Annotated in this window: 49 protein-coding genes, 4 tRNA genes, 2 pseudogenes and 1 riboswitch (1 of these 56 running past the window's edge); of the genes and pseudogenes, 26 read left to right on the top strand and 29 right to left on the bottom strand. The window is 60.7% G+C overall.

The genetic code is table 11. From position 1 onward, the window contains the following. A pseudogene (locus NW846_RS03880) lies at window positions 1–195 on the top strand (RNA-guided endonuclease TnpB family protein); the annotation flags it as partial. Between the two features lie 88 nt (window positions 196–283). Here NW846_RS03880 and NW846_RS03875 read toward each other — a convergent pair. Together NW846_RS03875 and NW846_RS03870 are read right to left on the bottom strand one after the other, a co-directional pair. Next, window positions 284–1036 carry a 5'-methylthioadenosine/adenosylhomocysteine nucleosidase gene (locus NW846_RS03875; protein ID WP_414347724.1) on the bottom strand — a complete coding sequence of 251 codons (753 nt, stop codon included), beginning with the start codon at window positions 1034–1036 and terminating at the stop codon, window positions 284–286. Between the two features lie 28 nt (window positions 1037–1064). Further along, window positions 1065–1412 (bottom strand): (2Fe-2S)-binding protein, encoded by a 348-nt coding sequence (locus NW846_RS03870; RefSeq protein ID WP_099812050.1) that lies wholly within the window; start codon window positions 1410–1412, stop codon window positions 1065–1067. Between the two features lie 123 nt (window positions 1413–1535). Here NW846_RS03870 and NW846_RS03865 point away from each other — a divergent pair, with 123 nt between their 5' ends. The 5 genes from NW846_RS03865 (at window position 1536) to nuoK (ending at window position 5475) form a co-directional block, all read left to right on the top strand. Then, a complete protein-coding gene (locus NW846_RS03865) occupies window positions 1536–2003 on the top strand; it encodes a YbjN domain-containing protein (protein WP_011430472.1) in 468 nt (155 codons plus the stop codon). 32 nt (window positions 2004–2035) lie between these two features. Then, the gene (locus NW846_RS03860; protein WP_414515341.1) at window positions 2036–2749 is read left to right on the top strand and encodes a lipoyl protein ligase domain-containing protein; all 714 of its coding nucleotides are present in this window, start codon (window positions 2036–2038) and stop codon (window positions 2747–2749) included. 282 nt (window positions 2750–3031) lie between these two features. Then, the gene (locus NW846_RS03855) at window positions 3032–4360 is read left to right on the top strand and encodes a TPM domain-containing protein (RefSeq protein ID WP_414515339.1); all 1329 of its coding nucleotides are present in this window, start codon (window positions 3032–3034) and stop codon (window positions 4358–4360) included. Between the two features lie 119 nt (window positions 4361–4479). Continuing rightward, on the top strand, window positions 4480–5088 hold the full coding sequence (locus tag NW846_RS03850) for an NADH-quinone oxidoreductase subunit J (protein ID WP_011432903.1): 609 nt from the start codon (window positions 4480–4482) through the stop codon (window positions 5086–5088). Between the two features lie 81 nt (window positions 5089–5169). Beyond that, window positions 5170–5475 carry an NADH-quinone oxidoreductase subunit NuoK gene (gene nuoK / locus NW846_RS03845; protein ID WP_414328814.1) on the top strand — a complete coding sequence of 102 codons (306 nt, stop codon included), beginning with the start codon at window positions 5170–5172 and terminating at the stop codon, window positions 5473–5475. 452 nt (window positions 5476–5927) lie between these two features. On the opposite strand, the gene NW846_RS03840 is transcribed toward nuoK, so the two are convergent. Further along, window positions 5928–6362, bottom strand: coding sequence for a hypothetical protein (locus tag NW846_RS03840; protein WP_011432900.1), 435 nt, complete (start codon window positions 6360–6362; stop codon window positions 5928–5930). 201 nt (window positions 6363–6563) lie between these two features. On the opposite strand from NW846_RS03840, the gene NW846_RS03835 reads away from it, so the two are divergent. Further along, window positions 6564–6637: transfer RNA gene (locus NW846_RS03835), tRNA-Arg, on the top strand. Between the two features lie 33 nt (window positions 6638–6670). On the opposite strand, the gene NW846_RS03830 is transcribed toward NW846_RS03835, so the two are convergent. The 3 genes from NW846_RS03830 to NW846_RS03820 form a co-directional block, all read right to left on the bottom strand. Next, entirely contained in the window at window positions 6671–7180 is a 510-nt protein-coding gene (locus tag NW846_RS03830) for a type IV pilin protein (RefSeq protein ID WP_414515336.1), read from the bottom strand. Window positions 7181–7533: 353 nt separating this feature from the next. Beyond that, window positions 7534–8346: an FAD binding domain-containing protein gene (locus NW846_RS03825; protein WP_414515334.1), complete on the bottom strand. Its 813-nt coding sequence runs from the start codon at window positions 8344–8346 to the stop codon at window positions 7534–7536. Between the two features lie 42 nt (window positions 8347–8388). Beyond that, entirely contained in the window at window positions 8389–8763 is a 375-nt protein-coding gene (locus NW846_RS03820; RefSeq protein ID WP_414515332.1) for a DUF1818 family protein, read from the bottom strand. A gap of 167 nt (window positions 8764–8930) precedes the next feature. Between NW846_RS03820 and NW846_RS03815 the strand changes: the two genes are divergently transcribed. From NW846_RS03815 to NW846_RS03805, 3 genes are all read left to right on the top strand, one after another. Further along, window positions 8931–10646: a SpoIID/LytB domain-containing protein gene (locus NW846_RS03815; RefSeq protein ID WP_414515330.1), complete on the top strand. Its 1716-nt coding sequence runs from the start codon at window positions 8931–8933 to the stop codon at window positions 10644–10646. 8 nt (window positions 10647–10654) lie between these two features. Next, complete coding sequence (gene era / locus NW846_RS03810; protein ID WP_011430085.1) at window positions 10655–11731, top strand: GTPase Era; 1077 nt, start codon at window positions 10655–10657, stop codon at window positions 11729–11731. A gap of 71 nt (window positions 11732–11802) precedes the next feature. Next, the gene (locus NW846_RS03805) at window positions 11803–12405 is read left to right on the top strand and encodes a glutathione S-transferase family protein (protein WP_011430084.1); all 603 of its coding nucleotides are present in this window, start codon (window positions 11803–11805) and stop codon (window positions 12403–12405) included. Window positions 12406–12590: 185 nt separating this feature from the next. On the opposite strand, the gene smpB is transcribed toward NW846_RS03805, so the two are convergent. Next, entirely contained in the window at window positions 12591–13055 is a 465-nt protein-coding gene (smpB, locus tag NW846_RS03800; protein ID WP_011430083.1) for an SsrA-binding protein SmpB, read from the bottom strand. A gap of 35 nt (window positions 13056–13090) precedes the next feature. After that, on the bottom strand, window positions 13091–14470 hold the full coding sequence (gene der, locus NW846_RS03795) for a ribosome biogenesis GTPase Der (RefSeq protein ID WP_011430082.1): 1380 nt from the start codon (window positions 14468–14470) through the stop codon (window positions 13091–13093). Between the two features lie 165 nt (window positions 14471–14635). Between der and NW846_RS03790 the strand changes: the two genes are divergently transcribed. Continuing rightward, complete coding sequence (locus NW846_RS03790; protein ID WP_011430081.1) at window positions 14636–15832, top strand: aspartate aminotransferase; 1197 nt, start codon at window positions 14636–14638, stop codon at window positions 15830–15832. A gap of 22 nt (window positions 15833–15854) precedes the next feature. Here NW846_RS03790 and NW846_RS03785 read toward each other — a convergent pair whose 3' ends face one another. Together NW846_RS03785 and NW846_RS03780 are read right to left on the bottom strand one after the other, a co-directional pair. Next, on the bottom strand, window positions 15855–17063 hold the full coding sequence (locus NW846_RS03785; RefSeq protein ID WP_414346581.1) for a Coenzyme F420 hydrogenase/dehydrogenase, beta subunit C-terminal domain: 1209 nt from the start codon (window positions 17061–17063) through the stop codon (window positions 15855–15857). A 199-nt stretch (window positions 17064–17262) separates the two neighbouring features. Continuing rightward, the gene (locus tag NW846_RS03780) at window positions 17263–17895 is read right to left on the bottom strand and encodes a response regulator transcription factor (RefSeq protein ID WP_099812190.1); all 633 of its coding nucleotides are present in this window, start codon (window positions 17893–17895) and stop codon (window positions 17263–17265) included. 379 nt (window positions 17896–18274) lie between these two features. Between NW846_RS03780 and NW846_RS03775 the strand changes: the two genes are divergently transcribed. Then, window positions 18275–20326 carry a ribonuclease catalytic domain-containing protein gene (locus tag NW846_RS03775; protein ID WP_414346586.1) on the top strand — a complete coding sequence of 684 codons (2052 nt, stop codon included), beginning with the start codon at window positions 18275–18277 and terminating at the stop codon, window positions 20324–20326. Window positions 20327–20384: 58 nt separating this feature from the next. After that, the gene (locus NW846_RS03770) at window positions 20385–21380 is read left to right on the top strand and encodes a phosphate ABC transporter substrate-binding protein (protein WP_414409612.1); all 996 of its coding nucleotides are present in this window, start codon (window positions 20385–20387) and stop codon (window positions 21378–21380) included. Window positions 21381–21385: 5 nt separating this feature from the next. Here NW846_RS03770 and NW846_RS03765 read toward each other — a convergent pair whose 3' ends face one another. Then, entirely contained in the window at window positions 21386–22507 is a 1122-nt protein-coding gene (locus NW846_RS03765) for an LptF/LptG family permease (protein ID WP_414346792.1), read from the bottom strand. 255 nt (window positions 22508–22762) lie between these two features. On the opposite strand from NW846_RS03765, the gene NW846_RS03760 reads away from it, so the two are divergent. Then, window positions 22763–24226 carry a pyruvate kinase gene (locus tag NW846_RS03760; RefSeq protein ID WP_414346790.1) on the top strand — a complete coding sequence of 488 codons (1464 nt, stop codon included), beginning with the start codon at window positions 22763–22765 and terminating at the stop codon, window positions 24224–24226. 12 nt (window positions 24227–24238) lie between these two features. Here NW846_RS03760 and lptB read toward each other — a convergent pair whose 3' ends face one another. Next, a complete protein-coding gene (gene lptB / locus NW846_RS03755) occupies window positions 24239–24967 on the bottom strand; it encodes an LPS export ABC transporter ATP-binding protein (RefSeq protein WP_011430074.1) in 729 nt (242 codons plus the stop codon). A 682-nt stretch (window positions 24968–25649) separates the two neighbouring features. Here lptB and NW846_RS03750 point away from each other — a divergent pair. Continuing rightward, window positions 25650–26141 (top strand): pentapeptide repeat-containing protein, encoded by a 492-nt coding sequence (locus tag NW846_RS03750; RefSeq protein WP_011430073.1) that lies wholly within the window; start codon window positions 25650–25652, stop codon window positions 26139–26141. Between the two features lie 72 nt (window positions 26142–26213). Here the strand turns inward: NW846_RS03750 and NW846_RS03745 are convergent. Both NW846_RS03745 and NW846_RS03740 read right to left on the bottom strand, forming a co-directional pair. Continuing rightward, window positions 26214–26294: transfer RNA gene (locus tag NW846_RS03745), tRNA-Leu, on the bottom strand. Between the two features lie 74 nt (window positions 26295–26368). Continuing rightward, the gene (locus tag NW846_RS03740) at window positions 26369–27313 is read right to left on the bottom strand and encodes a PLP-dependent cysteine synthase family protein (RefSeq protein WP_228375467.1); all 945 of its coding nucleotides are present in this window, start codon (window positions 27311–27313) and stop codon (window positions 26369–26371) included. Between the two features lie 180 nt (window positions 27314–27493). Here NW846_RS03740 and NW846_RS03735 point away from each other — a divergent pair, with 180 nt between their 5' ends. Genes NW846_RS03735 through NW846_RS03725 form a run of 3 tightly spaced genes read left to right on the top strand, consistent with a single transcriptional unit; the run spans window position 27494 to window position 30158 of the window. Beyond that, the gene (locus NW846_RS03735; RefSeq protein ID WP_011430071.1) at window positions 27494–28627 is read left to right on the top strand and encodes a cob(I)yrinic acid a,c-diamide adenosyltransferase; all 1134 of its coding nucleotides are present in this window, start codon (window positions 27494–27496) and stop codon (window positions 28625–28627) included. An 11-nt stretch (window positions 28628–28638) separates the two neighbouring features. After that, window positions 28639–29382 carry a lysophospholipid acyltransferase family protein gene (locus tag NW846_RS03730; protein WP_414346787.1) on the top strand — a complete coding sequence of 248 codons (744 nt, stop codon included), beginning with the start codon at window positions 28639–28641 and terminating at the stop codon, window positions 29380–29382. Then, a complete protein-coding gene (locus NW846_RS03725; RefSeq protein ID WP_414515327.1) occupies window positions 29370–30158 on the top strand; it encodes an alpha/beta fold hydrolase in 789 nt (262 codons plus the stop codon). The genes NW846_RS03730 and NW846_RS03725 overlap by 13 nt, the downstream gene beginning before the upstream one ends. Here the strand turns inward: NW846_RS03725 and NW846_RS03720 are convergent. Then, window positions 30136–30861: an HAD-IA family hydrolase gene (locus tag NW846_RS03720; RefSeq protein WP_414346783.1), complete on the bottom strand. Its 726-nt coding sequence runs from the start codon at window positions 30859–30861 to the stop codon at window positions 30136–30138. The two genes, NW846_RS03725 and NW846_RS03720, sit on opposite strands and share 23 nt — an antisense overlap. Beyond that, window positions 30858–31835 carry a PhoH family protein gene (locus NW846_RS03715; RefSeq protein WP_011430067.1) on the bottom strand — a complete coding sequence of 326 codons (978 nt, stop codon included), beginning with the start codon at window positions 31833–31835 and terminating at the stop codon, window positions 30858–30860. The genes NW846_RS03720 and NW846_RS03715 overlap by 4 nt, the downstream gene beginning before the upstream one ends. A 573-nt stretch (window positions 31836–32408) precedes the next feature. On the opposite strand from NW846_RS03715, the gene NW846_RS03710 reads away from it, so the two are divergent. From NW846_RS03710 to NW846_RS03700, 3 genes are all read left to right on the top strand, one after another. After that, entirely contained in the window at window positions 32409–32915 is a 507-nt protein-coding gene (locus NW846_RS03710) for a hypothetical protein (RefSeq protein WP_414346781.1), read from the top strand. A gap of 106 nt (window positions 32916–33021) precedes the next feature. Next, a tRNA-Ser gene (locus NW846_RS03705) sits at window positions 33022–33112 on the top strand. 48 nt (window positions 33113–33160) lie between these two features. After that, window positions 33161–33919 carry a DUF92 domain-containing protein gene (locus NW846_RS03700; protein ID WP_414346779.1) on the top strand — a complete coding sequence of 253 codons (759 nt, stop codon included), beginning with the start codon at window positions 33161–33163 and terminating at the stop codon, window positions 33917–33919. A gap of 257 nt (window positions 33920–34176) precedes the next feature. Here NW846_RS03700 and NW846_RS03695 read toward each other — a convergent pair whose 3' ends face one another. The 4 genes from NW846_RS03695 to clpP all read right to left on the bottom strand — a co-directional run bounded on the left by NW846_RS03695 (window position 34177) and on the right by clpP (window position 37531). Next, on the bottom strand, window positions 34177–34509 hold the full coding sequence (locus tag NW846_RS03695) for a ribulose bisphosphate carboxylase small subunit (protein WP_011430063.1): 333 nt from the start codon (window positions 34507–34509) through the stop codon (window positions 34177–34179). Between the two features lie 8 nt (window positions 34510–34517). Next, window positions 34518–34925, bottom strand: a complete 408-nt coding sequence (rcbX, locus tag NW846_RS03690; RefSeq protein ID WP_414346776.1) for a RuBisCO chaperone RbcX — start codon at window positions 34923–34925, stop codon at window positions 34518–34520. A gap of 70 nt (window positions 34926–34995) precedes the next feature. Continuing rightward, window positions 34996–36420: a form I ribulose bisphosphate carboxylase large subunit gene (locus NW846_RS03685; protein ID WP_011430061.1), complete on the bottom strand. Its 1425-nt coding sequence runs from the start codon at window positions 36418–36420 to the stop codon at window positions 34996–34998. Between the two features lie 508 nt (window positions 36421–36928). After that, complete coding sequence (clpP, locus tag NW846_RS03680) at window positions 36929–37531, bottom strand: ATP-dependent Clp endopeptidase proteolytic subunit ClpP (protein ID WP_011430060.1); 603 nt, start codon at window positions 37529–37531, stop codon at window positions 36929–36931. A 326-nt stretch (window positions 37532–37857) separates the two neighbouring features. Here clpP and NW846_RS03675 point away from each other — a divergent pair. Further along, window positions 37858–37930, top strand: a tRNA-Glu gene (locus tag NW846_RS03675). Between the two features lie 118 nt (window positions 37931–38048). On the opposite strand, the gene NW846_RS03670 is transcribed toward NW846_RS03675, so the two are convergent. The 3 genes from NW846_RS03670 to cobO all read right to left on the bottom strand — a co-directional run bounded on the left by NW846_RS03670 (window position 38049) and on the right by cobO (window position 41252). After that, window positions 38049–38396, bottom strand: coding sequence for a DUF1815 family protein (locus NW846_RS03670; RefSeq protein WP_011430058.1), 348 nt, complete (start codon window positions 38394–38396; stop codon window positions 38049–38051). A 745-nt stretch (window positions 38397–39141) separates the two neighbouring features. Then, the gene (locus NW846_RS03665; protein WP_414346772.1) at window positions 39142–40548 is read right to left on the bottom strand and encodes a cobyrinate a,c-diamide synthase; all 1407 of its coding nucleotides are present in this window, start codon (window positions 40546–40548) and stop codon (window positions 39142–39144) included. Between the two features lie 17 nt (window positions 40549–40565). Beyond that, entirely contained in the window at window positions 40566–41252 is a 687-nt protein-coding gene (gene cobO / locus NW846_RS03660) for a cob(I)yrinic acid a,c-diamide adenosyltransferase (protein WP_011430056.1), read from the bottom strand. 189 nt (window positions 41253–41441) lie between these two features. Between cobO and NW846_RS03655 the strand changes: the two genes are divergently transcribed. Beyond that, entirely contained in the window at window positions 41442–41810 is a 369-nt protein-coding gene (locus tag NW846_RS03655) for a hypothetical protein (RefSeq protein ID WP_011430055.1), read from the top strand. Between the two features lie 68 nt (window positions 41811–41878). After that, window positions 41879–41989, top strand: a riboswitch (SAM riboswitch). Between the two features lie 302 nt (window positions 41990–42291). After that, window positions 42292–43551, top strand: coding sequence for a methionine adenosyltransferase (metK, locus tag NW846_RS03650; protein WP_041438239.1), 1260 nt, complete (start codon window positions 42292–42294; stop codon window positions 43549–43551). A 284-nt stretch (window positions 43552–43835) separates the two neighbouring features. Here metK and NW846_RS03645 read toward each other — a convergent pair whose 3' ends face one another. The 6 genes from NW846_RS03645 to NW846_RS03620 form a co-directional block, all read right to left on the bottom strand. Continuing rightward, window positions 43836–44387: a hypothetical protein gene (locus NW846_RS03645; protein WP_099812198.1), complete on the bottom strand. Its 552-nt coding sequence runs from the start codon at window positions 44385–44387 to the stop codon at window positions 43836–43838. A gap of 167 nt (window positions 44388–44554) precedes the next feature. Next, window positions 44555–45130 carry a tetratricopeptide repeat protein gene (locus NW846_RS03640; protein WP_143596960.1) on the bottom strand — a complete coding sequence of 192 codons (576 nt, stop codon included), beginning with the start codon at window positions 45128–45130 and terminating at the stop codon, window positions 44555–44557. 89 nt (window positions 45131–45219) lie between these two features. After that, window positions 45220–45624 carry a class I SAM-dependent DNA methyltransferase gene (locus tag NW846_RS03635; protein WP_414347783.1) on the bottom strand — a complete coding sequence of 135 codons (405 nt, stop codon included), beginning with the start codon at window positions 45622–45624 and terminating at the stop codon, window positions 45220–45222. Between the two features lie 9 nt (window positions 45625–45633). Then, window positions 45634–45978, bottom strand: a complete 345-nt coding sequence (locus NW846_RS03630) for a class I SAM-dependent DNA methyltransferase (RefSeq protein WP_049749740.1) — start codon at window positions 45976–45978, stop codon at window positions 45634–45636. A 9-nt stretch (window positions 45979–45987) separates the two neighbouring features. Continuing rightward, complete coding sequence (locus NW846_RS03625) at window positions 45988–46488, bottom strand: tetratricopeptide repeat protein (RefSeq protein WP_041438233.1); 501 nt, start codon at window positions 46486–46488, stop codon at window positions 45988–45990. A gap of 174 nt (window positions 46489–46662) precedes the next feature. Continuing rightward, window positions 46663–48681, bottom strand: coding sequence for a hypothetical protein (locus NW846_RS03620; RefSeq protein ID WP_414515326.1), 2019 nt, complete (start codon window positions 48679–48681; stop codon window positions 46663–46665). A 410-nt stretch (window positions 48682–49091) separates the two neighbouring features. Between NW846_RS03620 and rplC the strand changes: the two genes are divergently transcribed. Beyond that, on the top strand, window positions 49092–49736 hold the full coding sequence (gene rplC, locus NW846_RS03615; RefSeq protein ID WP_414347791.1) for a 50S ribosomal protein L3: 645 nt from the start codon (window positions 49092–49094) through the stop codon (window positions 49734–49736). 51 nt (window positions 49737–49787) lie between these two features. Further along, window positions 49788–49966, top strand: a pseudogene (rplD, locus tag NW846_RS03610) (50S ribosomal protein L4); its annotated part runs 451 nt beyond the window's last position; the annotation flags it as partial.

Raw genomic sequence — 49966 nt, 5'->3', positions numbered from 1 at the left:
AAGTGCAACCATAGGCTACCACGAGATTGGCAAGGCGCTCTGGGTGTTATGCTCAGGGCTTTGCGGGATACCGCCTTTCTGTTTGGACTCCGTCCGAGTAGCGCGGTCGCGTCAGCGTCGCGTAGTGACAACGGAAACGGACAGAATGCTATCGCTTCACCGCTGAGCAGTAATGCTCAGCAGTGTTCAGCGTAAATGTATCAGCTAGCTTACAGACAGGGAGTAATCTGACCTCTGTTGGCAGGCGTCGCTTCCTCCCCACGGCTAGCCGCGCTGCGTTTTTCTAAGGAGGGGGAGGCAAGCTCTGTAGAACGCTGTGAACCACCGCTGCCGAGTTGAGAGCCGCTGTCTGAAAAAAAGTTAGGAAATCGGTATCGCTCCCTATGTCGCTAACCGATCGGACCAGCAGACAAGGGATCCCAGCTTCTTGCGCCACCCGTACCACCGCCGCTCCTTCCATTTCCACGACCAGGGCTCCGGTGCGCTCGCGAATTTGATGCCGGAGCTTGGCGTCGGCCACAAATACATCGCCCGTGGCCACCAGGCCTTGGTGGATGACCGGCTGCCGCCCCTGCAGCGGGTGAAGAGGGATCCGCTCCCCTTGGGCCACGATCAGGTCGTAAAGGGCACTATCGGCCTCCGCTAGAGGATGGCGCAACTCAGGGATAAAGTCGATCCCCAAGACAAAGCCTTCGGGCCGTCCGGTGCCGAAATCGTGCTCGATGGCGGCATGGGCCAGCACCACATCCCCCATCTGCAGGTGATCGGCCAAGGCGCCGGCCACGCCGGTAAAGATAATGCCCCGCAAAGGGAAGTGGGCCACCAACAGGGCTGCCGTAGTTGCCGCTCGCACCTTGCCCACCCCCCCTTGAACTACCACCACCGGCTGTCCGGCCAGGGATCCCTGATGGAACTGCCGCCCCAGATGGGTATGGATAGAGTTGATCTCCATTGCTTGGGTGAGCATGGCCACTTCTTCCGGCAGGGCCCCCAAAATGCCGACAGCCTTTTGGGAGGGGTGGGATGGAGTTTCCATAGGGCTTCCCTTAGGTTTTTGAGAATCCTCAGGTTTGAGAGGCGGGCGGGATCCGCTGTCCCCACAGGCCTGGCCATTTGGTGACTTTGAGATCTCCCAGCACCTGCACCTGACAGGCCAAGCGCAGCCCGTTGCCGTCCTGGGCCGCCGCCGTGGACGGGAGTTGGTGGGGTGGCAAAGACAGGCGGGCCCGCTCTCGCCAGCCCATAGGGGAAACAGCCCCTTCGATTTGTACGGCACAGGTGCCCAGACCGCGGCAGTTGAGGATAGGAGCCGGCGGGTTGTAGAGCGGGATCCCGGCTTGCAGCAGCACCTGGCGCAGGTTGGCGCCCGCCTCATAAGCGAGGGTGCGTCCTTGAACGTCAGGCTGGGGCATAGGTAACCTTCCCAACCGCGAACAGTTCTATTCTGGCCTGAGCCGGATCCGGCAGCATGGCAGGTAGGTGGGAGGGCTAGGCAGTATAGTTAAGGTGGTTAGACAGGGAGTAGGGGAAAGACCATGGTCTACAGCGAGCCGCTCATCGACCGTTCTCCAGAAGGTTTTCCAGGCCTGATGGAAGAGCCCCCTCGCTACGTTGAAGTTGTCTCAGCAGTAGTTTCCAGCCTCAAAGAAGATGCCGCCTACGAGAACCACGAGCAGGGCCACACCTGGAAATTCACCTACGGCAGCGTGGAAGTGTTCGTCCACCTGAGCGGCGAATCCCCCGAAGATACCCTGTTGGTGTGGTCTCCCGTGCTCTCTCTGCCAGTGGCGGAGCCGGCTAAGCTCATGCAGAAGCTGCTGGAGAAAAACTGGAGCGAAACTCTGGAAGCCCGTTTTTGCATCTGGAACAACCAAGTGGTGCTAAACCACCACCGCACTCTGGAAGGGCTCAGCGCTGGCGAGATCTCGCGCGCCATCACCCTTGTGGCCAGCTTGGCCGATGAGTACGATGAGCAGCTCCAGGCTGAGTTTCCCAAAGCTTGATGGGATCCCAGGGCTCTTGGCTGCCGTATCGTGTGGCCGCTGGCAACTGGCAAATGGAACAGGACTTTTGGCTTTTGCAGCGGCTGCGCCACGCCCCTAGGCCCTACTTGCGCTTTTATGGCTGGGATCGGCTCACCCTTTCTCTAGGCAGGCATCAGGTTTGGGATCCCCCGCCAGGGATCCCAGTGGTGCGCCGGCCCACGGGGGGAAGGGCGGTGTTGCATCAGGCGGCTGAAGAGGGGGCAGAGCTCACCTACAGCTTGGTGCTGCCCCTCTCTTACCTCCAAGCTCGCCTACCCCGTTTGCAGCGAGCCTGCGTGTACGACTTCTGCTGCCGCTTTTGGGTTCAGGGGCTGGCCGCGCTAGGCGTTGAAGTGGATCCGCCTGTTTCTGCTCCCAGCCGGACGGATGGTCAGAACCGCCCAACCCCAAATCCAGGCTACCGCAATAAAATCAGTTGCTTTGCCTCCCGTACCCGCGCCGATCTAAGCTGGCAGCGCAAAAAGCTGATGGGCAACGCCCAACTGTGGCAACCCTGGGGGATCCTGCAACAGGGATCCCTCCTGTTGCGGCCCAATCCCGAGCTGTGGGAACGGTACCTGCCCGGATCGCAAGTGATTGGCGTGTACGACATTTGCCCCACGGCGCCAGGGATCCCTGAGTTGATTGAGCATTTTCTCCGCATGGCCCAGGAGTGCTTTGAGGTGGAATGGCAAGAAGAAGCCTGGCCCGCACTGCTGGCTTAGTTTCTGGTTTCTAATCAACCATCGAGGGAGCAAGAAATAGCTTGACTCTTGCTGAAAAAGAGTTGTGCAGAAAAATCCGGAAGGCTTTGCAGCTAGACCGAAGAAGATTTTCCCTTGCTTAGAGCTCTAGCCTCTTTCCCCTGCGAAAAGAGGAAAGCCAAGACTCGTCCCAGCGCTATTTTTTGTGTCGACAAACACCAAAGGCAAAGCAGCAAGAGACTGCTACCCTCTCCATCCCCAATAGCTGTGCTAAAACCAAGGCAGCGCTCAGCCAGGTAGGCCATGCCAAAAGTTTGGGCGGCAGTTTTGCTAGGCATTTTCTTACTGCCGCAGCCCGCTTGGGCCATTACCCTTGAACAAGTGCCCAACCCCCGCCGTCAGTATGGAGGGTGGGTTTCCGACACCGCCAATATCCTCAGCAGTAGCACTGAAAACGAGCTGAACCGCCTTATCACCCAGCTTGAGCAGCGCACCGGTGCCGAGATGGCGGTGGTTACGGTACCCAATACCCAGGGATATGCCACACCGAAAGCGTTCACTACGCAACTATTCAACTACTGGGGCATTGGCAAGGCTGGCCGCAACAACGGCGTGTTGTTCCTCGTCTCGGTAGGAGATCGGCGGATAGAGATTGAGACAGGCAGAGGCTTGACCACCCTCCTCCCCGACAGCCAGGTTCAGCAGATTATCGACCAGCAAATCCTGCCCAGGTTTCGCGCCGGAGACTTCGACGGCGGCACCCTAGCGGGAGTACGGCAGTTGGCCTCAGCCCTGCAGGGGCAGCAGGCTTCCACCTCTCTTTCCCCTGCAACCGTTCCTCAAGCGGTTGGAGCGGGATCCCTGGCTGCCGCTCAAAGCTCACTGGAAGGGATCCTGCTGCTATTGGGGATCATCATCCTAGGGGTGGGGTGGCAGCGCTCCCGCTTGCCGGTCTACCTAAAGGCCGAGCGAGGGACAAGACGAGCTATCCCCCTGACCCGTCGAACTCAAGAGGCGGCTGCTCTCTCTTCGCTCCAGAGCGATCCCATTCGACTGTTTCTCTATTCCGGCTCCCTTTGCCTTGGCCTCTTCCTGATGTCGGCCAGTGGCAACTGGCTGGTGCTGACGCTGCCCCTCCTGGCGGCTGTGGTGACCGACGGCACCCTGTGCCAGAAGCGGGGGATCCCCTTTCAGCCCGTGGTCTGCCAAAGCTGCGGTCGACCCATGCGCCCCATCCAGGCGCAAGTTCTCGATACGTGCCTCTCCCCGGGAGATCGCTTAGCCAAAAGCCGGGGCAGAGCCAGCTACTACGGCTGGTTTTGCCCTAGCTGTCAGGGGGCAGCTGTGGTTGTTCGCGAGAATGCATTTTATCGCCACCTCTATTGCCCCCGGTGTCAAGCTCTCACCCTCGACCTCACCACCCAGGTTCTCAGGGAAGCCACCTATTCCTCTAGCGGCTTGAAGCTGGAAATCCTGAGCTGTCCTATCTGCGGGTACCGCAGCGAGCGAGAGGTGGTCATCCCCGAGCTCAGCGACACAGACACAGATTCAGACTTCGGTGGAGATTCAGGTGGAGATTCAGACTTCGGTGGCGGTAGCAGCGGAGGTGGCGGAGCGGGCGGCAGTTGGTGAGACCCAACTCTAGAGATTTCTCTATCGATCTGAAAAAGGAGTCGGGCTTCTCTTAAATCCGCCAGGACAGTACAGTGGTAAGGGAGCAGCAATAGAAACTGGCTAAGGACGGATCTCTCATGACCCTCGGAGAAGGCGTACAACTGGTTACGTTTGTGGTGCTATCGGCGATGGCCATTGGCTTCGCGCTAGGCGTGGTTTGGGCCCCCAGCATTGTCTATTCCGGTTTTCTGCTCGGGGGCGTTTTCCTGAGCATGGCCGGGTTGTATCTCCTCTTGAATGCCGATTTTGTGGCCGCAGCCCAAGTTCTGATCTACGTCGGCGCGGTTAATGTGTTGATCCTGTTTGCCATCATGTTGGTGAATCGGCGCTACAACTTTGCTCCTCTGAAGCTGGGCTGGCTGCGCAACGGAGTGACGGCGGTGGTCTGTTTGGGTCTGTTTGCCCTTCTAGCCGCGATGGCTTTGAACACCCCTTGGCCGCTGCAGCCGATCCAACCTTTGAGCAGTGTGTTGGTGATCGGCGGCCACTTCTTCAGCGATTATCTTCTGCCTTTTGAGCTGGCTTCTGTTTTGCTGCTGATGGCGTTGATTGGGGCCATTGTCTTGGCGCGGCGGGAGTTTGTTCTTCCCCAAGCCGGAGAAGGGGATCTGAGCTTGCTGGAGCGGGCCCGACCCCAGCTGGAATCAGAGTCAGAACGACCGGCAGAGCTGGTGAGCACCCGCTAAAGCTGACTGCTCTCGGCCATAAAACCTAGAGCTTTCCCGAGGCCCCTGTCATTGTGTATCTACATGGAGCTCATCGCGATGTTGCAACTGCAGTTTTTCTTGGTAGTGGCAGCGATTCTTTTCTGCATTGGTATTTACGGATTGATTGTGAGCCGCAATGCGATTCGCGTCCTGATGTCGATTGAGCTGATGCTCAATGCGGTGAACCTGAACTTCATGGCTTTCTCCAACTTTGTCGATTCAGCGATGATTCGCGGCCAGGTGTTCTCGGTGTTTGTCATCACTGTGGCGGCTGCCGAGGCCGCAGTGGGCTTGGCCATCGTGCTGGGGATCTACCGCAACCGCGCCACTATCGATATGGAGAGCTTCAACTTGCTTAAGTGGTAGCCTTTTTCCGTTGCTTATTTTGCATCAAGGCAAGGCTAGCAAGCTGAAGTCAAGTGAAGCCAGAATGCCTAAGTAAAGGAAAAGGATAGAGGGGTCAAGTGGTAATTTTTTCTGGGAAAAATAGGAGGGTGGCGAGAGATTGTAACCAGTATAGTCATTTTAAACAGGGATGAAACATTTCCGTTGTATTGCTTTCTAGCTCCCCTCTCCTCTGGGAGCGGTCACGGAGGCGAGGCGGAACGCTTGGGGAGTGTCCCAGTCTAGTTTGAAATGACTATAATTTGTAATTTTTTACAGAAAGAGGCGTTTTTCAAAAGCTGAGCTGGCACTTGTTCTCTCGTTTTAACAAGTTGGCCAGAAACTTCTTAAGCTTTCTCTACTCTGTAGGCACGCTCTTCTGGATCCAGCTGATCCAGCTAGACCAGGGCATGGGGTAAGACTACTCCAAGATCCTATTCTCCCTCGGGGGGTGCTGCCGCCTCAGAATCCAAAATGGCCCCTGCTCCGTAAGAGTCAATATCGATGGCCTGGGATCCACCGGCAGCCAACAGAGCCATCAGGGATCCCAACTGCCACCACACCAAGCCTGCCGTGCTCAACACTAGGATCCCACCGACGCAGGCGGCCAAGGCCATAGACAGGCCAAACACGTTCAGACACGCGGCCACAAACCCAGAGGTAAACAGGCAGCAGAGACTGTAGGTGAGGATCACCCCAGGAGTGCGGTAGCGAATTTGCGCTTGGCTATCCCGGTTGAGCTGCCAAAGGGCCACCTGGTATTCCAAATTGTCCTTGAAAATGATGCCAAAGATAACAGCAAAAAAGCTGAATAAGGCGATGGCAGAGTAAATGGGGGGATTGACGAAGGGATCAGAAAGGGATTCCATAGGGCTGACCTCGGTTTGGGATCCAAGTCCTTAGCTTAACACTTCTTAGCATCACAGAAGATGTCTAGCAGGTCAATGTCAACAACACAACCGATAACGCCAGACCCAGTTGGGGCATGATGAGAACTGGTCGGGTATCACCTCATCTGCAAAAGGGCTGTAATCTGAGATGGGGGCTAAGAGCAGTAGGATGTTCGACAAGGGGCTGTAGCTCAGATGGATAGAGCAAGCGCCTCCTAAGCGCTAGGTCGGCGGTTCAAGTCCGCCCAGTCCCGTCTCCTCAAGCCGCCAAATCTCGCCCAGGCAAGTCAATGATAAAGGTTGCAGGAGTTGTGCAGGTCGTAGCCAGAGACCAGAACCTCTTGCTGGCGATCCCCGAGGCCAATGTCACAGCGCAGGGGATCCCCACCAGCAGCTGTGTAGGTGTGAGACTCCGTCATCCAACGAATGCCGCTTGGGCCAGGAGTGGGAGGAACAACTTCGGGGAGACGATAGTTGGGGGCTTGCCAGGGATCTTGCAGATAACGATCCCCGTGGATCCCTCCGAATTGAATATCGGCGTAGCTGGAAGGATAAACCGTAAAATCCATGCGGAAGGTTTCTGAAGCGCGGCCAATGGTCGCCAAAGCTGTTTGGGCTTCAGCAACTCTGGAGCGGCGAATGTGGTTGAGCAGGTTGGGAATGGCCACCGCGCAGAGAGTACCGACAATCACGATGACCACCAGCAACTCGATCAATGTCATGCCACGAGGAGCCGCAGTGGCCAGACGAAAGAGGATTCTCCGGAGATACACTTCATGAGGGGAAAACCGACTCATAGCAGTTCCAGTCCCGCTTCGGGAGAAATCAGGCACTTAGCTAAACCCAAAGGAGCTTGCCCCAGTATTCCAGCCTTTCCTTGGTTTCAGGTTACCCTTTGCGGATCCAAAACTTTCCCTGTCAAATCACGCGAACTCCTGAATCCAAAACCTCACTGGCTATCAACTGTGGGTAAGTTTTTTATAAACTGGCCTCAAGTTTTAAGCTCAGATAAAGCTGGGTTCACTGTGAACTATTTTCGCGGTTGTCTGTGGGGTGGCACTTGCTGCCGCCGCGGACTCTCATGGGTCATTCGTTTTTGGGAGCTCAGCAGATGAATTTATCCTCTCTCATTTGGTCAGGGAGGTCAGGCTTACTCTCGGAGCAAGATTGCCAGACAGCGGCGAATCAATACCTCGCTCATGCGTTGGCGGTAAAGGGCGCTGGCCCGAAAATCCGCGATCCAGCCGTGGGCTTGCTCTGCCAAAAGTTGGGGAAGATGTTCTGGATCGGGCCGGGATCCCATCTGGATCAGTTGTGGGGGCGAAAGGGCGGCATTGAGTCCGAAGCGATAATCGCCTGAGTCGGGATCGCGGGATCCAGCGACGATCACCAAGGCGGGATCCGTTTGGGTGATGCCGAGCCGTTGAAAGGTGCTGGGGCCGCGCAGCCGTTGGGCCGGGATCCAGATGGATCGCAAGGCTTCCCCCGGCTGCAGCAGAGTTTGTTGGGGGCCGGTTTGAAAGTCCTGAGCGGGGATGTGGCGCAGGGATCCCTGCAGATCGATCAGCGTGTAGGTGGCCTCAAGAGCGATCAACACGGGTGCTACGACACCGACACTCAGGGCCAGGCAGAGATTTCCCCCTATCGTTGCCAAGTGGGCCACCTTAAAAGAGGCCAAAGACGCCATTCCCTCGCACAGGGCGCGGATCCCTGGCCAATGGGGTGGCCAATCGTATTGCAACAGTTGCTGGAAGGTACAGGTTGCCCCCAGTTTTAACCCTTCTGCACTGATTTCCAGCTCGTTCCAGTCCAGAGGATGCAAATCGATCAGTCCCCGCAGGTGGGGTTGCGGCTGTGAGAAGAGCCAAGTCCCCCCGGCCAGCCAGTTCCAGCCGGGATCCCATGCGGTCAAGTCCTCAAGCTGTTGGGGACGAATGTAGGTGTGCAGATGGTGCAGATCCATGGGTTCTCTCAGGCAGGGATCCAGACTGCAGGCTTCAGGGGGCTAGAGAGCTTCCTGAAAGCATTGGGCGAGGGCCTGGCATAGCTCAGGGACAACATCAGCAGGCCAAAAACCTTCTCCGCGCCGGCCTTGATGCAATTGCACGTAGAGGCCCCAGGCGGTGGCGCTGCCGCTGGCAATCAACGTCAAAGCAGGGCAAGTCTGCTCCAGCGTAATGCCCTCCTCCGCCATCAGTTGGGAGGCGATGGCCTCCATATCCTGCTGCAGGCGCTGCACCCCCTGCACAAACGCTTGCCACTCCTCCTGAGTGAGCTCCAGCGCCCAGGTTTCTCCCCCCACCAGCGCAACAAAAGGGGAACGGGTGGGATCCCAGCCCAGCCTCCAGCCGGATCCCTTGTGCAGAGAAGAACGAGCCAAGTAGGAACTCCGTCCCACTGTCGCGATTGGGAATCCATCACCGTTGTTGGCAACAGACAGGCAAGGAAAAGCATCCATGGTGCTCCCCACTGCTGACGCAACCGCTGCAGGTAGGCCAAAAAAGATGGGGGTAAAATCGACAGGGTGTGTTTTAGGATAAAGCGGCCATGGCCAGTTGTCAGGCTCTCACTGCCAAACCCCGTCGGTTTTTAGGGGCTCCGTCCCGCTGGCGCAAACAGAGCACCCTCATTTCCGGCTTGGGCCTGTTGCTGACGGCCTTGGCGCTCCATGCCGCCGACGCGACCGGCGTTGGCGAAGAGACCTTTGCCACGGCGGCCACCCCCGAAAACCCAATCCTGCACATAGGCATTGTGCAACGCTTTGGCCGTTCTGAGACGGATCAGGTGGAGCTGGCGGCGCCGACGGGATCCCTTCTCACCCTGGAATTCCCTCAAGCAGACGGCAGCACCCAGACCCAGCGAACGCCTCGGGTCAGCATCGGCATTGTCAATCGCGCCCTGACCACCCCGGAAACCGTATACCGTCTAATCCTCAGCAGCCACAAAAGTTTTGAGAGTGCCGAGGCCAACGCCAACCATTGGCAGTCTCTGGGCATCAGCACCGAGATCGCCCAGCCGCAAGAATGGCAGGTGTGGGCCAACCGCGCCTACACCCCGCAACAACTGATCCAGATTCAGCAGTATGCCCAGAAGGAAGGGATCCCCCGTGTGCGGCTCGAGGTGCAGGAGCGACGCGAACGGGCGGAGCTGAGCTGGATCCATGAACACTTTCGCTACCACCGCACCCGCCTCAAGGTGACCTCTGATGCCGGCTATCTACGGGTGAACGACCACTACTATGCCGGATCCATTACCTTTCAGCCCAATGCCTACGGCAGCTACACTGTGGTCAATGCCGTGCCTCTGGAAACCTATTTGCGGGGGGTAGTTCCCCACGAGGTGGGGCCAGGGGCCCCTTTTGCCGCGATGGCCGCCCAGGCGATTTTGGCGCGCACCTACGCCCTCAAGAACCTCCACCGCTTTCAGGTTGACGATTATCAGCTCTGCGCCAATACCCATTGCCAGGTTTACAAGGGGCTGAGCGGCACCCATCCGCGGGCCGACGAAGCGATTCGCCAGACCAGCGGCCTGGTGCTCACCTACAAGGGCGAGCTGGTGGATGCCGTTTATTCTTCCACCAACGGCGGCATCTCGGCAGGCTTTGAAGAGGTTTGGGACGGAGAGCCGCGCCCCTACCTGCGCCCGCAGGTGGATATCGCCCACCAGCCCGATCAGCCCTTCGATTTGCGGCAGGAGAGCGACTTCAAGGCCTTTCTGGCCCGGCGAGAGGGTTTCAACGAAGCAGGGGTATCGCGCCTCTTCCGCTGGGAGTTTTCTCAGTCGCTGGAGGAGCTAAACGCCCAACTGCGGGCCGCTCAAGAGTACCTCGGGATCCCTCTCCCCGAGTGGATGACCATCCAGGGGCTGCACGTCCTGGAGCGCTCGGTCAGTGGTCGGGTGCAGGCGCTGCACGTGGACTTGCAGACGCCCCAAGGGCTCCACTCGATTCTTTTGCGCAAGGATCAGGTGCGCCTGGCTTTTCCCCGCCTGTACAGCACTCTGTTTCGCGTGGAACCCCTGAAACAGAGCGGGCGGCTGACAGGCTACCGCTTTATCGGCGGCGGCTTTGGCCACGGGGTGGGGCTGAGCCAGTACGGCGCCTACACCCTGGCGCGGCGGGGGTTGAACGCGGCGCAAATCCTCGCCTTTTACTACCCCGGCACCACCCTGGCCGAGCTGGGATCCCTCTCCCTGCAGTTGCCTGAGGTTTCCCTGGCCTTTGACAGTAGCCAGGCGCAGTCCTGGTCCGGCTACCAGAGATAGGGGGCACGATGGAAGAAGAGCGACGGGAACGCGGCCATCCCCCTCTTCGGGATCCCGCTCCAGAGGAAGGGTGGCAGGAAGGGGCGGCCCAAGCGCCGCCAGAGCTGGCCCCCCCCTACATCCCCCCGTACACGAGGGGACAAGAGGGTGGCCGGGGGGAGGCGGGGCTGTCGGGGATCCCGGTCGCCCCACCGGGGTTTAAGTCGGGATTTGCGGCGCTCATCGGGCGGCCCAATGTGGGCAAGTCCACCTTGATGAACGCTCTGGTGGGCCAGAAGATCGCCATCACTTCTCCCGTGGCCCAGACCACCCGCAACCGCCTGCGGGGGATCCTCTCTTTGCCGCAAGCCCAGATCATCTGGGTGGACACCCCTGGCATCCACAAGCCCCACCACCGCCTGGGGGAGATCTTGGTACACAACGCCCAGGCTGCCATTGGGAGCGTGGATGTCGTCCTCTTCGTGGTGGATGGCTCGGTGCCGGCAGGGCGGGGGGATGCTTTTATCGCCGAGCGGATCCCCAGCGCGACCCCCTGCATCCTCGTCTGCAACAAAGCCGATCTGCTGCCCAAAGAGTCTGCCGCGCGCCAGGCCCACCAAGAGAGCTACCAAGCCCTGCGCCCCGGTGCCCCCGTCGTCTGGGTGTCGGCGTTGGATCCCGGCAGCTTGGCGCCCCTCATCCAGGCCACCGTCGACCTGCTGCCCCCTGGGCCCTACTACTATCCCCCGGATCTGGTGACGGATCAGCCGGAGCGGTTTATCATGGCGGAGTTGATCCGCGAGCAAGTTCTCTTGCACACCCGCGAGGAGGTGCCCCACTCGGTGGCCGTCACCATCGACCAGGTGGAAGAAACCCCCACCGTCACCCGCGTCCTGGCCACCCTCTACGTGGAGCGGGACTCGCAAAAAGGGATCCTCATCGGCAAAGGGGGGGAAAGGCTCAAGCAAATTGGCCAGGCCGCCCGCCTCCAGATTCAAAAGCTCATTGCCGGCAAGGTGTACCTGGAGCTGTTCGTCAAGGTGCGGCCCCACTGGCGGCGCTCTGAGCACCTGCTGCGCGACTTCGGCTACCGCGTTGAAACGTGAAGGGGTTTTGTGGCTGAGGTTGAGCTATCTGGTGGTATTGATGGGGATGCTGCACGTTGAGGTTAACGGCAATGCTGCGACTGTATGGGATCCCGACCTCCGGGAATTGCTACAAAGTAGAGCTGCTTCTCAAACAGTTGGGGATCCCTTACGAGACGGTTGAGGTCAACTCCAGGGTCGGAGAAAATCGCCGCCCCGAGTACCTGGCCAAGAACCCCCTGGGGCAGATCCCGGCTTTGGAGCTGGAAGACGGCACCGTCTTGGCCGAGTCAGCCGCAATCTTGGTTTACCTAGCAGAGGACACTCCCCTCTATGGCCAGACGCGGCTGGAGCGGGCCGAGATCTTGAAATGGCTCCTTTTTGAACAAACCCGCATTGCCCGCTACATTGCCACCACCCGCTTTTGGGTGCGAGCCGGCCAGGCCGAGGCCAATGCCGAGCTAATTGCCCAGAACCTGAAACTCGGTACCGAGGCTCTGGAGATCATGGAAAGCCACCTACGGGAGAAGGAGTTCTTCGTGGGCAACCGCTACACCATCGCCGATCTGGCCCTGTTTACCTATACCCATGTGGCCGAGCAGGGCGGGTTTGACCTCAAGCCCTTCCCCAACATCCGCGCCTGGTGTGAGCGGGTCAAGGCCACCGACCGCTTCTTTCCTCTCCCCGGCGCCTAGAATTTCCCAGTGGTGCCTTTGCAGCCGACCGAGTCGGATCTCGCTTCCAATCCTAGCGGAGGATTTCTCACTCCCAGCCCCTCTCCCTGAGGGAGAGGAAAACTGGAAATTGTTGCCACGAAGGGCTCCAGCGGCTTTGGGCCACCCCCCTCGGAAAATAGGAGCTGCCAGGAGCTTGTCGGGCCCTAGCGCCCCTTGAGCTCCCGCTGGATCTCCCGCCGCGTCTCCCGTTCCTTAATTGCTTGTCGCTTGTCGTGGAGCTTTTTGCCGCGGGCCACGCCTAGGTGAGCCTTGATCCAGCCGCGGTTGAGCACCAGCCGCAGGGGAACCACAGTCAGGCCTTTTTGCTCCACCAGGCCCCGCAGCCGGTCGATCTCGCGGCGGTGCAACAACAGCTTGCGGCGGCGGGTCGGGTCGTGGTTAAACACCTTGCTGGCAGTTCCGTGGGGGGCAACATGCAAGTTGTGCAGCCAGGCCTCGCCATCGCGAAAGAGGGCAAAAGCGTCTTGCAAGTTGGCTTTGCCCGCTCGGATGGACTTTACCTCTGTGCCGGTCAGTTGGATCCCGGCTTCGTAGGTCTCCAAGATCTCGTACTCGAAGCGGGCGCGGCGATTCTCCACCAGGGTTTTGACGTTGGGATCCACAGCCATACGCTTTCAGAAGAGAGCTTCGTCCACCAGAGGGCCTAACGAGAGGCCAGGGAACCCTCCAATTTTTGCACTGCCCGTCCCACCAGGCGCTCGGATTTGCTGCGCCAGCGAAAGCGAATGGGGGTACCGGTGAAGTCGAGGTTTTGCCGGAAGTGCTTTTCCAGGTAGCGGCGGTAGTTCTCTTTGAACAGATCGGGATCGTTGACAAACAGGAGAAAGGTGGGAGGCCGCTCCGCCACCTGGGTGCCGTAGTAGATTTTGCCCTGCTTGCCCTGGCGGTTGGCGGGGGGTGACTGCCAGGCGAGGGCATCCTGGAGAACTTCATTGACCACGGAGGTGGCGATGCGCTTGCGATGGGCGGCTACCGCTGTGTTGACCTCGGCAAAGATCTTGTGGGTGCGCTGCCCCGTGAGGGCGCTGACAAACAACAGGGGTGCCCAGTCAATGAAATAAAGCCGCTCGCGGATCTCGCGGGTGTACTCGTTAATGGTGTGAGTATCTTTGTTTTCCACCGCGTCCCACTTGTTGACAACGATGATGCAGGCGCGGCCTTCTTCTTCGATGCGGCCAGCCAACCGCTGATCCTGCTCGGTTACCCCCTCCAGGGCGTCAATGACCAGCAGCACCACGTCCGAGCGCTGGATGGCTTTGAAGGCGCGGTTAATGCTGAAAAACTCCACCCCATATTCCACCCGGCTTTTTCTGCGGATCCCAGCCGTGTCGATGAGACGATAGCTCTGCCCCTCCCACTCCACCAGGGTGTCAACGGCATCGCGGGTGGTGCCAGCAATGGGGCTGACAATGGCCCGCTCGGATCCCACCAGGCGGTTGAGCAGGCTGGACTTGCCTACGTTGGGCCGCCCTACAATGGCCACGGCGATGGGATCCGGCTCATCTGCGGCTTCTTGGGCCACTTCGGGCAAGTGAGGCAGCACCGCCTCCAACAGCTCGGCTACCCCATTGCCGTGGACGGCAGAACAAGGGATCGGCTCCCCCAGCCCCAACTCCCAAAAAGCCGCCGCCTGCGCCAGGCCCAGTTGCCCCGACTCGCACTTGTTGACGGCCACCACCACCGGCAGGGGTTGTCTGCGCAGCCAATCGGCCAATTCTTTGTCAGCAGGGGTCAGCCCCTCGCGGCCATCCACCACAAAGATTACAGCGTGGGCCTCGGCCATCGCCGCCATGGCCTGCTGACGGATGTGGGGCAAAAACTCGCTGTCGTCGCCGAAGACCAGGCCGCCGGTATCCACCACCCGCAGGCGGCGCCCGTTCCACTCCACCTCTTGGTAGAGGCGATCCCGCGTGATGCCCGGCTCGTCGTGGACAATGGCCGAGCGCACCCCCGCCAGGCGGTTGACGAGGCTGGATTTGCCCACGTTGGGGCGACCCACAACGGCTACAAGGGGTAAAGCCACTGCTCCGCTTGCCAAAAAGCCGAACCCAGACTTCTATCCTAGCCTTTGGGATCCCAGATGCCCAAACCCGCTGATCTCAATCATTGCCCTGAAGGCAGCTCTGGCGGTAAGTTAGGTAGCTAACCTCCCATCAGACACCGGCTGCACTCGTTTCCCCTCCTTGCTATGAACCGTGCCCTCGCCCCTGCCCAGCGGCTGAACAAACTGCCTGCCTATGTCTTTGCCCGCTTGGATGAGCTGAAGGCCCGCGCCCGCCAGCAGGGGTTGGATTTGATCGATCTGGGCATGGGCAACCCCGATGGCCCCACCCCCCAGCCGGTGGTGGAGGCGGCCCAGGCCGCCATTGCCGATCCCGCTCACCACGGCTACCCACCCTTCGAGGGCACGGCTAGCTTTCGCCAGGCAATTGCCGAGTGGTATTGGCGCCGCTACGGGGTGGAGCTGGATCCCAATGGCGAGGTGCTGCCTCTATTGGGATCCAAAGAGGGCCTGACCCACCTGGCCCTGGCCTACGTGGATCCAGGGGATCTGGTGCTGGTGCCTAGCCCTGCCTACCCGCCCCATTTTCGCGGTCCCCTGATTGCCGGCGGCCAGATCTACCCACTGCTGCTGCGTCCGGAAAAAGGGTGGCTCATTGACCTGCAGGAGATCCCGCCGGAGGTGGCTAAGCAAGCGCGGCTGCTCTACTTTAACTACCCCAACAACCCGACAACAGCGGTGGCGACCCGCTCCTTTTTTGAAGCAGTGGTGGCGTTTGCTTGCCGCTACGACCTCCTCCTGGTGCACGACCTGTGCTATGCCGAGCTGGCCTTTGACGGCTACCGGCCCACCAGCCTGCTGCAGATCCCTGGCGCCAAGGACTTGGCCGTGGAGTTCCACACCCTCTCCAAAACCTACAACATGGCCGGTTGGCGGGTAGGCTTTGTGGTGGGCAACCGCCAGATTATCCAGAGCCTGCGCACCCTGAAAACCAACCTCGACTACGGCATTTTTGGCGCCCTGCAAAAGGCGGCCGAGACCGCTTTGGCCTTGCCAGATAGCTACCTACAGCAGGTGCAGGAGCGCTACCGCCGCCGGCGCGACTATCTCATTGCCCGCCTGGCGGAGTTGGGCTGGCAGATCGAGCCGCCGCGGGCGACGATGTACCTCTGGATCCCGACCCCCCGCACCGCCGACGGCACGCCCGAGGGATCGACGGAGTTTGCCCTGCGGGTTTTGGAGTCCACCGGGGTGGTGGTGACTCCCGGCAACGCCTTTGGGGAAGGGGGAGAAGGCTACGTGCGGATCAGCCTGATTGCCGATTGCGAACGCCTGGGCCAGGCCATCGACCGCTGGGCAGAAGCCGGGATCCGCTATTGCTGAGCTCTAGGGTTGGCCCTCTCCCCTAGGGAGAGGGGAGTTGGTATTGCTCCACGATGCGCCGGGCAAAAGGAGGCACATGCTGCTCCAGCTTGTGGGGATAGTGGCGGCGGACGTAGAGATAGTTGCGGACAAAGTGGGAGTCGATGGAAAAGCGGGCATATTCTAGTCCGCGCGGCCCAAAGCGCTGGATGGCCACCGCCAGGAGCTGGGCCAGCCACATGGGCAAGCTCAGGGCCTGCTCGTAGGCTTGGATCCCCTGTTGCACCGCCGCCCGCCGCGAGCCCCGCGAGATCACCGGCTGGGTTTCCAGCTCTTCCCAAACCAGATCCAAGAGCTCCCGCCCGCGCGCATTGCGCACCAGCAGCCATTGCCAGCCAAAGGGGGATCCCATATAGCCCACCACCAGATCGGCCAGGCTGTTGACGTAGTCAAAACAGGTAAGGCAAGAGGGGGCAAACACGTCTTTTAGTTCTTTGGTTTTGAGGCCAAAAAAAGGCACCTTTTCCACCGAGCCGTCTTCGTGCTTGAAGTGGACGTGGAAGTCCTGCATGAACTCGTAGTGCACCACCGTTTGCGGGGAGCGGCTGGTGGTTTCAAGAAACTTTTGCAGCCCGGCGCGGCTGACGTTGTCTACGCAGGGCGTGCCCAACACATAGAGCTTCTCCAGGCCCAAGTTTTTCTCCACCGCCCGCAAAGCCTGGATCTGGCAGCCCACCCCGATCACCAGCAAGCGCTTGAGGCCGCTTTGCTCCACCTGCTCCAGCACGGAGAGATTGGGCGATAGCGTTGGCTTGTTGACCCGCGCCGCCAAGACCGCTTCTGGGGTACGCGCCAAGACAGGCCGTGGCTGAAAGCGATCCCGGGGATCCGCCTGCACGCACACCACCCCTTCTACTAGGCCGCTGCTGAGGGCCTTCATGCCGATGCTGCTGACGATGCCCGTCCACTGGGCACCCGGGATCGGATCCCGCCGGCGGGCCGTGTACATTCCCTCGTAGACGCCGAAGTAGTCGCTGTCGCTGACGGCATCCGATTTGGAGCGCAGCGATTCCCGCGATCGCCCGTGGGTTTGCTCTTCTAGGCGGGTGAACTGCTGGTTCAAAAAGGCACAGGCTTCCTTGACGTGGGCGACGTAGCGGGTATCGCAGAGGCCGCACTGGCTGCACAGCTCCTTGGCCGGGTAGTGGCCGGAGCGGATGGGCCGGGCCGGACGCGGTAAACGGGATCCCATAAGGTCTAAACCGTAGCCGTGGCGGGGTACCTTCTTCAGTTTGCCGCCAAAACCGCAGACGGCGGGCAGAGGAGTTGAAAGATCCCCAATCCTGCCCAACGCTCGCCCGCCCCTCCAGAGTTGCCCCCAGACAGAGAGGAAAAGCCAGATCCCCTGAGTTGCCCTTTTGTCGGCAAGCGGCGATGCAACAAAGGCCCCCTCAGCCTCTGCCCAAACCACTTTCGAGGGCCCAGCGGGCCAGTTCGGTGCGGTTGTGCAGGCCGGTTTTGCTCAGCATGTTGCTGACATGGCTTTCGACGGTGCGCTGGCTCACTCCCATCACCTCGGCAATCTCGCGGTTGGACATGCCCCTGGCCACATACTGGATCACCTTGGCTTCCGTAGGGGTGAGCTCGATTTCCCGATCTAACTTGATGACCGGCTGAATGCCCGCATTCTGCATTTGCAACAGGCGCTCGGTGTGCTTGAGGACGGACTCCACCTGAGCCACCAGCTCTTCCGGCTCAAAGGGCTTGACCAGGTAAACATCTGCCCCCGTGTTGAGGCCGCGCACCCGATCTGCCGTTTGCCCGCGGGCTGACAAAAAGATCACCGGAATCCAGTCCGTCGCGCTGTTGGAGCGAATGGTCTGGACAAACGTGTAGCCATCCATCTCCGGCATCATCACATCGCAGATGATCAAATCCGGAGTAAAGTGGCGCATCGCCTCTAACCCTTCCAGGCCATTGCTCGCCGCAACCACCTCGTAGCCGCGAAACTCCAGGTAATCCTTCACCAGAAGGATCAGGTTTGGATCGTCGTCAATCAGCAACAATCGCTTTGGGTTGTCCACTGCTCATCCCTTTGCTGCAAGAAAGCCCAAGGAAAAAGGATAGCCCGCTTAGCAAACCTCTGGACAAATCGGCAAATCTACAGCCGAGGTGGCGCCAAGAAAAAACCTGCCAACCTCTAGCCGGTTCGTCAGTTTCCCCTAAACCTGGATAAAAGGTATCACATACAGACGGAGGTGGCGGCATATCCAAAGAAACACGAAGAGGCCGGGTACCTCCTCTGGCCGGCTCGGCAACTGCCTCCGCCCTGCCTTGGGATCCTCCCGCTGGCAAGCGCTCGCCCTCTGGGGCTGGTTTGGCTTGTCGGGTTTTCCCCATGGGCAGGAGAAGTAGAGCCAGGAGAAAATACAATTCTGGCGGCAACCTACATGGGGAAAGAGGGTGGAAAAGGGCACGCTGGTCGAGTTTCGCCACAACAACGAGCGGGTACTGGCAGTAGTTGAGGGCACCGAGGGCAAAAAGAACCTGCTGCTGGGCGTGGCTTCGGGGCAGGTGCACAGCGTTCACCCTCGCCAAATTACGTTTGCCTTGAACGGCAATTCCAGCTTTACGGTGTCCGATATCCCGGGCTTTTGGCAGGCGGTGCAGGCAAAGTTGGATCCCGAAAGTTTGGCTTTGGCCTGGGAATTGGTTCAGGAGGAGCGTCGGCCCCTGAGCCTGTCGGAGATGGCCCAGTTGTTGTTTTCCGACGATTCCCCGGTCTCCACCTATGCTGCCTACCGTCTTTTGAGCGAGGATTACGTCTACTTTAAGGCAAAGGGGGAAGGCTACGAGCCGCGTACTCCGGCTCAGGTGAAGGAAATTCTCCATCAAATTGCCGTTACCCAGCAGCGGCAGCAGGAACAGGCCGAGTTTGAGGCCCGCCTAAAGGCAGCGGTGGCCCAGCCTGGGCAAAAGTACACTTGGAGCCCAGCGGAACGAGCTCGTCTGGAGGTGCTGGAGCGCCTAGCTTTGCAGGGAGCGGCGGCCAGCATTCGCAGCCACGAGGATCTCTCCCACAACCTCACCCCCTCGGATCGGGAGCGGGTCTCGCAACTGCTGCAACTGATGGGATTTCCCGACACTCCTCAAGGAGCCTTTGACGCCCTGGTAGCCCTGGGCCTGTGGAGCCGCCACGAGAACCTGGCCCTGCGCCTTACGGGGATCCCCACCCAGTTCCCCAAAGAGGTGGAGCGCTACACCCAAACTTTGCTGGGCGGCCCCCCTCCCTTCCTGGAGTCCCATCGGCGTCGGGATCTCACTCATCTTCACACCTACACCATTGACGACGCCAGCACTCGCGACATCGACGATGCCCTCAGCGTCGAGTTTTGGTCGGAGGACGAGGCGAAGCTCTGGATCCACATTGCCGATCCCAGTTGTTGGGTGCAGTGGGGGGATCCTCTAGATCTAGAGGCCCGCCGGCGGGGTACCAGTGTCTACCTGCCAGAGCGGGTGATCCCGATGTTCCCGCCAGAGCTGTCCACTGGTCCTATGAGTTTGGTGCAGGGGGAGGTGCGGCCTGCCCTTAGCTTTGGCATTCGCCTGGGAGGCGACGGGGCGGTGCGCGACTACGAAATTTGCCTTAGCCAAATCCAGGTAAACTACCGCCTCACCTACGACGATGCCGACGAGATGCTGGAGTTGGGGGCAGAGCCGCAGCTGACAGCCATTGCTCGGGCAGCCCGCTGGCGCTACACCTGGCGACTTGGGCAAGGGGCGATCCCCATTGGCCTGCCGGAGCAGGACATCAAGGTCATCGACGAGATCCCCCACCTGCGCGTTATTGAGGATACGCCGGCGCGGCAGATGGTGGCGGAAATGATGGTGCTGGCCGGCGAGGTAGCCGCTCGCTTTGCCCGCCAGCATGGGATCCCAGTGCCCTACCGCCTGCAGCCTGCTCCCGAACTGCCCCCGCCGGAAGTTTTGGAGCTGTACCCCCAGGGGCCGGTCAGGTCCTTTGCCATCATGCGGTGTCTGTCGCGGGCAGAGGTGGCCACGCAACCCGAGCGGCACGCGGGCCTGGGCCTTGATGCCTACTGCCAGGTAACTTCCCCAATTCGCCGCTACCTGGATCTGGTGGCGCACTACCAGATCAAGGCCTTTTTGCACGGGGATCCCCTGCCCTTGACAGAAGCCGAGGTACAGCAGGTGTTGCTAGGCATTGAGCCAGGCACGGCCGAGGCCGCTCAGGTGGAGCGCAAGTCCAAGCGCTACTGGAGCATTGAGTACCTGCGCCAGCGACCAGGGCAGACTTGGCGGGCATTGGTTCTGGGCTATCTGCGCGAGGAGGAGAACCTGGTGATGGCCATGCTGGATGAAATTGCCTTTCGCGTGCCGGTGCGCTTGGAGCGGCAGGTGCCGCTGGGGGCCTGGATTGAGTTGGAGGTCCTCCAAGCAGATCCCCGTGCCGATGTGATTGAGTTGCGGGAGGTAAGAGACTTTGCTCCCTAAAGAGGGGGGTAGCTGATACAACAGAGGAGGGTTATCCCCGTTCCCCAGGAGGAGTTCCATGGCCACACGACCTTCTGGTCCGCCGCCGATTGTCTATATTCTCCTGATTGCCATCTTGGGAGGGGGCGGCTGGTATGCCCATCGTTCAGGCTTGCTCAGCTCCTGGCTTAGCCGCACCTCTGGGAGCCCGACTGCTCAGCCGCAAGCCCCAGCGGCACCCAACCTTCCCCAGGCACAGGCCCCCAATCCCCCTGCCAGCTCCGTTAACCTGGACACTTCCCTGCCCAACCCGGCGGTGCTGCAGATGGATGGCAGCGTCACGATGGTCCGCATCGTCTTGGCCTTGAAGTCTGGCTACAGCCAGCGCAACCCCAGCATCCCCATTACCTACGGGATCCCGGATGGCAAGCCCAACGGCTCCAATGCTGGCCTTAAGGCGCTGATGGAGGGCCGCATCCAGCTTGCTGCCAGCTCCCGCCCCCTCAACGCCACGGAGGTGCAGGCGGGTTTGCAGGCCATCCCAGTGGCCAAGGATGCGCTGGCGGTGGCGGTGGGGGTCAACAACCCCTACAAGGGCGGCCTGACGCTGCAGCAATTGGCCGATATCTTCCAGGGTCGGATTACCAACTGGAGCCAGGTGGGCGGTCCGGATCGGCGGATTCGTGTCCTCAACCGCGCTCCCCGGAGTGGCACCTACAGCGTTTTCCAAGAGCTGGTGTTGCTGGGGCTGCCCTTTGCCCCCGACAACCCTCCTTACTTCACCACCGCCACCGAAGATGTCACCACTCCTCTCCTGCGGGCGCTGGGGGAAGACGGCATCACCTACAGCACCGTGGATCAAGTGCAGAACCAGCAAACGGTGAGGATGGTGCCCATCGACGGCCAGATGCCCACCCGCGAGGCCATTCAAAGTGGCCGCTACCCGCTGGCCCGCAACGTGTTCTTGGTGGTGCCGCGAAAGACCAGCCCCGTGGTGGCTGACTTCATTAACTACGCCCTCTCGGATCAAGGCCAACAGATCATTGGCCGCACCGAGTTTATCCCGCTGCGCTAGCCAGCCTAGCGGTTGGCGCGGTAGAGCAAGGCCCCCCCTATGCCTAGGCAGACGAAGTTGGGCAGCCAAGCTGCCACCTCTGGCCCCAGCGTCCCGATCTGCCCCAGCGCCTGGCTGACAAACAGGAGCACGTAGTAGGCAAAGATAATCAGCACGCTGAGGCCCAAGCCCAAAGAAGAACTGGTGCGCTGGGGTCGTAGGCCCAGCGGGGCCCCGATCAGGGTGAAGGCCAGACAGGCAAAGGGGATGGCGTACTTCTGGCTAAGGTTGACCTGGAGGCGGCGTACCCGCTGCAGATCCCCTGAGCTGGCAAGAACCTCAATGTAGCGGCGCAGCTCTGGAATGTTCATCTCCTCGGGGCTGCGAACCTCCTGGGCCAAATCCAGCGGCGCCCGCGACAGACGCAGCTCCTGGCGGGCAAAGGTGGCGATGTTGCTGTAGGTGCCGTCGGGCGAAACGATGTAGGTGGTGCCCTCCTCAAACACCCAGAGGTTCTCCCGGGGATCCCAGCGCCCCTGCTGCGCCAGCAGGATCTGGCTGAGAGCCTCGTTGGAAAGATCCAGCACGATCACGCCGCGCATCTGCTGGCCATCGAAGCTGCGGGCATAGAACTGACGGGTTAGCCCTTGCCGGCGGGAAAAAGTGCCGTCTGGCTCGGGCGCGAGGATCTCGCCGAACTCTTGGTAGAGGATGTTCTCGCGGCGGAACTCTGGACTTCGGTTCAAAGCGCGGTTTAGAGTCAGGGCCGCCTGGCGGTTGCTCACCGGCACCACCAGCTCGTTGAAGAGAAACGTTAACGTCGTCACCAAGAGGCTGAGAAGGAGGGCCGGCACCACCAGACGATAGAGGCTCACGCCGCAGCCACGCAGGGCAGTGATCTCGTTATCAGCAGACAGGCGCCCATAGGCCAGCAACGTCGCCAGCAACATCGACATGGGGAACGTCAGGACGATGATCCCCGGCGCCCGCAACACAAACACTTGCAACGCTGCTGAAAGGGACAGCCCCGCCTCTACCACTAGCCGCACCAGCTCAAACAGGGATCCCACTGCCATCACCAGGGTGGTGAACGCTCCCACCCCAAAGAAAAAGGGCAGGAGCATCTCGGAGATGATGTAGCGATCCATCAGGCCCACCGCGCAAACGATGGAGAGCCTGTTGCAAGACTGCTTGATTGAAGGAGGAGTAGGGGGAGAATGAAGTTTCACAAAACCAAGGGAAGTAGCAGTCAGGACAACCCGAAGGCTGTTAACGACTCTAGACCGGAACGCTGGCCAACAAAAGGTTAATCGCCTCCCTTTTTCACCCTAACTTGCCTATGATCGACCCAAGGCGGGCTTGGGCCGGGCGTTGGGCTTGTTTGTCTTGAGATAGCTTTCAGCATGGCTTCCTCTTCCCCCTCTTCGCCTAAGCGTTTGCTAGAGCAGCTCCTGGAGCTGCGACAGCAAGTTGTGGAGGGATCCCAGAAGTACTTGACCGCCTGGGGCAGCCCCTGCAACCCCTCCCCCGCTCTCGAGAACCTAGCTCGGTATTTGGCGCTGCGCCAACACGATCTGCGCGACCTGCAGTTAGAATTGGCCGCCCTGGGGCTGTCGTCGCTGGGACGCTGTGAATCGCGGGTTTTGGAAAGCTTGGATGCGGTGATCGCCATTTTGGCCGCCGCTCAAGGGCTGAGCCACAAGGGACCTAGCTATGAAGCGTTTTACGCCGGGGATATGGCCCTAGAGCAGCACACCGAGGCTCTTTTTGGCCCTCCTTCTCCCCACCGCCGTGCCCGCATCATGGTGACCTTGCCCGGCGAAGCCGCCGAGCAGCCCGAGCTGCTGCTGCAACTGTTACAACGGGGCATGAACGTGGCCCGCATTAACTGCGCCCACGACGATCCCTCGGTGTGGGAAAAAATGGTGGCCCACTTGCGCCAGGCCGAAGCCCAGACCCAACGGCGCTGCAAGATTTTGTTCGACCTGGCCGGCCCTAAGATCCGCACTGGCCCGGTGGCCATGCCACCCGGCAAAGCCAAGGTGTACGGTGGGGATCGCATCCTGCTCACGGCAGCCATTCCGCCGGTCGACTCTGACATCTGCTGCCAGGTGGCTTGCACCCTGCCGGAGATCTTGGCCCACCTCAAGGTGGGGGCAACTGTTTGGATCGACGACGGCAAAATCGGCGCTCGTGTAGTGGGGATCGAGCCGGCAGGGGTGGTGCTGGAGGTGGACAAAGTCGCCCCGCAGGGCAAGAAGCTGCGGGAGGAAAAAGGCCTCAACTTTCCCGACAGCCAGCTCTCGATCCAGCCCCTCACCGAGAAAGATCGCCAAGACCTGGACTTCGTGGTGCGGCATGCCGACCTGGTGGGCTATTCCTTTGTCCAGCAGCCGGCGGATTTGCAGTTGCTGTTTTCTGAGCTGGAGCGGCGCCAGGCCCGGCCCGATCTGGGCTTGATCCTCAAGATTGAAACGCAGCGAGCGGTGCAAAACCTGCCCACTCTGATCGCGGCCGTCGACGGCTGCCGGCCCCTGGGGGTGATGATTGCCCGGGGAGATCTGGCCGTGGAGATTGGCTGGCTGCGCCTGGGCGAGATCCAGGAGGAGCTGCTGTGGATCTGTGAGGCCGCCCATGTGCCGGTGGTCTGGGCCACCCAGGTGCTGGATCAGCTCACCAAGGAGGGCCTGCCCTCCCGGCCTGAGCTTTCCGATGCGGTGATGTCGGCCCGGGCCGAGTGCGTCATGCTCAATAAGGGCCCCTATCTCCTGGAGGCGGTTGCCCTGCTGGACGAGCTGCTGGCCCGCATGCAGGCCCACCAGCACAAAAAAAGCCAACGCCTGCGAGCTTTGTACTCCTGGCGATGAGATGGAGCGGCATCAAAGACGGAACTTCTCCCCCAGGTAATACTTGCGCACCAAGGGATCCGCCGCCAGCTCCGCTGGTGTGCCCTTGGCCAGGATGGCGCCGTCGTTGAGAATATAGGCCCGGTCGGTAATCTCCAGCGTCTCCCGCACGTTGTGGTCGGTAATCAAAACACCGATGCCCCGCTGCTTGAGCTTGGCCACCACCTCTTGAATATCCGCCACCGCAATGGGATCCACCCCCGCGAAGGGCTCATCCAGCAGCAGGAATTTTGGCCCGTGGATCCCGGCTGCCAGGGCGCGGGCGATCTCGGCGCGGCGCCGTTCTCCCCCCGACACCTGCAAACCCAAACTGTGGGCCACATGGGCAATGCGAAACTCCTCCAGCAGGTGGTTGAGCCGCTGCTGCCAGAGGCGGCGAGGCACCCCCGTCTGCTCCATGATCAGCAGCAGGTTGTCTTGAATGCTGAGGCGACGAAAGATGCTCGGCTCCTGAGCCAAGTAGCCGATCCCCAAGCGGGCCCGGCGATGCATCGGCAGATGGGTGATGTCCTGGTCATCCAGCCAGACATGGCCTCGGTTGGGCTGGATCAGGCCGGTCATGATGTAGAAGGTGGTGGTTTTCCCCGCCCCATTGGGCCCCAGCAGCCCCACAACTTCTCCCTGCTGAATGTGCAAGCTGACGTCGCTCACCACCTCACGGCGGCCATAACGCTTACAGATGTTTTCCAGTCGAATCTGCATAGGATCGGCACAGGGTTGCTGTTCGATGCTGACTGATTCTGGAGGGCTAGTTCCACAGAGGCTTCTCTCCCAAGGCTGCCCCGAACTCGACCCCTGATCTAGAGGGGGACGAGCAGAATTGACCACCTGCATGGGAATTGGGAAGATCTTCAGATACGGTTGCCGGATGCCGCAACTGCTCGCGCTGCCCCCGGATGGGATCCCTGGCCTTTCCCATGCTCCGCTGTCCAGCTTGCCATTGGCTCAACCTCGACTCCGATCGTCGCTGTCGCCGCTGCGGTTGCTTCCTGCGTTGTCGCCTTCTCCCCCCCTGGGAAAGCTTGCCCGTTGCCCGGCCCGGCCGGAGGAAACGCCAGCCGAGCCATCCTTCTCGGCTGGCAACCCGCTAGGATTGCGTCTTGGCTGCCTCGGCGATACTTTCGGTTTTGCTGGGACTGGGGCAACTGTCTTGGCATTGGGTGGATCCGCTGCTGAAAGATCCTCCCCCGCCCGGCGATAGCCCACAAGCTCTGGGGCGATAAGGCCACAACGTCATCACACCTTGGGAGCGTCTGTCGATCCACAAAACCAGGCAGATCTGTGCAGTGGCCGAAGCCGGCAGATGCCACTATCATGTGACCAACGCAAAACAACCCCGCTCTGCCGGATTGTCTCAGTCAACTTTTTGTGAGGCTCGGTTACCATGAACTTTCATCTCAAAGCTTCCGCCATTTTGGCCCTGCTGGCCACGACAGCCGTCGCTTCCAATGCCGCCGCCACAACCCCCAACGCCTGCTTCCTGCGCTACCTGCTGGCCTCCAGAACCTGTCCCAATTGCCGGCTGGGATCCCTTGAGCTGAGCAACCTGGATCTGGCAGAGGCTAACCTCCAGGGTGCCGACCTGATCGAGGCCAACCTGGAGCGCACCATCCTCACTGGCGCCGATCTCAGCCAGTCCTACTTGGTGGGAGCCAATCTGCGGCGCGCCCAGTTGCGTGGCGCCGATCTCAGCGGTGCCTACCTGGAGGGAGCGGACTTGCGGGGTGCTGATTTGCGGGGTGCCGATCTCTCTTCTGCCTCCCTGTACGGCGCCGACTTGCGGGGGGCCGATCTGCGCGATGCCAATCTGACCGGGACTGACCTGAGCTTTGCCCGCACCTGGGGCACACGCCTTCAGGGCGCCGTTCGGGAATAGTGCAATCGGCTGGTTGACCACTGCCCGCTTCCCCTCTCCTCCTTGGGAGAGGGGCTGGGGGTGAGGGCCCAGTGCGGATGGCGAGACTCGAACTCGCATGGCAAAGCCACACGCCCCTCAAACGTGCGCGTATACCAGTTCCGCCACATCCGCATTCCAGGTTTAACCATCATAGCGGCAAAAGGGCGGGGCTGTTAAGAGGAGGGGCCATTGCGGTACGGGCTAGTTTAATCTTCTGTCCAAAACCGCTCTGAGAGATACTTATCGGCCCCGTCGCACAAGATGGTCACCACCACGCCGGAGGAGAGCTGACAGGCCACCTGTAGAGCCGCCACCACATTGGCTCCGGCAGAGATGCCCACCAACAAGCCTTCCTCCAAGGCCAAACGCTTGACCATTTTCTGGGCTGCTTCGGTGGAGATCTCGATGTGCTGGTCGGGCAGGGTGGGATCGTAAATCTCGGGCTTGAGAGCAGTGGCCATGTGCTTGAGGCCTTCAAGGCCGTGGAAGGGGGAGTCCGGCTGCATGGCAATGATCTGGATATCGGAGCGGTACTCCCGCAAGCGCCGCCCCACCCCCATGCAGGTGCCGCTGGTGCCTAACCCGGTTACGAAGTGGGTGACCTGTCCCTGGGTTTGCTCCCAGATTTCTACCCCCGTGGTCTCGTAGTGGGCCTGCCAGTTGGCGGGGTTGCTGTACTGGTCGGGATAGAAGTAGAGATCCGGGTTTTCGGCATAGAGGGCGCGGGCTTTCTCGATGGCCCCATCGGAGCCGAGGGCCGGATCCGTGAGCACTACCTCCACCCCGTAGGCGGCGAGGATCTTCTTGCGCTCTGGGCTGGCGTTGGCCGGCAGGGCCAGCTTCACCTTGTACCCCAAAGCTGCCCCGATCCAGGCGTAGGCGATGCCGGTGTTGCCGCTGGTGGCATCCAGGATGATCTTGCCAGGCGTAAGCTTGCCCTCGCGTTCGCCAGCGCGGATCATATTCAGGGCCGGGCGATCCTTGACCGAGCCGCCGGGGTTGTACCACTCTGCTTTGCCATACACTCGCACCGACGGCGGCAGGTCGGCGGTGACCCGCCGCAGGCGAATGAGCGGCGTCCGTCCCACCAGCTCGATGGGGCTATCGACCGCAGGGGGCAAGGGGCGAGAAGAAAACACGGTTGGATACAAGGGGGATCCCTCGCTAGATAAGCACTGGGCTGGACAACCATTGCTCATCTTATCCCGCTGTTTATCGGCTCTTGCCGGCTTTTTCTGGCCCTCTCCGCGCTTCCCCGAAAACCTCTGGCTAGACTCTAAGATGGGGGTAGGGAAGCACGAGTTCTGGACAGCGGCGTGATGCGGAGGGGCATGGCAGAAATCGGCATTGTAACCGCGCAACAATTTGACCGCCGGCGAGGCCAGATCCATGTTTACGACGGCGAGGGCAAGGGCAAGTCGCAGGCGGCGCTAGGGGTTGTGCTGCGTTCCATTGGGCTGGGGATTGAAAACTCGGCCCCCAGCCGGGTGTTGCTGGTGCGGTTTCTCAAGGGGCCGGGCCGCACCTATGCCGAGGATGCCGCGATTGCCGCTCTGCAGCGCGGCTTCCCCCACCTTATCGATCAACTGCGCACGGGGCGAGGGGAGTTCTTCGGCCCCGACGAGATCACTAAGTTTGACCGCCAAGAGGCCCGCCGCGGCTGGGATGTGGCCAAGGGGGCGCTGGCGTCGGGGTTTTACTCGGTGGTGGTGCTGGACGAGCTGAACCCGGTGCTGGATCTGGGCCTGCTGCCTGTGGACGAGGTCGTCAGCACCCTCAAGCAAAAGCCAGAGGAGATGGAGGTCATCATCACCGGACGGGGCGCCCCTAAGGAAATTATCGACCTAGCAGATTTGCACTCGGAAATGCGCAGCGTGCGGCGGGCGGCGGATCCCCAGGACGGCCAGCCCCTCCTCAGCGGCATCGAGATCTATACCGGCAACGGCAAGGGCAAGTCCACCAGCGCTCTGGGCCGGGCTCTGCAGGCCATTGGGCGCGGCATCAGCAAAGATCTCTCCCACCGCGTCCTGATTATGCAGTGGCTAAAGGGGGGAACGGGCTACACAGAAGATGCGGCCATTCGGGCTTTGCGAGAGAGCTATCCCGATCTAGTAGATCACCAGCGCTGCGGCCGCGACGCCATCGTTTGGCGGGGCAAGCAGCAGGAAATCGACTACGTGGAGGCGGAGCGGGGCTGGGAGCTGGCACGGGCGGCCATCGCCTCTGGGCTTTACAAGACCATTATTCTGGACGAGCTCAACCCAACGGTGGATCTGGAGCTATTGGATGTGGAGCCGATTGTTGAGGCTTTGCTGCGCAAGCCACGCGATACGGAGATCATCATCACAGGGCGCTGCCATGCGCCTTTGCCCTACTTTGAGCTGGCCTCTGTCCATTCGGAAATGGTGAGCCACAAGCATTATGCCGAACAGGGGGCCGATCTGCGGCGCGGGGTGGACTATTGAGCAGGGTGGCGATGCTGGATCAACTCCTGCAGCAAAGCGGGTTCCCCGACGCGAGGGCGCTGGCGCAGGTCTTGCTTGGCCTTTTCCAGACGGAGGTGTGGGTGGAGGGCAAGGAGCGGGTTCCCCAGGGCCCCCTGCTGGTGGTGAGCAACCATCGCAGCTTTTTGGATGCGCCGGTGCTGATTGCTGGGCTGGATCGACCGATTCGTTTTGCCTGCCACTACTACCTATCGCAAGTGCCCCTCTTGCGGGAGGTTGCCTTGGCCCTGGGTTGTATCCCCCTCCAGCAGGGATCAGGGCCGCAGCTTGCCTTTTTTCGCCAGGCGCAGGCCACTCTGGCGGCAGGCGGAGGGGTGGGGATCTTCCCGGAAGGGGCGGAGCAGATTACTCGCGAGACCTCGCCCCAAGAGCTGGGCTGGTTTCAGCCGGGCTTTGCCCATCTGGCCTTGGCTGCTGGCGTGGATCCCCTGCCGATCCTGCCGGTGGCCGTGTGGGCGCAGGAAGAGTGGCGGGCGATGGATATTCCCATGGCTTTTTTCCGCTGGTTTGATCCCACGGAGCCCAGGTTTCAGCGGCCGGGGGGGCATCCGGTGGTGATCTACCGTCAGGTGGTGGTTCGAGTGGGATCCCCTCTTTGGGTGAGGGGAGCAAGGCGCTATACCTGCCGCCAGGAGCGGCTGCAGCTCATTCGGGAGTTAACGGCAGCCGCCCGCGAACAGGTGCGCTTGGGGTTGACAAGGAGATGGAAAGATTGAAAAGCAAGCCCACCGCCTCTAGTCCAAGCCGCCAGAAGCGGCCCCTGCTGCTCTATTTGCCGGGTATGGATGGCACGGGCAAACTGTTTTACCGGCAGGCGCAGGCTCTGCAAGCCGAGTTTCGCGTCCGCCCTCTGAGCTTAAACCATCCCGAAGCGGGGCATAGCTGGGAGAGCTTGGCCGATTGGGTGGGATCCCAACTGGAGGAGGGAGCCTACCTGTGTGGCGAGTCCTTCGGAGCTTGCCTAGCCCTGGCTGTGGCTGCCCAGCAGCCGGAGCGCTGTCGCGGCCTGATTCTGGTTAATCCGGCCTCGTCGCTGCGGCGCCGGCCCTGGTGGTGGGCAGGTCATGTTCTCCTGCCTTTTTTGCCGCCGGCGCTCTACCACCAGATGGCGGAGCGGGGGCTGGGATTTTTGGCGGAGCTGGGCCAAATGGAGCCGCCGGATCGGGAGCGGCTGCGCCAGGCCGTGCACAGCGTTTCTCCGGAAGTGGTTGCCCATCGTCTAGCCTTGCTGGGATCGTTTGTCGTGGAGGAGCTGCCCCTGGAGTCGATGACCCTGCCGACGTTGCTGGTGGCGGGGGGGCGGGATCGCCTCCTGCCCTCGGTGCAGGAGGTGCAGCGTCTGGCGGAGCGACTGCCCCAGGCCCAGGTGGAGATCTCGCCTTTGAGCGGCCATGCCTGCCTTCTGGAGCGGCAGATGAACCTGCGGCGCTACTTGCTCAAGCCCGATGGGGTTTTTGCCCCGCTACTGCTTAATTCCGCTCCAGCGCATTGAGCAGGGAGAGGGATCCCCCCAAGTTTTCGATTCGCTCTTGGCAGGAGGGATCTTGTCCTTCTCGATCCAGCCAAAGGGCCCTCAAGCCTGCTGCCTTGGCCCCTTGATAGTCTTCGCGGCGGCTGTCGCCGATGTGCCAGGCAGCGGCGGGCGGGATCCCCTGGGCCGCCAGGGCAGCTTGGAAGATGCGGGGATCGGGCTTGGCATAGCCCACCTGGGTAGAGAGAGTAAGGCTGGAAAAATAGCCCCCTAGCCCCAGCGCCTGCAGCACCCTGGGCAGGCGGCTGTCGAAATTGGAGATCACCCCCAGCCGGATCCCTTCCTGTTGCAGAACCTGCAGAACCGGCAGCGTCTCGGGATAGAGCTCCCAGGGATCCGACGTGGCAAAATACCCGAAAAGGCGGGCAAAAAACGCCTCAAACCGTTCCTCCCCAAAAGCAGCCAGGGATCCCACCCCCGCAAAGGTCTGGCGCACCACCTGGCGCCACCAGGCCCGCTCCCATTCCTGGAGGGCGGATCCCAGAAGACCGGCACAGGCTGGCGGCGGAGCGCTGGCAAAAGCTTGGGCAAAGGCGCGATCCAACCCCTGCGGATCCACCGCCACTCCATACGCTGCTGCCACCTGGCTGTAGGCCTGGCCGACGCTGCCCCGCACCCGAAACAGCGTGCCCACGGCATCGAAGAAGATTACCCTCGGTCTCACTGCTGGCTCTCGTAGCGGGCGTAGGCATCCACAATCCGCTGCACCAGGGGGTGGCGTACCACATCCCGCTGGTCAAAGTAGCAAAAGGCAACCCCCTCTACCCCCGCCAGGATGCGCTCTGCAGCCGCCAGGCCCGACAGGCGATGCTTGCCCAGATCCGTTTGGGTGAGATCCCCGGTAACCACCATGCGGGAGCGGAAGCCCAGCCGCGTGAGGGCCATCTTCATCTGCTCCGGGGTGGTGTTTTGGGCCTCGTCCAAGATGATGAAAGCGTTGCTGAGGGTACGCCCCCGCATGTAGGCCAGCGGCACCACCTCGATGACTCCCTGGGCCATAAGCTGGGGCAGCTTGGCCGGGTCGATAAACTCGAACAGGGCATCGTAGAGAGGCCGCAGATAGGGATCTACCTTTTCCACCAGATCCCCTGGCAAGAAGCCCAGCTTCTCCCCTGCCTCTACCGCTGGTCGCGTCAGGATCAAACGCTCGTACTCGCGGTTTTGCAGGGCTGTGATGGCCACAACGGCAGCCAGATAGGTTTTCCCGGTGCCTGCCGGCCCGATGCCGAAGCAGAGATCGTGGGTGCGAATGGCTTGCACGTACTCCTGTTGGCGGGGTGTCTTGGGCCGGATCAACTCTCCCTTACGGGTGCGGGCCAACACACCTGCTTGCGCTTGCTGATAGGCCGTAGCCTCCTGGCCGGAGAGGGCGCGAAAAGCTTGCTCCGCATCAATCACCGTGACAGGGTGTCCAGTTTGCCAAAGCGGCTTCAGCAATTCTAGCCACTGCCGCACCTGCTGCCGCTGCTGAGGGGTGCCTTTCAGGTACAGGTCTTGTCCGCGCAGCGTTACAGAGGCACCACTGGAGCGACTGATCCACTTCAGGTTGGCCTCCTGAATGCCCGCCAAGGACATGGCCTGCCGAGGGCTTGACAAAGAGATGATCTCCAGATCGGTGGCGGCAGAAGTGTCGTGCATGCCGTGGGCGCCGGGCACCCCGCGAGACTTGCAATGGTGATCTTATCAAAAACGGTTGTCAAAGCGCTCCGGGTTGCGGAAAGCTGCTGCAGAGACCAAACGAGCGCAAGAGTGCTTAACAGGGGCATTGCACAAATTAATGTGTTTTGGAATACGAGGTCCCAGAAGATCTGCGCTGAGTAAGGATCTGGGTTTCGGCCTTGGTTGGCAATCAAGTCTTGGGGAATTAACAGATTCCTATGGTTCCCTAAAAAAGTATTGCAAAGGTCTATTTCTCTGGGAATAGCCGCCATCCATCAAGTAAAGTTGACCTATTACAAAGAGCTTGAGACCTTAATCTCTTGCCCGATCGAGGAAGAGCCTGAGGTTCTCAGCCCCGATGTCACAGTTCATCTGAGATTCTCCATCCAGCAGCAGGGAGAGGAATAGGTTTGTCTTTAAAACCTTTCCCCGGCTCATTTTTGGGATCCCTGTAAGCTCTTTACAGCTTCTCACTTCTGGAGTCATTTTGAAGAAAAGGAGAGATAGATGTTTACTCAATCGGCTACACCCGCTACGTCAGGGCTGCCACAAATGGATTTGACGCAAGTCCCGCCAGAGATTACCTGCGATGGCAGCGACTTAGACTGGAGCCAAGCCGCAGCGATCGAGGGCACCCAACCCCAAGAGGAGAACTTGCAGGGCTGGATCGCCTTTTACGGCCTGCGGGTCAACCAAGAACCGGGCAACATCCTGCACTGGCAGGGGCAGCCGCTGCGGGCCAGCTGCATTCGCTTTTTTGTGAAAAATGTGGCTTGGCGCTATGGCTTTTCTTTCTCCACCAGCATCCGCTCTCCTCTCGGCAAAGGGATCCCCACGCCTTCGGAGTGGCGCTACCCCGGTCTTTGCCGCTACGGCCTGGTGCTGTTCCAGCCCAACGCCCGGTTGGTGGCCCGGCAGGTCTGGGAATCCTCGCCGGAGCAGCCGCAAGAGGTGGATCTGGATCCCAACTTGGATATCGCCTTCAACGTCAATGACGCCAAGGGCAGCTACGGCGACAACAGCGGCAGCTTCGATATCTATGTGCAGGTGGTGAACTGAGCTGCAGCAGGGATCCCGCTCGAGAACAGTTGCCGGGTGGGATCCCATCTTCTACAATAGGTGAACCGGCGGCTGGATCCCAGCTTGCTGAGGTCTCTGCCGCTCTGGAGAGGTGGCTGAGTGGTCGAAAGCGGCTTCCTGCTAAGAAGTTACGGGGCCCAAAAGCTCCGTCGAGGGTTCGAATCCCTCCCTCTCCGTTGTTGTGGCCAGTTCCTAGCCGCCCTTGCCGGTGGTGGAGGGCACCCATGGGTCAGGCGTGGCTGCTGAGTCAGTGGGGGGTGGCGCTCTGGCTCAATCTGGCCTTGGTGGCGCTGGCCCTGCTGAGCCCCCAGAAGGCGCTGACGCGAGCTGGGGTTCTCCACGCGGGCCTGCTGGGCCTGTTGGTGTGGGGGGGCCTGGGAGGGCGGGGTTACCTGGTCGTAGCCGCCTATTTTTTAGTCGGCACCGCCGTAACCAAGCTGGGGATCCGCCGCAAGCAGGCCCAGGGGATCGCCGAAAAGCGAGAGGGGGCGCGAGGGCCGGAAAATGTCTGGGGATCTGCCCTGACGGGAGCTGCCTGTGCGGTGGGATATGCGCTTTTTGCCCATCCCCTCTGGTGGTTGGGGTATAGCGCCAGCTTCGCCGCCAAGTTGGCCGATACCGTCAGCAGCGAGGTGGGAAAAGCCTACGGACGTCAGACCTTTTTGATCACCACCTTGCAGCCGGTGCCAGCAGGCACTGAGGGAGCCGTCAGCCTGGAGGGATCCCTGGCGGGGGTGGCGGCAGCAGGAGGGATGGCCGCCTTGGCCTGGGGCATTGGCGGAGAATGGGTGGGAGGGAATTTCCTATGGTTGGGAATCTGCTGGCTGGCCGGGATCCTGGCCACTTTGGCAGAAAGCTGGATGGGGGTGGTGTTGCAGCCTCGCTTGGCTTGGATGAGCAATGAAGTGGTGAACGGCATTCAAACGACCCTAGCAGCTCTTTTAGCAGTGGGTCTGGGGGCGCTTTTGGGGATCGGATCCTAAAAAGATGCCCAAGCGCTCCGCGCCGCTGCCCTCACCCCCAGCCCTTCTCCCTCTGGGAGAGGGGAGTTAGAGCGTTGCGTAGCAATAACGAGGCAAAGAACCGTTTCGTTGCTGTTTGAAATGACTGTATTTTTGAGATTGAGAATGGCGCCGTTGCCATTGGGAATGGCTATGCAAAGCAAGAAATAAATAAAGAGGGAGAAGCTCTCCCTCTGCGCCGATTGGCTGGGAACTAGACCGATTGCTCTGGACCTCTCCTAGCGCAGGCCGCTGGGCTTGTAAACCAAGAAGCTGAGCACCTGGCACTGCTTAATGTTGTCGAAACCCACCACACGGATGAAGCAATTGGGGTAGGCGCTGCGGCAGGCCTGTACCTCGGTCAGCACCTCCTGGGGAGAAGTGGCGCTGAACAGGGGCAATTTCCACAGCGTCCAGTAGTGGTCGGTGGGCTGCGAAGACTCGTTGAATTCGATGGCAGGAATGTAGCCTTGATCCAAGATGTACTGCACCTGCTTGAGGATCTGCAGATCCGTCATCGGAGGCAAGTAGGAAAAAGTTTCGTAGCGGCGCTCTTTCGGCAAGGTTTGCATGACTGAAGTTACTCCGTTTCAGGTGTAGGGTTCTGAAGAGGGGATCCCGCTTCCGGGTGCGTGGCCAGCGGGGATCCCGCTGCTGAGGTAAGCCGTTCCAGGTGGCTACGGCGGTGTTCCATGTTGGCTTGCTGGATGCCGGTCTTGGCCATCTCCGGCAAGTAGTCCACCACCTCCGCCGCAATGTGCTCGCGAACGGTCATGATGCGATAGGCCAGGTCAGGACACTCTGCCAGCAAAGCCCGCAGGTAGGTTTCCCCCTCCTGAAGGTTTTGCCGAGCCGAGAACTGCTGCAGCCACAGGGCCCTGGGAGGATCCGTCTCGCTCAGTTGGGCCAGCACCGTGCGCATTGCCTGATAGGTCAGGTAGCTGATCAAGGTTTTGGCCGTATCTTTGGCGATCTGTTTCAGATCCATGGCCAGTCCAGGGGTAAGCCGAAGCAGCGGGGCAAGAGAACTCTGGGGATCCCTTGCCCCCGGCAGATCTCTAGAGCGTATCGACGGGCTTGAACTCGAACTTGATCTCCTTCCACAGCTCGCAGGCAGCCGCCAGTTCCGGCGACCACTTGGCCGCTTCGCGGATGATCTCGTTGCCCTCACGGGCCAGATCCCGACCCTCATTGCGGGCCTGGATACAGGCTTCTAGGGCCACCCGGTTGGCAGTGGCGCCTGGCGCGTTCCCCCAGGGGTGTCCCAGGGTTCCGCCACCAAACTGCAGCACCGCGTCGTCGCCGAAGATCTCCACCAGCGCCGGCATGTGCCAGACGTGAATGCCACCGGAGGCCACCGGCATCACCCCAGGCATGGAGGCCCAATCTTGGGTGAAGAAAATGCCGCGGGAGCGGTCGGCCTCCACGTAGTTTTCCCGCATGAGATCCACAAAGCCCATGGTGATGGCGCGGTCGCCCTCCAACTTGCCCACCACCGTACCGGCATGCAGGTGGTCGCCGCCGGACATGCGCAAGCACTTGGCCAGCACCCGGAAGTGGATGCCGTGGTTTTTCTGGCGGTCAATCACGGCATGCATGGCGCGGTGAATGTGCAGCAGGATGCCGTTGTCGCGGCACCACTTGGCCAAGCTGGTGTTGGCGGTAAATCCGGCAGTCAGGTAATCGTGCATGATGATGGGGGCACCGATCTCCTTGGCAAACTCCGCCCGCTTGAACATCTCCTCACAGGTGGGCGCCGTCACGTTCAGGTAGTGCCCCTTGATCTCGCCAGTCTCTGCCTGCGCCTTGTGGACAGCCTCCATCACAAAGAGGTAGCGATCCCGCCAGCGCTGGAAGGGCTGGGAGTTGATGTTTTCGTCGTCTTTGGTGAAGTCCAACCCGCCCCGCAGCGCCTCGTACACGGCCCGTCCGTAGTTTTTGGCGGAAAGGCCCAGCTTGGGCTTGATGGTGCAGCCCAGCAGCGGACGGCCGTACTTGTTCAACTTGTCCCGCTCCACCTGAATGCCGTGGGGAGGGCCCTGGAAGGTCTTCAGGTAGGCCACCGGGATCCGCACATCCTCCAGCCGCAACGCTTTCAAGGCTTTGAAGCCAAAGACGTTGCCTACAATCGAGGTGAGCATGTTGGTGACCGAGCCTTCCTCGAACAGATCCAGCGGGTAGGCGACGAAGCAGAAATATTGATTCTCTTCGCCCGGGACCGGCTCGATGTCGTAGCAGCGGCCCTTGTACCGATCCAAGTCGGTGAGCAGATCCGTCCACACGGTTGTCCAGGTGCCGGTCGAAGATTCAGCCGCCACAGCCGCCCCGGCCTCTTCGGGGGGAACGCCCGGCTGAGGAGTAACCCGGAAACAGGCCAAGACGTCGGTATCCTTGGGCGTGTAATCGGGCGTGTAATACGTGAGTCGGTAATCCTTTACGCCGGCTTGATAGCCCTTTTTGGTTTGGGTTGCTGAGTAGGCCACGTTGATCTCCCTCTAAACGAATCACAAAACCAGAAAATGCCATTCACGGATGCAATCAAGAGGCAAAACTCAGGGCCAAAACCACAGACCACCGAGTTTTCGTGAATGAACTCGCCTCACAACTGTGAGGCCCTACTTGGGCTTCGAGACAGTCTTCATCCAAGCGGATGTAAAGTCCTAAACCCTCCTTTTCAAGCGCTGCCAATCGCTAGCCTCAACCGCCTGGATTTTGGAAATCCAGTGGCGAGATTTCTATACACTGTCTAGGCTAGAACTTTGACAAACACAAGCCTACATTGGTTTAATCCTAAGCTATCATCCGCAAAGACAGGCTGATCGTTACTTTCTTTATGAGTTCGATTAGTTTGATTAAAGTAAGCCCCCTTGGTTGGCGCCGAAAATATAGATTTCTTTGGCTTTCTTAATATCCCTGGGTGGGATCCCTGGAAAAGGCAAAAGCTCCCTTGAGAAGGGAGCTGGGTGGGTTTGTCTGCAGCGGCCAGAGGGGCTAAGAAACGGCGGCCAAGGATGGTTGGGGTCTCCTGGTGATCACCTGGTCGATGAGGCCGTATTCTTTGGCCTGCTCTGGAGTCATAAAGTTGTCGCGGTCGGTATCGCGCTCGATGCGCTCCAGGGGCTGGCCAGTGTGGTAGGCCAGCAGGCTGTTGAGACTGTTTTTGATAAAGAGGATCTCTTTAGCCTGAATCTCGATATCGGTGGCTGGCCCCTGGGCTCCACCGAGGGGTTGGTGAATCATGATGCGGGCGTGGGGAAGGGCAATGCGTTTGCCTTTGGCACCTCCTGCCAGCAAAAAGGCTCCCATGCTGGCGGCCAAGCCAATGCAGATGGTGGAGACATCCGGCTGAATGTGCTGCATGGTGTCGTAGATGGCCATACCGGCATAGACGGAGCCGCCGGGAGAGTTGATGTAGAGGTAAATATCTTTCTCGGGGTCTTCAGATTCCAGGTAGAGCATCTGGGCCACGATCAGGTTGGCAATGTCGTCGTCCACCTGGGTGCCCAAGAAGATGATCCGATCCCGCAATAGACGCGAGTAGATATCAAAGGCGCGCTCGCCGCGTGCAGATTGCTCAATAACGGTGGGAATCATGCCAGTCCAAGCGATGGGTTGTTACTTTTTAGTGTAGTGTAAGCCACTGGACGGCTGCTCCGCCTAGGACGGTTTGCCGCCCTGAGGCTGTGCTGCGTTGCTCGGAGCCAGCAGCCTGTAAAGTTGACAGCTTGAGGCCTAGCATGGATGTGATCCCGGATGAACCCCTCGTGATTGCCGGCTTGCTGGGCCTGGCTCTGCTGGGGATTTTGATCCTGAACTTGGCAGAACGGGACTCGGGAGACGCCGACTAGGAGAGGACATAAGTTTAAGTTGACAAAATTACACCTCTCTCTTTACAATCAGAATCGCGTCATTTCTGGGATGCCCCCATCGTCTAGAGGCCTAGGACACATCCCTTTCACGGATGCGACAGGGGTTCGAATCCCCTTGGGGGTATGAAGGCCGGTGACAAGTGTTGGAGGGGGAAGGTGCTCGGGAGGCGCCTTGAGTCTAGCTTAGCTTCGGCTAGGCCCAAAGGGCCGTAGGCTAGGCTTCTCATCCAACTGCATGGGAATCAACTGCTGGCAGCTAGAGCTTCTGCCGGCGCGGCAGCAGCAACCAGATCGTCTTTGATCAGCTCTGCCAGATCCTGGAGTTGGCGAATGGCTTCTGCCCCTTCTAACTTCATTAGCTCCCGGTCATCCCGCATCTCCGTCCAACTGATGGAGCATTCGGAAACCAAAAAGCGAATCAAGTGCCCCTCCCGTAAGCTGACCATGAAGGAGGCGCTCTCAAATGAGGTGCCGCAGGTGTAGCAAGAAGCCGGGTAGCCCCGCTTCTCCAAAACAATGGCCAGAGCCTGCAAACTCATCACCAGGTCTTGAACGTAGCTGCGGTATTGTTCCGCCAACCGTGCGAACATCACACTCCTCCCATAGCGAGTTGGCCCATCGGGGCGCGTTCTAGTAATTTATGCCTAGTCACTTAGAGTCATATCTAGCATAACGATCGACAAATCCTCAAGAAAGGGATCCGTTTAGCATCTCTCCAGAGACTAAGCAAGACTACTGAAGGCCAAATAGCATGCTAGGCAAAGTCTAAGGCAGGAGGATGTTGTATTTAACACTCCTCTCAGAACAGACATTAAAGTTTACCCTAATTCAAAACTCTTGCCCGCTGGGATCCGATCCCTGCCGAGAACCGGTCAGTTTTCCTTTGGCGGGGCTTGGGCCTTGATCCCGAAGTGCTTTATCGGTGAAGATTTTGCCCACCCTTTGGCCAGGACGATTGTGGCACGTCTAGAAAGGGTTGACCCGTTTGCGAGGTCAAGTGGGCTAGGTCTTACAGACGGATGGAGGTAGGGTAGGTTCCCGAGGAATTGTGGTGGGAAAAGGCTGAGGAATATCACGGATAACTAGAGGGAAACACTCGATGCTGTGGCCTGGGAATTGGGAAGAAGGGAGACTGATTGCTCAAAGAGTCTCAAAGCAGTTGGGGATCGCTGAAGCCTGCTATCGGAGCGGATTTTGAACCCTGAATGGCGATCTTTTCACTGATCTGCTTTGAATCTGCTTCCAGAGCAGGGCGGCAGCTTTTTTAGACAATTGCCGGAAAGCGGCTAAGGCGGACGCAGCAACGGGAGACTGGGGCTGCATCGCTGCTTTATTTTAAGCGGGATCAGGAGCGCCTTGAGCAATTCTTAAGAAATTCTGGAGTAGCCGCACTGCCAGATCGGGACGGGATCCCCAGTGAAGGTGCAGATAGGAGGCGTGCAGGCGCTGGCCGGCCCAGCCTTCCCGGTGGGGCGGGGATCCCCAGCTGTAGATTGGGCTGGGGGAGGTGGGGGTGCTGCGGAAGCGGTGAAATTCGTGCCCGCGTAGGCGATCCCCGGCCTCGACCAGCAGGGTGGGGCGCAAAACAGTGGCCTCGCGGTAGCCCAGACACAGCCGGCTGCCCATGTCCACCGTGATGGGCAGCAGCCCGGCCATGGGGTAGGTCTTTCCCTGCAAATCGGTGAGAGATCGTCCCAGCACCATCAGTCCGCCGCATTCGGCATACAGGGGTGGGTGGGCGGGCGGCGGTGGCTGTCGGGCTATTTTCTCAGAGAGGGTGGCGGCAAACAGTTCTGGGAACCCGCCCCCCAAGAGCAGGCCGTCGCAGGGATCCGGCGGCCACAGCCCCACCTGCAGGGGAGAGTACGCCAGCAGCTCGGCGCCACAGGCCCGCAGCAAGTCCAAGTTGTCGGCGTAGTAGAAGTTAAAGGCGGCGTCTTGGGCCACCCCTACCCGAACCCGTTCACGGTGGCGGGACGGAGTCCTTTCCGCGAGAGAGGGGATCCCTGGCCATAGCTCTCCTGCTGCCGGGGGAAGCGTTCGAATCAGCGGCAGCAGCTTGTCCCAATTCAGGTGCTGCTCGGCCAGGTCGGCCCAGGCCTCCTGCCAGTGGGGGAAGTGATCCAGCTCTGAGACGGGCACCAGCCCCAGGTGGCGGCTGGGCAGGCGCAGATCCTCACGGCGGGGCAATTGGCCCAAAACCGGGATCCCTACCGCTGCCGCCGCTTGCTGTAAAATCTGGCCGTGCCGCTCCGAGGCCACCTGGTTGAAAATGACGCCGGCGATGGCCAGGCCGGGATCGAAGCGGCTCAGGCCGTAGAGCAAAGCGGCCACTGTCATTCCCATGCCGCTGCCGTCGATGACCAGCACCACGGGGATCCCCAGCAGGCGGGCCACATGGGCGCTGCTGGCAAAAAAGGGCTCCGTTCTGCTCGTGGGATCTGGCGGGGATGCGGGCGCCCGCCCATCGAAGAGGCCCATCACCCCCTCTACAATTGCCCCATCTTTGCCCTGGCAGTGGTGGCGAAAGCAGCGCTGCACAAAGTTCTCATCGGTTAAAAAGGGATCCAAGTTACGACAGGGGATCCCGCTCACCGCCGTGTGGAACAGGGGATCGATGTAGTCAGGCCCCACCTTGAAGGGCTGGATGCGCAGGCCCCGCCGCCGCAGGGCGGCCAACAGAGCCAACGTGACGGTGGTCTTGCCGCTGCCGCTTGTGGCTGCCGCCAGCAGAATGGCCATCTTGCCCCACCCAAGGACTAGAACTCGATGCCGATTTGCGCTTTGATCCCTTGGTCGCGAAAGGGATGCTTGATCAAGGTCATCTCGGTAACCAAGTCGGCCCGCTCGATCAGGCCTGCCGGCGCGCCCCGCCCAGTTAGGATCACGTGCACTCGCTCCGGTTTCTCGGCCAGGCCGGCCAACACCTGCTCCAGGGAGAGATACCCCAGCTTGAGGGCAACATTGATCTCATCGAGGAGCACCAGGTGGTACTCGCCGCTGCTGAACAGCTCCCGCCCCTTTTCCCAGGCCGCCTGCGCGTGGGCGATATCCCGCTCCCGATCCTGAGTTTCCCAGGTAAAGCCCTCCCCCATGGCGTAAAAGGCAATTTTCCCCAGCTCCAGCTCGGGATGGGCGGCCAACTTGCGCAACAATTTGGCTTCGCCCGGATCCCAGGCCCCCTTGATAAATTGCACCACCCCCACCGATAACCCTTGGCCGAGGGCACGGAAGAGGGTGCCGAAGGCCGCTGTGCTCTTGCCCTTGCCCTGCCCCGTATAGATGATCACCAAGCCCTTGTCGTCGCGCATGCTCGCCAGGCGCTGCCGCTGGATCTGCTGGCGGCGTTGCATCCTTTGGCGGTGTCGCCGGTTTTGTTCGGCTTCCGGCTCGGGGGCCGAGGTGGGCAGGGATCCGGGCGTTTCCGGCAGGGGAGAGGGGGGCATGGCTATGGAGGGTTGGGAAGCCGCAGGAGGGGTCTGGCAGGCCGAAGTTTTCGCTCAGCAGACTGCTCTTCATCCTAATCTGGCTTTCAGGTTTTCAGGTTTCAGGAGAGTTGGGGCAGATGGGTTAGGATCCCTGTCAAGCCAGAAGTTGGGTTTTGCTGCATACTCATCCCCAATTGGGCTGGGATCATGAAAGAGCCGGCTGCCGCTTTTCGAGATAGCCTGCTGATGTACTCTTTCATCTGGGCTGTGCTGGCGATAGGGTGTTTTCAAGTCTTGCCACGCCTGGAAATTGCCTCTGCTGCCCAGTTGCAGCCGTGGCTGGGGCCCGCCTATCTGGCTGGGCTGGGTGGATCCCTGTTGGCGGCTTTGGGATCGATGTTGGCCGTCTTGGCAGAAACAGCCGCGGGCGCTGCCAGCAAAAGACACCTGCATCGCCTAGCTTGGGCGCTGGGGACGGTCGGTTTTCTCGGCGTCCTCTTTCCCTTGGGCTTGGCCAGCGTCTTTTTTCTCAGGGCCGCCCAGTCCACCGACTGGTGGCAGAAGCTGTTGGACTGAGGCTCACTCAGCAACCATTTTTTTGACAAATGCGTCGAGGTTAGGGGTACGATAAGGACAAGTTCCGTTCTTTATCCAGAGCAGACTGAGGGATCAGGCCCAACGAAGCTGCGGCAACCGGCGGAAGCCTCCGCTACGGTGCCAACTCCTGCGGTTAGTCAGTAACCGAAAGATAAAGGAATAAAGCTTTCTCTAGAGGACAGTCCTCTTGCCAGGGGGACTTTTCTGACGACTTCGCCCTTTAGCGCTTCCCAATAGCTCTGGTTGCAGCAGCGGAGCGAGGCTCTATTGCTTCGGCGGCAAAGTCCTCGGTGCGATACGGCGCTCTTGCTCCTGCGTCGGCCACGGCCTAGGTCTGTTCTTCTGCTCGGCTGAGGTGGAAGGGATCCCTGCTCAGGCCGGCGGATGATGAACGGCAGCAGCAGGCTCTGCTTTCTGGGCAGTTCTTGGTTGTATCTGTTTCGTCTTAAGGAGAGGTTCGTTGTCCAAGTCGTTTTTGTTTTCCTCAGAGTCGGTGACAGAAGGGCACCCCGACAAAATTTGCGACCAGATCTCTGACGCCATCGTGGATGCCCTCTTGACGGCGGATCCCTTAAGTCGAGTGGCGGCAGAGGTGGTGGTGAATACAGGCATGGTGATCCTGACCGGGGAGATCACCTCGCAGGCGCATGTCAACTTCACCCGACTGGTGCGGGACAAGGTGGCCGAAATTGGCTATACCGACGCCAAGAACGGCTTCTCTGCAGAAAGCTGCGCGGTGTTGGTGGCTTTCGATGAACAATCCCCCGACATCGCCCAGGGGGTGAACTTGGCTCTGGAAAGTCGCACATCTCAGGAAGATGAATTCGACTTGATCGGGGCCGGGGATCAGGGCTTGATGTTTGGCTTCGCCTGCGACGAAACCCCCGAGTTGATGCCACTGCCCATCAGCTTGGCCCACCGCCTCAGCCGCCAGTTGGCCGCGGTTCGCAAAAACGGCACCCTGCCCTACCTGCGTCCGGATGGCAAAACGCAGGTGACTGTGGCCTATGAGGAGGGGCGGCCGGTGGGCATTCACACCCTGCTGATCTCTACCCAGCACACGCCGACCATCGGTGCCATTACAGAAGAGGCAGCGGTGCAGGAGCGGATCCGCGCCGATCTCTGGGAGGCGGTGGTGCAGCCGGTGTTTGCCGAGCTGCCCATCAAACCCGATGGCAACACCCGCTTCCTCACCAATCCCACCGGCAAGTTCGTCATTGGCGGACCCCAGGGGGATGCCGGCCTGACCGGACGCAAGATCATCGTCGATACCTACGGCGGCTATTCCCGCCACGGGGGCGGGGCCTTCTCCGGCAAGGATCCCACCAAGGTGGATCGCAGCGCCGCCTATGCCGCCCGCTATGTGGCCAAGAACATCGTGGCCGCCGGCCTGGCGCAAAAATGCGAGGTGCAGGTCAGCTACGCCATTGGGGTGGCTCGTCCCATCAACCTTTTGGTGGAAACTTTTGGCACCGGCCGCATCCCCGATGAAGCTCTGCTGCGGCTGGTGCAGCGCCACTTCGACCTGAGGCCGGCGGCCATTCTGGCGCAGTTCCAACTGCGAGAGTTGCCCCGCCAAAGGGGAGGGCGCTTCTATCAAAACGTGGCGGTCTACGGGCACTTCGGGCAAACCCATCTGGATCTGCCCTGGGAGCGCACGGATAAGGCTGCCCTGCTGCGGGAGGAAGCTTTCGCCGGGGCGACCGCCATCCTAGGCTAGGGGGATCAAGGGGGACAGGCTGGGCTCAATGCCTGCCCTGGTGCAGTTGCTCGACAAGTGGGATAGCTCCGGCAGGATAGGCTGTGCACAGCCAGTTCACTGCCGCCGTGGAGCCTGGCGTCGAGAACTCCCGCTCAGCCCTGATAGGCTATGGCGGGAGCTTGACCTTCAACGCCAGTCTTGACTAGACCTGACACTCCTACCCCCCATCCCGCCAAGCTCTGCTGGGGTGGGAGCAGGCCGGAGTTTGTGATGGCAAGGATCCCTGAGGCAAAATCGCTAACTCACCCAGGCTGCCCTTGGGATGGCTGGTCAGGATCCACAGGGTCGGCAAGCTGCAGCTCCAAAGTTACCAAAAGCTCCGTCCCACCAGCGCGAGCCGCCGAGGAGGTCGGCGGGGCAGGATGAACATGAACGAGCAGGTGGCGCAGCTTGGGCGGGAGATCCTGCAGCTCATCCAACAACAAGTCGAGAGAAATGGCCGATTCTCCGGAGAAGAGGGATCCTCTCCTGAGCGGGGCTGGGAGCGGTGAGGGAGGGCGGGCAAAAGAGCTGGCGGCAGTCGAGACCAAAGACCGGATCAGCTCCTGTTGTTCCCGCCACAGGGATTGGCTGATTTCGGGGGGAAAGGTGAGGTGAGGAGCGCCACGGCGCTGCCAGAGGCGGAGGATCTGTTCCACAGAGGTGGCCTTGTAGCGACCCTGGTAGAGGGCTTCCAGCAGGGCCGCCGGGATCCAAGAGGCTGGGAACTGTTTGCTCCAGCGCTCCACCCAGGCCTGACTGGCTTGCCCCTCTAGCTCAAACCCGTAGCGCTCCAAAAAGGTCGCGGGATCCATCAGGGCCCAAGGACACTCAACCCAAGGCTAACCCAGATCCGGCGAGATAAAAGGGAGATAAAGCCTTATCCCCGGATCCCGCAAGACAGCTCCCGTCAGAGGATGCCGCTGTTGGCCTTCCATGCAGGCTCTGTGAAGAGGCCATGAAGCTGCAGTACGGTGAAGACTCAGTGGTCAACAGGCCCCAGCCCCAGCGCTGCCTCCAGAGCGCGATCGCTGTCGGGAAATTGCGCCAGCAGCCGCCCTAGGAAGGCAGCCTCTCCCGTCAGGCCGTCCAGACTCATGAGCACATCCCCGGCATAGCGGCTCTGCGGGAAGCGGGCCAGCAGCTCATTGCCGGCGTAGATTGCCTGGCGGGCATAGCCGTCCCGCAAGGCTTTGGCTTCCAGAAAGTAGCGATCTCCAGGGTCGCCGGGATCCACGTAGTCGGGCAGCGGCGTGTCAAAGGCGTAGCTGCGGCGGCTTGGGTCGGCGGATCCTCCCCAGCGAGCCAATACGGGGTAGGTGAGCGGAAACCAGCGGTCGCTTGGGCCGGGATCGAACGCTGTCACATCTCCATAGCCGGAGAAAGCGGCGTACCGATAGAGGATCAGATCCCGGTGCATCTGCAGCCGTAGCCGCTGCAGAAGGGCGTAGGCCCCGCCAGGAGGCCGGCGGCGAGGGCCAGCGTTGCCACAGGACGAACGGGGAAGCGGCGGGACGAGGGCGCAGCAGGCGGGGTGTCCGGATTCATAAAAACCCAATCCAAATCCAGGCGGGCGCCCCCACTCTACTCGATTCTTTCCGGGCGCGGATAGAGGGCCTACAGCCATTTCGGGCCAGCCGCTTTCGATCACGGCTGCCGACGTAAACACCACACGGCTCCGGGCACGTCGGTTTCTCCCTCTCGCCGCAGGGTAAAGTTCTGGTGATAGACGGGATCCAGCCCTGCCCGTTCTGCCTGCTGCAGCACGTAGGCGGCGGAGTGGGCAGAGCGCCCCGTGGTGGATCCCAGCTCGTAGCCGGGGGCGGATCCCTGCTCGACGGTGAAGGCCAAAAGCCCGCCGGGATTGAGCACCCGCCCACAGGCCGGCAAGACCTGGGCCAGATCCCCCAGATAGATAAACACATCTGCCGCCAGGAGCAAGTCGTAGCGCTCTGAGGTCTGCTGCAGCAGCTCCAGCAAGTCCCCCTGAATCAGGTGGTCGTAGATGCCCTTTTTCCGGGCAATCTCCACCATGCGGGCGGAGAGATCCACACCCCGCAACTATCCAACGTAGGAGCGCACCTGGGATCCCGCCAGGCCGGTGCCACAGCCCAGATCCAGCGCCCGCTCAAACCAAGGAGACGCTCCCCCTGCGGCAGCCAGGATCCCTTGCCGCACAGCCTGTGGCCCCTGGTAGTTCAGTTTTTCCAGCAAATGCTGCTCAAAGCGGGGCGCATATTCGTCAAATAGACGTCGCACCCACTCCGGAGGAGTCCTGTCGGGCAGGGGCAGCTCCCCCACAATGGCCAGCATGTAGCGGGCATCGCTGTGTTCGGGCTGCAGGGCGAGCGCCCGCCGAAACCAAGAGCTGGCCACCTCCACTTGTCCCTGCTTCCAAAAGCCCATGCCGATCTGCTAAGGAATGTCTGCCTCTTGCTGGGATCCCTGCCAGGCCTGCAAATAATGGGCCAGAGCCGCCTCGTATTCTCCTCGCATCTGCAGCAGGTCGGCCAGCCCCACCCGCGCCATCAGCAGCGCTGGATCCCGGGCCAGGGCTTGCTCGAAGAGCCGTTGCGCCTGCTTTTTCTCGCCCATCTGCCGCAGTACTCCCCCCAGCAGCGCATGAACCTCAGCGGCCAAGCTGGCGGGAGCAGCAGGGGGACAGGCCACGATGGCCTGTTGGTAGTGCAGCATGGCGGCAGGGTAGCGACCGGATCCCTCCTCGATGCGCCCCAAAAGAGCATGGGCTTGCGTCAAGGCAATGGCCTCTTCCAGATCAGACCGGTCGGCAGCGGCGAGGATCTGCTCACAGAGCTGCCGGCAGCCAGCCCATTCCCCCCGCCGGAAGCGGCCTGCCGCCTGTCGGGCCGAGAGGAGCGGCTGTTTTTTCGCCGGTTTTCCAAAGCCCTTAGCCATCTCCCCAGTGTAGGAGAACCTAGCTTTCTCTCACGATATGCCCACGATAGGGGCATTCCAAATTGGCGACAATCTTGAGCACTCCCCAGTTGGGGATCGACACAACAGACAGCTTCGCTATGCTCTGGAACCTGGGTCTGGTTGCGGCTTGGGATGGGTGTAAGGTTGCTCCTCTCAGGCTGTGGCCATGGCCTTCGCGGCCTTTAAAATGAGGTAATCCAACATGCCGGTGTTCTCTTCGCCGCGGTAGTTAAAAGTGGAGCGCACCAGCCACAGCCCCTTCCGAGTTCGGCAACAGAGGTTGAGCAGCGTGCGAGCCAGGATTTGGTGACGTGCCTGTAGGTCTTGGGCTGCATTGAAAACCTCCCCATCCCACTCCGGCGTCAGCACACGGCTGTTGTAAAGCACACGCCAAAGAGAACGGGACCAAAGCGGATTCGTGATGTCGAACCAGAACTGATAATCCGCCTGCAAACCTCGGTTGATATAGGCCACCGGCGTCGCCACCACGAGGTAGCGGGAATAGTCGGGCTCGAAGCGGCTGTTGCTGGGGGTTTGTCCCGAGCGGATCATGGCCAAAAAGGCACGATCCTCTTCCGCAGGAAAGGCCCGGCGAAACCGTTGTGCCGCGTCGATCAGCGCTTGCAGCAGCTCTTGGTCTTGGGGCAAATCCATCCCCTGGGCTAGGTGCTCGGCGAAAAACCGCTGGAAGAAAGCGGCCAGGGAGGGCCCGCCGCGGTAGCTGCGCAGCCAATCCAGCAGCTTCTGGTAGCGCTCCAGGTTGGCAAACCCCACCCGCTCCGGCTGTCGCACGGCGGTCTTGGGCCGCAGGGGACGCCCTACCGGGTCAAGGGTATCTTCGGCCAGCAAAGCCGCCCGGATGGGATCCAGATCCAACACCCTGCCCAGGAGCAGTCGCCAGGCCGGCAAGGTGGGAAAAGCTCCCCACTCGGGATGGGCCACTTCCGCCGCCGTCAGCAAAGCCCGCACCAGTGGGTAGCGGATCAACGCCGGGAAAGGGGCGATCGGCAAGACCTCCGGCAACTGCTCCTGCAAGCTCAAGCTCACCCCCGCATCCATGCGAGGCAGCAGGACGGCGATGCGAGAGGCCGGGATCCCGGCCCGCAAAAGCTGCCGGATCTGGGCAACCATCGCCTCCACCGCCGCGAATTGGGTCTCGCCCTCCAGCACCTGCACCCTTGGCAGCCTCTCTGCCAGAGGCTCCGTCAGGGGATGGTCAAACCGCGGATCCAGCACCCGCGCAATCTGCAGTCCCAGGCGGATCATGCCGGCTGAGCCGCAGTAGCTCCCCTCCAGAAGCTGAACCTGGGTGTTTTCCCTCAGAAAGCGAGCCACGGCCTCTGGGATCCCCGTCAAAGAGACCCCGCCGCCGATGGTATAGCTGAAAAACTGGCTTTGCAGATGGGCTTGCCCTTGCCGGTAAAACTCCAGCGCCACCCCGCAACTGTCCTCCGCCTGATCCACGATCAGGTGATCCCACTCCTGCCAAAACTCCGCCAGCGGCAGGATGTGCTCGCCAAACAGCCGGATTTGCAGGCCGAAGTCCAGGGATCCCAGCCGCAACCCCACCTCCCACAGCCGCTCCACACAACAGCCCATCGCCTGCAAGGCCTCTGCCCGCCCCGGATCCCCCTCCGCCGGCCAGGCCGCCGCCAGCCGGGATCCCACCGCTTCCGCCGCCAAACCCGAAGCCCCCGCAATATAGGCAGCGCTGCTGATCTGATCCCAACTCTGGAACTCCTCCAGCCCAAGATCGGCAAAGACCTCCCCATGCCGCGGACACAAAGCACAGGCTCGCCCACAGAGAAATTGGGCCAGATCCTTGGCCAAGGGAATTGGCTCAAACGAGCGCGGCAACTGGGGAACCCGCTCGCACACCTGCGGCCAGTGATCGGCCAGAGAGCGCCCCACCCGCTGCAAAAACGTCTCGATCCGCCACGGGCCCACCCAGCTCGAGCTGAGCTGCTGTAAGCGCCGCAACACCCCCTCTGCCTGCCGCTGGCTGCGCACCAAAAACAAGATCCGGCCCGGATCGGTTCCCGCCCGCAACAAATCCAGGTAGCGATCTACACAAGCCTGGGTCAGCCCGCTGCCCGCCCACCCCATCACACTCCTAAAAGGAGGTGGCTCTTGCCGTCGATAGCTCTTTTCGCCCACCAGAGCGGCTTTCACAGTCGCTGCCCCCCGACCGAGCCATTTTCTCGGCAAAATCTGGACAAACAGGTCTTCACCTCATTATGATGTACTACTGTTGCCAATTAAGTCCGCCCGCTCTGACGACGGCTCTCGGCAACCTAGCGTACTGCTAAACCAGATACTGCCTCTTTGCAGGTAAGTCTGAGCAGTCTTTGAAAGCAGTTTGGCGTGTGATTTGAGGGTGAATTAAGCAAAGGGAGCAGCGCTGCTGGCGCTGTTTGGCCTGCGGGGATCCAAAGATTCCTTTTCGTTGCTTTTTCGCCTGAGCGGGCAGCCTCAGCTAGTCCTGAGCTTCCTGCTGCCGCGCCGTTGCTGCCTGGATCCGGCTCATTGAGCCAGTTGCAAGCTGACAGAAGCGAGTCGCAGAGGCTCGAGAGGAGGTTCTCGTGGCGCTTGGCATCCTTGGAAGAAAAGTCGGCATGACCCAGATCTTCTCTCCGGAAGGGTTGGCCATTCCGGTCACGGTCGTGCAGGCGGGGCCTTGCACGGTAACCCAGATCAAGACCCAAGCCACAGACGGCTACAACGCCGTGCAGTTGGGCTACTGGCCCACCGCCGAAAAGCACCTCACGCGAGCCCAGCAGGGCCACCTGAGCAAAGCGGGGGTGACGGAGCTGCTGCGCCACCTGCGCGAGTTCCGGGTCGACCAGCCAGAAGCTTACCAGTTGGGGCAAAAGATCACCGTCGAGATCTTCTCTCCGGGCCAGTTGCTGGATGTAGCCGGCACTTCCATCGGGCGGGGGTTTGCCGGCTACCAGAAGCGGCACCACTTTGGTCGCGGCCCCATGTCTCACGGCTCCAAGAACCACCGCCGACCGGGTTCTGTTGGCGCCGGCACAACCCCTGGCCGCGTGTTTCCGGGGCTACGCATGGCGGGCCGGATGGGAGGCTGCCGCGTCACCATTCGCAAACTGCAGTTGGTGCAGGTGGATCCGGAGCGGAACTTGCTGATCATCAAGGGCTCTGTGCCCGGCGTGGAAGGGGGGCTGCTGGAGATTACCCCTGCCAAGCAGGTGGGCAACAAACGCTAGGAAAGGGATCCCTGGCAAAGGCTGACCAGCATCTGCAAAGACGAGGAAACCATGGCAAGTTGTGTGGTGAAAAATTGGCAAGGGGAAACGGTGGGCAGCGCGGAGCTAAGCCTCAAAGTTGCCCGTCCCGAAACGGCCTCCCACATCCTCTATCTAGCTCTTCGCCGGCAGATGACCAACGCCCGCCAAGGCAACGCCCACACCAAGACCCGGGCTGAGGTGCGCGGTGG

This window comes from Synechococcus sp. W60.3, from assembly GCF_047502615.1.
Lineage (GTDB): Bacteria > Cyanobacteriota > Cyanobacteriia > Thermostichales > Thermostichaceae > Thermostichus.
The sequence above is the reverse complement of the archived record's forward strand: the minus strand, read 5'-3'. Positions and strand labels throughout refer to the sequence as shown.

Excerpts from the sequence above, each read along its gene's own strand:
- NW846_RS03875 (WP_414347724.1), bottom strand. The coding sequence starts at position 1,036 with ATGGAAACTCCATCCCACCCCTCCCAAAAGGCTGTCGGCATTTTGGGG.
- NW846_RS03870 (WP_099812050.1), bottom strand. The coding sequence starts at position 1,412 with ATGCCCCAGCCTGACGTTCAAGGACGCACCCTCGCTTATGAGGCGGGC.
- NW846_RS03865 (WP_011430472.1), top strand. The coding sequence starts at position 1,536 with ATGGTCTACAGCGAGCCGCTCATCGACCGTTCTCCAGAAGGTTTTCCA.
- NW846_RS03855 (WP_414515339.1), top strand. The coding sequence starts at position 3,032 with ATGCCAAAAGTTTGGGCGGCAGTTTTGCTAGGCATTTTCTTACTGCCG.
- NW846_RS03850 (WP_011432903.1), top strand. The coding sequence starts at position 4,480 with ATGACCCTCGGAGAAGGCGTACAACTGGTTACGTTTGTGGTGCTATCG.
- NW846_RS03840 (WP_011432900.1), bottom strand. The coding sequence starts at position 6,362 with ATGGAATCCCTTTCTGATCCCTTCGTCAATCCCCCCATTTACTCTGCC.
- NW846_RS03830 (WP_414515336.1), bottom strand. The coding sequence starts at position 7,180 with ATGAGTCGGTTTTCCCCTCATGAAGTGTATCTCCGGAGAATCCTCTTT.
- NW846_RS03825 (WP_414515334.1), bottom strand. The coding sequence starts at position 8,346 with ATGGATCTGCACCATCTGCACACCTACATTCGTCCCCAACAGCTTGAG.
- NW846_RS03815 (WP_414515330.1), top strand. The coding sequence starts at position 8,931 with ATGGCCAGTTGTCAGGCTCTCACTGCCAAACCCCGTCGGTTTTTAGGG.
- era (WP_011430085.1), top strand. The coding sequence starts at position 10,655 with ATGGAAGAAGAGCGACGGGAACGCGGCCATCCCCCTCTTCGGGATCCC.
- NW846_RS03805 (WP_011430084.1), top strand. The coding sequence starts at position 11,803 with ATGCTGCGACTGTATGGGATCCCGACCTCCGGGAATTGCTACAAAGTA.
- smpB (WP_011430083.1), bottom strand. The coding sequence starts at position 13,055 with ATGGCTGTGGATCCCAACGTCAAAACCCTGGTGGAGAATCGCCGCGCC.
- NW846_RS03790 (WP_011430081.1), top strand. The coding sequence starts at position 14,636 with ATGAACCGTGCCCTCGCCCCTGCCCAGCGGCTGAACAAACTGCCTGCC.
- NW846_RS03785 (WP_414346581.1), bottom strand. The coding sequence starts at position 17,063 with ATGGGATCCCGTTTACCGCGTCCGGCCCGGCCCATCCGCTCCGGCCAC.
- NW846_RS03770 (WP_414409612.1), top strand. The coding sequence starts at position 20,385 with ATGGCCACACGACCTTCTGGTCCGCCGCCGATTGTCTATATTCTCCTG.
- NW846_RS03765 (WP_414346792.1), bottom strand. The coding sequence starts at position 22,507 with ATGGATCGCTACATCATCTCCGAGATGCTCCTGCCCTTTTTCTTTGGG.
- NW846_RS03760 (WP_414346790.1), top strand. The coding sequence starts at position 22,763 with ATGGCTTCCTCTTCCCCCTCTTCGCCTAAGCGTTTGCTAGAGCAGCTC.
- lptB (WP_011430074.1), bottom strand. The coding sequence starts at position 24,967 with ATGCAGATTCGACTGGAAAACATCTGTAAGCGTTATGGCCGCCGTGAG.
- NW846_RS03750 (WP_011430073.1), top strand. The coding sequence starts at position 25,650 with ATGAACTTTCATCTCAAAGCTTCCGCCATTTTGGCCCTGCTGGCCACG.
- NW846_RS03735 (WP_011430071.1), top strand. The coding sequence starts at position 27,494 with ATGGCAGAAATCGGCATTGTAACCGCGCAACAATTTGACCGCCGGCGA.
- NW846_RS03730 (WP_414346787.1), top strand. The coding sequence starts at position 28,639 with ATGCTGGATCAACTCCTGCAGCAAAGCGGGTTCCCCGACGCGAGGGCG.
- NW846_RS03725 (WP_414515327.1), top strand. The coding sequence starts at position 29,370 with ATGGAAAGATTGAAAAGCAAGCCCACCGCCTCTAGTCCAAGCCGCCAG.
- NW846_RS03715 (WP_011430067.1), bottom strand. The coding sequence starts at position 31,835 with ATGCACGACACTTCTGCCGCCACCGATCTGGAGATCATCTCTTTGTCA.
- NW846_RS03710 (WP_414346781.1), top strand. The coding sequence starts at position 32,409 with ATGGATTTGACGCAAGTCCCGCCAGAGATTACCTGCGATGGCAGCGAC.
- NW846_RS03700 (WP_414346779.1), top strand. The coding sequence starts at position 33,161 with ATGGGTCAGGCGTGGCTGCTGAGTCAGTGGGGGGTGGCGCTCTGGCTC.
- NW846_RS03695 (WP_011430063.1), bottom strand. The coding sequence starts at position 34,509 with ATGCAAACCTTGCCGAAAGAGCGCCGCTACGAAACTTTTTCCTACTTG.
- rcbX (WP_414346776.1), bottom strand. The coding sequence starts at position 34,925 with ATGGATCTGAAACAGATCGCCAAAGATACGGCCAAAACCTTGATCAGC.
- clpP (WP_011430060.1), bottom strand. The coding sequence starts at position 37,531 with ATGATTCCCACCGTTATTGAGCAATCTGCACGCGGCGAGCGCGCCTTT.
- NW846_RS03670 (WP_011430058.1), bottom strand. The coding sequence starts at position 38,396 with ATGTTCGCACGGTTGGCGGAACAATACCGCAGCTACGTTCAAGACCTG.
- NW846_RS03665 (WP_414346772.1), bottom strand. The coding sequence starts at position 40,548 with ATGGCCATTCTGCTGGCGGCAGCCACAAGCGGCAGCGGCAAGACCACC.
- cobO (WP_011430056.1), bottom strand. The coding sequence starts at position 41,252 with ATGCCCCCCTCTCCCCTGCCGGAAACGCCCGGATCCCTGCCCACCTCG.
- NW846_RS03655 (WP_011430055.1), top strand. The coding sequence starts at position 41,442 with ATGAAAGAGCCGGCTGCCGCTTTTCGAGATAGCCTGCTGATGTACTCT.
- NW846_RS03645 (WP_099812198.1), bottom strand. The coding sequence starts at position 44,387 with ATGGATCCCGCGACCTTTTTGGAGCGCTACGGGTTTGAGCTAGAGGGG.
- NW846_RS03630 (WP_049749740.1), bottom strand. The coding sequence starts at position 45,978 with ATGGGCTTTTGGAAGCAGGGACAAGTGGAGGTGGCCAGCTCTTGGTTT.
- NW846_RS03625 (WP_041438233.1), bottom strand. The coding sequence starts at position 46,488 with ATGGCTAAGGGCTTTGGAAAACCGGCGAAAAAACAGCCGCTCCTCTCG.